The sequence below is a fragment of the Paludibacterium sp. B53371 genome, assembly GCF_018802765.1.
Classification (GTDB): domain Bacteria; phylum Pseudomonadota; class Gammaproteobacteria; order Burkholderiales; family Chromobacteriaceae; genus Paludibacterium.
Genome location: NZ_CP069163.1, coordinates 3,074,433 through 3,130,496, shown reverse-complemented (window position 1 = coordinate 3,130,496; position 56,064 = coordinate 3,074,433). Strand labels below are relative to the sequence as shown.

Genomic DNA, 56,064 nt, shown 5'->3' with positions numbered 1-56,064 from the left:
GTTTGCGGCTGGCGCTGAAACCTCGCTGGGCATCCGCCAGTTGTGCGTTGGCCTGTTTGGCATTGGTCAAGGCATCAGCCGCATCCTTCAGACCATTGAGTACAGTCTGGTTGTAGCGGTCAACAGCCTGGTCATAGCGCGATTGTTCGATGCGCAGATTGGCGCGCAGCTGGCCGGAGTGGAAGATCGGCAGCGAGATGGCCGGCTGGAAGTCGACGATTTTCGAGCTGCGCTCGAACAGCGTGCTGTATTCCAGCGAGTTCAGACCAATCAGACCGCTGATGCTGATGTCCGGGTAGAACTGACGCTCGGCAACTTTGACGTTTTCTTCCATTGAGGTGACGGTTTCGCGCTGGCTGGCGATGTCGGGGCGGCGGCCCAGCAGATCGGTGGTCAGTCGTGCCTCGTTCATGGCCGGGGTGTTGCCCAGCTCGGTCGGCGTGAACTGATCCAGCGCCGTCGGGCCCTGACCGGTCAGCGCGGCCAGGGCATGGCGCGTGCGCTGGATCTCGGCGGAAATCCCGGCATTCTGAGCCTGCAGGCCGGCCATGCTTTGCTCAACCATGTGCAGGTTGTCGGCACTCATCAGACCGGCATTGACGCGGGCACGCATCAGTTGCAGTCGGGTCTGGGCCAGTTGCAGACGGGCGCGGTTGATGCGCAGCTGGTCGAACTCGCGTTGCAGGGCAGTGTATTGACCGATGACCGCATTGGTCAGGGTCAGCTGTGCCTGCTGCATTTCATAGGCCGCTGCACGGGCCTGGCCGAGTGCTGCATTGGTGCGGGCGCGGTTTTTGCCCCAGAAGTCCAGCTCCCAGGCGGCATTGAGCGACAGCGTGTAGGCGTTGAAGTAGCTGCCGCCTACCGGTGGCGGGAACAGGCCGTTGGCCGAGTAGAGCTGACGGTCACGCGATGCATGTGCGTCAACTTGCGGGCCGAGCGTACTCTCGCTCAGGCCAACCGCAGCACGGGCTTCGCCCAGACGATCGGCGGCCAGCTTCATGGATGGCGACTGAGCCAGCGCCTGTTCAATCAGTTGGTCCAGCCGGGCATCGTGCAAATCATGCCACCAACCCGCTTGCGGACCCTGGCCGGGTTCTTGCGACAAGGCCAATTGCTGTGTCGTCAGGGTGGTGGACGGTGTGTGTTCCGGCCCGAAGCTGGCGCAGCCGCTCAGCATCGAGGTCAGAACCAGCAGGCTAAGCCCCTGCTGCCATGGGTGTCGATTCACCGTTGGGTCTCCATTGGTTTTCTAATAATTAGTCTCATGATAATAACCATGGTTACTATTAGAGTAAATGCAAAATGCATTATCCGCCGAGGCTGGATAACAGCTTTCGCATCAAGGTTTCGAGCTGATCCTTTTCGTCCTGGCTGAAGTCTTGCCATTGCGACTGCATGTGATGACGGGTGACCGGGATCATGCTCTCGACAAACTGTTCGCCAGCCGCCGTCAGCTTCAGGCGAACCTTGCGGCGATCTTCGGCGCAGACTTCTCGTTCGACCCAGCCGTGGCGCACCATCTCGTCCGAAACACGGGTGGCATTGGTGCGGGAAAAATCCAATGCATCGCTGATTTCCGACGGGTAGAGCATCTGGCTGGGACGGGAGTACAGCGCTATCAGTGCAATCCAGATCGTATCGTTGATGCCATAGGGGCGCAGGGCCTCGTTGAGGTGACCGGAAAGCCGGGCCGTAACGTGGCAGAACAAACGATTGAGCAAAACCTCCTGACGCGAGGAGGCGCCGGGCAGTCGTTGACCGACGGCATCGATGGCTTGCTCAACTTGCTGGAATGAACTTTTCATAAGCAGGATAATAGTCACTATGGTTACTATTCGTCAAGTGACTATTAGCTTTGCTTGGTAAATGCCTTTGGCGTGGTCGATTCAAGCCGATAACAGCGTCAGGACATTTTCCGGTGGCCGTCCAATGACCGCGCGGGTTTCGCTTGCCGCGATCGGCCGCTCCATCAGGCGCGGATGCTCGATCATGACCCGGATCAGGTGTTTGCTTTCCAGTGTGACGTCATCCAGATGCAGTTCGGCATACTCGGGTTCCTTGCGACGCAGCAGTGCGCGGGCATCCATTTCCAGCAGGGAGAGCAGCTGTGCCAGCTCGGCTTCCTGCAGCGGATGTTTGAGGTAGTCGATGATCTCCAGCTCGACATGCTTTTCTTGCAGCAGTTGCAGCGCCTCGCGGGACTTGGAGCAGCGTGGATTGTGATAGAAGCGGATCATGGTCGGCCTGACGGGGTGTCCTTCAGTTCATTCGAATCAATAGCATATCACCCGCATCCTGCTGAACAAGTGCCTGCAAGTATTTTTTCGGCCCGAACGCCTTGCCGGGCGGGGGTTTCTGACAGGCTGACATGGCTAAGTGACGACGAAGATGATTGCGACAGGTGATTATCTGTGTGAGAATGATTCTCATAACCATTATCGTTTACCCTTCATTTCTGATCGGAGTCACCATGTCTCATACCCTGCGCGCCGTTGCTGCCCTGTCCGTGCTGTCCCTGTCTCTGCCGGTGCTGGCCAAGGAGTACCCGGTGGGCAAGCCGCAAGTCGTCAATCACATGGAGATCGGCGCGGTGTACCTGCAGCCCGTCAAGATGGAGCCGGAAGGCATGATGCTGGCGGCAGAGAAGTCGGATGTCCATCTGGAGGCCGATATTCATGCCACCAAGGGCAATCCGAACGGCTTTGGCGAAGGCGAGTGGGTGCCTTATCTGAACATCCGTTACGAACTGACCAAGGTGGGCGGCAAGACCATCAAGGGTGATTTCATGCCCATGGTGGCCAATGATGGCCCGCACTATGGCGACAACGTCAAGCTGATGGGCCCGGGCCAGTACAAGCTGAAGTACATCATCTCCGCGCCGAATGCCGATCATGCCAGTCATTTCGGCCGTCATACCGACAAGGAAACCGGCGTGGCGCCGTGGTTCAAGCCGTTCGAAGTAAATTACAGCTTCACCTATGCCGGCATTGGCAAGAAGGGTGGCTACTGAAATCGTGGTCAACCGGGAGGGTGCGATGATCAAGAAACTCTGCATGGCCCTGCTGCTGGCGGCGTTGCCGCTGGCCGCCCCGGCGGCGGATCTGCCGACGTTCCGGCTGGAGTTGAACGACGGCAAGCTGTCTGTCAACCGTATCGTGGTACCGGCCAATACCCGCTTCAAGATCGAAGTGATCAACAAGGGCAAGAGTCCGGCGGAATTCGAAAGCCTGCAGTTGCGCAAGGAAAAGGTGCTGGCACCGGGCGCCGAGAGCTTCGTGGTGTTTCAGTCGCTGTCGCCGGGCGAGTACCGCTTCTACGATGAGTTTCATCCTGCCGCGCAGGGTGTGATCGTGGCGAAGTAGCAGGAGAGCAATCATGGGACAGGTTCTGTTCATTGTCTGGCGCGAGAGTATCGAGGCCATGCTGGTTGTCGGCATTCTGAATGCCTGGTTGCGCAGCAATCCGGCTGCCGCTCGCGGCCGGGTGTTTCTTTGGGGCGGGGTGCTCGCCGGGCTGGCTCTGGCCGCTCTGCTGGCCTTTGGTCTGTTTGCCGCCAGCGAGGTATTTGCCGATAAGCAGGAGTTGTTTCAGCTGGCCATGGTCATGCTGGCGTCGGTGCTGATTGTCCAGATGGTGCTGTGGATGCGGCGCCATGGCCGAACCTTGAAGCGCGATATCGAGCAAGGGTTGTCGGCGCAGGCGGAACAGCAAAACTGGTGGGGCGTGCTGACGCTCGCTGCACTGGCCGTCGGGCGCGAGGGGAGTGAAACGGTGGTGTTTCTCTATGGCACCCTGTCCGCCGCGGATCATGCCACCCTGCTGAACCTGGTGCTGGCGGGCATGGCCGGTTTCCTGCTGGCGCTGGCCATGTACGCCGTGCTGCAACTGGGCAGCCGTGTGCTGTCCTGGCGGGTGTTTTTCCGCATTACCGAAGTCATGCTGCTGTTGCTGGCTGGCGCCCTGTTTGTCAGTGGTGTGGAAAAGATGATTTCCCTCGACTGGCTGCCGGCCTTGATGGACCCGGTCTGGGATAGTTCCCGTCTGCTCGACGACAGCAGTGCCCTGGGGGGCGTACTGGCGGCACTGACCGGTTATCGTGCCCATCCGGCCCTGACCAGTCTGCTGGGGTATGGCCTGTTCTGGCTGGCTGTCTGGGGGCTGATGCGCCAGCGCCTGTGGCGTCGCGCATGAGTCGGCAGCTCTGGATACGAAAGGCCGGCGACTGGCTGCGCGATCATGCGCAGCTGATTCGCTGGCTGCAATGGGGCGTGGTGCTGGTCTATGGCTTTCTGATCATCGTACCCGCCTGTCTGCCGCTGCCAACCGACAGTGCGCGCATGTTCAGCCATCTCACCGTATTTGCCCAGTTTGTGTTCTGGGGCATCTGGTGGCCTTTCGTTCTGCTGAGTATGGTGTTGTTCGGCCGTTTGTGGTGTGGCGTGCTTTGTCCCGAAGGGGCGCTGAGCGAGCTGGCCGCGAAACATGGTCTGGGTCGCCCCATTCCGCGCTGGATGCGCTGGGGGGGCTGGCCGTTTGTTGCCTTTGCCATGACCACCGTATATGGCCAGATGGTCAGTGTCTATCAATATCCCAAGGCGGTGCTGCTGGTGCTGGGTGGCTCGACGGTGGCTGCCGTGGCGATTGGCCTGGTATATACCCGCGGCAAGCGGGCCTGGTGCCGGCATCTCTGTCCGGTCAACGGCGTATTTTCCCTGCTGGCCAAACTGGCCCCCTGGCACTATCGCGTCGATGAACATGCCTGGAAAACTTCCGGCGTGATCCCGCTCAAGTCGGTCGACTGTGCGCCGCTGATGCCGCTGCGTCACATGCAGGGCGCCAGTGGTTGCCATATGTGCGGGCGTTGCAGCGGCCATCGCGAAGCGATTGCACTGTCTACCCGTCCCTGGGGCCATGAGGTGGTGGCGCTGGCTGACAAGGACAGCAGTGGCTGGCAAACCGCCCTGATCCTGTACGGTATGCTCGGCATTGCGATGGGGGCGTTTCAGTGGACCAACAGCGATGTCTTTGTGGCCATCAAACTCTGGCTGGCGGACTGGCTGGCACAGCACCAATGGCTCTGGGCGCTGGAGGATTCGGCACCCTGGTGGCTGTTGACGCACTATCCGGAGGTCAACGACAGCTTTACCTGGCTGGATGGCGGGGTTCTGATCGGCTATATCGCCGGTGTGGCCCTGCTGTATGGTACCGTGCTCGGCGGGCTGCTGGCGCTGTCCGTGCGGCTGGCAGGACCGTGGCAGACATCGCGTCTGCACCATCTGGCCCAGAGCCTGATTCCCCTGGCCGGCTGTAGCGTGTTTCTCGGCCTGTCGGCGCTGACCGTCACCCTGCTCAAGGTCGAAGGGGTCGCGCTGTGGTGGGTCATGCCCCTGCGTTTCGCCTTGCTGGGTCTGGCCAATCTGTGGTGTCTGCAGCTGGCCTGGCGCATTCTGGGCCGCTGGCAGGGCCGGGCTTTCGTCGCCGTGCTGCCGCTGCTGCCGGCTCTGGGCTGGATTGATGCTGCCTGGTGGCTGATGTGGCAATGAGCGCGCGCGGTGCGCTCAGGCCGCGACGTGGACCAGGGTCGGCTGCAGCACCCGCTGCAGGTCTGCCGGATGCATGCCGATCAGAAAGCCGCGCTTGCCGCCGTTGATATAGATGCGCGGCAGCTCGGCGATGCCGGCTTCCATATAGACCGGCATGGCATGTCGGGTGCCAAACGGGCTGGTGCCGCCCACCTGGTAGCCGCTGTGCCTGTCGGCCGTCTTTGGCTCGCAGGGACTGACCTTTTTGACCCCGATCTGTCGAGCCAGCATGCCGGTGCCGACCTCCCGGTCGCCGTGCATCAGCACGATCAGCGGTTTGTGCTGTTCATCTTCCATAACCAGCGTCTTGATGACGCAATGCTCGTCGACACCCAGCTCGCGCGCGGACACTTCGGTGCCGCCGCGATCTTCGTATTTGTACAAATGCTCGCTGTATTCGACCTTGTGCTCGCGCAACATGCGGATGGCCTGCGTGACCGGGGCTTTGCTCATGATGGGCTCTGGCTGAAGAAACCGGGCTATTTTACGTCAGAAACCTTCCCTTGCCAGCGCCGGCTCGCTGACCACAGAACACGCAGCCCGAGTAGACCTGCCAGGATGGCGGCGTACATCAGCGGCAGGCGAATATCGCGCTTCACCAGCCACCAGTAGTGTGTCACCCCCAGTATCGCCACGGCATAGACCAGCCGGTGCAGCATGCCCCAGCGCCGCTTCAGCCGCCGGATCCAGCCATCGGTGGAGGTGATGGCCAGCGGCAGCATCAGGACCAGCGCGGCGAAACCCACGGTGATGAAGGGGCGTTTGTAGATGTCGCCGGCGATGGCCTGGACGTCGAAGAACTTGTCGAAGACCAGATATACCGAAAAATGCAGCATGGCATAGAAGAAGGCAAACAAGCCCAACATGCGGCGAAAGCGCAGCAACCCGCCCGGGGCTCCCAGACGGCGCAGCGGGGTGATGGCCAGCGTCAGCAGCAGCATTCTCAGCGCCCAGTCGCCGCTGGCATGGGTCATGAAGGCTACGGGATCAACCGGATCGCCAAGCCCGACCTGCCAGATGCCGGCCAGCAGCGGCAGCAGGGCCAGGACGAAGAGTAGTCCCTTCAGCAAGGGGATCGGGGAGCGCTTGTTGACAGTCATCTGCATACGCTGTGATCAGAAGTTTTTCCGCAGGTCCATGCCCTGATAGAGCGAAGCCACCTGGGCACCATAACCGTTGAACATCAGCGTCGGGCGGCGCAGAAATTCACCGATGCGCCGTTCATTGGCCTGACTCCAGCGCGGATGATCCACCGTTGGATTGACGTTGGAGTAGAAGCCGTACTCGCTCGGCGCGGCCTGATGCCAGCTGGTTTGTGGCTGGGTGTCGGTCAGATGGATGCGCACAATGGCCTTGATGCTTTTGAAGCCATACTTCCATGGCACCACCAGGCGGATCGGTGCGCCATTCTGATTGGGCAGCACCTGGCCGTAGAGGCCGACCGCCAGCAGGGTGAGGGGATGCATGGCCTCGTCAATGCGTAGTCCTTCCCGATAGGGCCAGGTGAGCAGACCTTCTGCCATGCCGGGCATTTCCGAAGGCCGGTTCAGGGTTTCGAAAGCCACGTAGCGTGCCCGCGAGGTCAGTTTCATCTGCTTGAGCAATGCCGACAGTGGGAAACCGATCCAGGGAATCACCATCGACCAGCCCTCGACACAGCGATGGCGGTAGATCCGCTCCTCCAGTGGCAGACGCAGCAATTCCTCGATGGCAAAGGTCCGAGGTTTCTCCACGGCACCATCAACCAGCACACTCCAGGGGCGGGTCTTGAGCACGCCGGCGTGCTCGGCCGGGTCGGTCTTGCTGCTGCCGAACTCGTAGTAATTGTTGTACTGGGTGATTTCCCGCAGGCTGTTGGGTTTGTCGTTGCCGGCCAGCAAACTCGGACCTTTCTTGAACGACAGGGCTGCGAAGGCACTGCTGGTCATCAACATCCCGGCGGCACCGGCCAGCATGAATTTGCGCCGGTCCAGATACAGCTGCTGTGGTGTGATGTCGGACGGTGCAATGTCATCTGGCTGGCGGATCAGCATGTGGGTCTCCCGAGTCGGCCGGATTGAAGGGGCTTGGCATTGGTCGGGCGAAACCCGCCAATCTGACACTAGTCCGGAAAAAAAAGACGCGCCAGCAGATTTCAGCCGGCTTGAATGGTCTTGCTCGTCAGACATCGCTGCATCAGCGTCTCTTGACTGGCTTGTGGGTCAAGTCTGGCCTGTTCTGCCATGCAGAAGCCGATCGACAGGTCATGAAAAGGGCGCATGCCGGACGGCATGGCTGAGGGGAGGCTGGTGGCGAGCAACAGCGTGATGGCAGGCAACATGAAATGGCTCCGGTGAAAAAGCAAGCAGACTAATCCGGTAATGTCGCGCAGACATGATGGAGCCTGATGAAAGGTGCGTCTGCCGATCAGCTTTGTTGCCCAGAGGGCGACCAGGGCTGGCCGATGGCACTGCCTTGTGGTCCCAGGTGGGCCAGGCGATCGGCAATGGCCTGCATGCCCGACCAGCGCGGCGCACACCACTCCGGCGCGATCAGCGTCGGAAACTGTGCCGTGGCCGAGACCCGGTGATAGACCACCTGCGGCGGCGTGTGACGGATCAGGTCAGCCGCCAGGTCGGCATATTCGGCCAGCGGCAATGGCGCAATCTCTTCGCGACGGTATTGCGCTGCCATGCGGCTGCCCTTGACCACCATCAGCGGATGCAGCTTGAGACCTTCCACCCCGAGCGCCAGCACCTGCTGCAGCGTATCGTGCATCATCGCCGGGGTTTCCCCCGGCAGACCCACGATCAGGTGGGTACACAGATTCAGGCCGCGCGCGTGACTGCGCGCGACGGCATCGCGATAGGCGGCCATGCCATGGCCACGGTTGATGGCGGCCAGCGTCTGGTCATGGGCACTTTGCAGGCCCAGCTCCAGCCAGACTTCCAGCCCTTGCTCCCGATAGCCGGCCAGCAGATCGAGCACGGCATCCGGCACACAGTCCGGGCGGGTGCCGACACACAGACCGACAATGTCCGCCTGGGCGAGTGCTTCTTCATACGAGCGGCGCAGGGTTTCCACTTCGGCATAGGTGCTGGTATAGGCCTGAAAATAGGCCAGATAGCGTCGTGCGCGATCGGTTTTCTCTTTTTCGCGCCCGATTTGCTCGCTGATCGACAGTTGATCGGCCGCCCGTCCGAAACTGCGGACATTGCAGAAGGTGCAGCCTCCCTTGCCCAGGGTGCCATCGCGGTTGGGGCAGGTGAAGTCTCCCGCCAGCGACAGTTTGTGGACCCGTTCGCCGAAGCGGGTTTTCAGGTATTGGCCGAAAGTATGCACAAAACGGGAGATATCCATGGCACAACCAGTCAGGGGGTGATGATACGCGTCAGGCTGAGCACGACCAGGATGGCCGAGCTGGCCAGCAGTGCCCAGGCAATGGTGCGGAACAGCTGATGAAGCGCCTGGCGCTGAGCCGGACTCAACAGGGCGCGCAGCAGCACGGTGGCCAGACCGGCGAGCAGCAGCAGGTTGAAGAGTCGTCCAAGCATGAGGGGCACCAAGGCAATGAGGTGCGATTATCGGTGTCGGACAACGCTCGCGCAAGTCGCTCATATCGTTATAAACTCTTTTGGAATATGCCTTGACGCCGACAATAACCAAACAGAGGGCCTGTGTATTCATGTCCAATACTGAACAATCAGTCGGCATTGTTTCTGCACAATGTGCAGAGTTTGCTACCCCGCTGGATCTGGCCTGCGGCGCCACGCTGCCGGCCTATCAGCTCATGTACGAGACCTATGGCGAGCTCAATGCCGCCAAAAGTAACGCGGTCTTGATTTGCCATGCCCTGTCCGGGCACCACCATGTCGCCGGTCACTATGCCGGCGAAGAAAAGTCCACGGGCTGGTGGGACAATATGGTCGGGCCGGGCAAGCCGATCGATACCCGACGGTTTTTTGTCGTCGGGGTCAACAATCTCGGTGGGTGTCATGGCAGCACCGGACCGTTGAGCCAGAATCCGCAGACCGGTCGGCCCTGGGGCTCTGGCTTTCCGCTGATGACGGTGCCGGATTGGGTGCGGGCTCAGGCGCGGCTGGCGGATCGTCTGGGGATTGATCGCTGGGCGGCGGTGATTGGCGGCAGTCTGGGCGGCATGCAGGCGTTGCAGTGGAGCATCGATTTCCCCGAGCGGGTCGGGCATGCGCTGGTGATCGCCTCTGCCCCCAAGTTGTCGGCGCAAAATATTGCTTTCAACGATGTCGCCCGCCAGGCCATCCTGACCGATCCGGAATTCCACGGCGGAGATTTCTATGCCCACGGCGTGGTGCCGCGGCGTGGTCTGCGACTGGCGCGCATGCTCGGGCATATTACCTATCTGTCCGATGATGGCATGGGGGCCAAATTCGGCCGCATGTTGCGTTCCGGAGAGTTCCGCTTCGGCTATGAGGTCGAGTTCGAGATCGAGTCCTATCTGCGCTATCAGGGGGACAAGTTTTCGGATCTGTTTGATGCCAACACCTATCTGCTGATGACCAAGGCGCTGGATTATTTTGATCCGGCCAAGGCGTACGGCGATGATCTGGTGGCCGCCTTGCGGCAAGCCAAAGCCGGCTTCCTGATTGCCAGCTTTACCTCCGACTGGCGTTTTTCGCCCTTGCGTTCGCGTGAACTGGTGCGGGCTCTGGTCGCTGCCGACCGGCCGGTGGCCTATGGCGAGATCGAGTCGACGCATGGTCATGATGCGTTTCTGATGCTCGATCCGCCCTATGTGCGGCTGATGCACAGTTATCTTGATCGGGTGGCGACGGAGGTGGGGGCATGAAGATGAGCGGGAATGAAACCTTGCGTCCTGATTTGCAACTGATCGCCGACTGGGTGCGGCCCGGTGCGCGGGTGCTGGATCTGGGGTGCGGAGACGGGGCCTTGTTGTCCTGGCTGCAACAGCACAAGCAGGTGCGTGGCTATGGAGTGGAAATTGATGTCGAAAATGTGGTGCGCTGCGTCTCGGCCGGGGTATCCGCCATGCAGGGTGATCTGGAGACCGGTCTGGCAGATTTTGCCGATGGCAGTTTCGATCTGGTGATCCTGTCGCAGACCATCCAGGCCATGCATCATACCGAAGAGATTTTGTGTGAAATGCTGCGGGTCGGGCGCGAGGCGATCGTGACCTTTCCCAACTTCGGTTATTGGCAGAACCGCTGGCAGATCTTCATGGGACATATGCCGGTGTCTGATACCATCCCGTTTCAGTGGTATGACACGCCGAACATTCACTGGTGCATGCTGGGCGATTTCGAGAGCCTCTGTGCCAAGCACCAGATCCGCATTCTGGAGCGGGTGGTCATGGATGGCCAGCGACGTGTCCGTTTTCTTCCTAACCTGTTGGGCAGTCTGGCGTTCTATCGCATAGGCTTGTAGCCCGTTTGAAGGACGTGTTGGTGCACTCCGAAACTGAAACCGTCAGCTTGCGGCGCGACATCTTTTCGCGCCCGATGCTGACTTGCGTGCTGACCGGGTTTTCTTCCGGCTTGCCCCTGTATGTGCTGATCAATCTGGTGCCGGCGTGGTTGCGCAGCGATGGCGTCAACCTGAAGGCCATCGGCCTGTTTGCCCTGATCCAGCTGCCGTTTACCTGGAAGTTTCTCTGGTCGCCGCTGCTGGATCGCTTTGTACCGCCTTTCCTGGGGCGCCGCCGTGGCTGGATGCTGCTCAGTCAGTTGCTGCTTCTGGCCAGTATTGGTGCTTTCGGCTTCTTTGACCCGCACGGACAGCTGTGGGCGATTGCGGCGCTGGCCCTGATCGTGTCGTTCTTTTCTGCCAGTCAGGACATCGTGCTGGATGCCTTCCGGCGTGAAATTCTCAGCAATCGCGAGCTGGGACTGGGCAATACCATTCACATCAATGCTTATCGGCTGGCCAGCCTGATTCCCGGTTCGCTGGCCCTGGTACTGGCCGATCACCTGCCCTGGCAGAGTGTGTTCTGGATCACGGCTCTGTTCATGTTGCCCGGCATGTTCCTGTCCTTCTGGGCTCAGGAGCCGGCGCTGGTGCACGGTATGCCGAAAACCCTGCGTGCAGCGGTCGTCGAGCCGTTTCAGGAGTTTATCCATCGCGCCGGCTGGCGTTCGGCGCTGACCATCTTGCTGTTCATTTTTCTCTACAAGCTGGGCGACAGCATGGCGACCTCGCTGGCAACACCTTTCTATCTCGACATGGGCTTCAGCAAGTCGGAGATCGGATTGGTGGCGAAGAATGCCGGCTTGTGGCCGAGCGTCATTGGTGGTCTGATCGGCGGGGTGTGGATGCTCAAGCTGGGCATCAACCGCGCGCTCTGGGTATTTGGTGTGGTGCAGTGGCTGTCGATCCTGGGGTTTGCCTTGCTGGCCTCGTACGGCCACTTCAGCCATGTCGGCTCTCCGGAGCTCTGGAAACTGGCCGGCGTGATCGGCTTTGAAGCGCTGGGGGTCGGGCTCGGTACGGCGGCCTTTGTGGCCTATATCGCCCGTTGCACCGATCCGGCCTATACGGCCACCCAGTTTGCCCTGTTTACCAGTCTGGCTGCTGTGCCGCGCACCCTGGCCAATGCGGCGACCGGCTATCTGGTCGACGCAACGGGCTGGATGCCGTTTTTTCTGCTGTGCTTTCTGCTGGCGCTGCCGGGCATGCTGATGCTGCCGCGCGTCGCGCCCTGGCGGGAGAGCAACTGAATCGGGAGTGAACGATGTCTGCTGAATCGATTGTGCTGGAAGTGTGTGCCGGATCGCTGTATTCCTGCCTGGCCGCTCAGGCCGGGGGCGCATCGCGGGTAGAGTTGTGCGACAACCTGAATGAAGGGGGGACCACGCCGTCTTACGGTACGCTTTCCCTGGCGCGTGAGCAGTTGACGATCGGCCTGAACGTCATGATCCGCCCGCGTGGCGGGGATTTTCTCTACGATGCGGCAGAAATCGAAGTGATGCGGCGTGACATCGAGCAATGCAAGCGGCTTGGGGTAGATGGCATCGTGCTGGGCGCCCTGACCGCCGACGGCGAGGTCGATGTGCCCCTGGTGTCCGAGCTGGTCGCGCTGGCGGCACCTTTGCCGGTGACGTTTCACCGTGCTTTTGACCTGACGCGTGATCCGCTGCAGGCACTGGAGCAGGTGATCAGTACCGGATGTCGGCGCCTGTTGACCTCTGGGCAGGCGGCAACGGCGTTTCTGGGCGGCGAGCTGCTGCGTGATCTGCGCATTGCCGCCGGCGAGCGCCTGATCGTGATGCCGGGCAGCGGGGTGCGGGCAGATAATGTGGCCGGCCTGATGCGCCTGACCGGTTGCCGGGAATTCCATGCTTCGGCGCGCTTGCCGCTGGCCAGCGCCATGCAGTACCGCAAGGACGGTCTGGCCATGGGGGCTGCCGGCACCGATGAGTATGCGCGCGAAGAAACCTCGACCGAGCAGGTCGAAGCCATTCTGCAGGCGGCACAGCTGGCCTGACGCTCGATATTGCCTCTGGCGCTGCCTATAAAGAGAGCTCAGGACGTGGCTGTACCGGCCGCGTCGCGCCGTGGCAGGGAGCCTCATGCAAGCGCCGGATATTCCTTTCGATGATGCGGAGCGGTTGATCGAGCTGCATGCCCTCAGCCTGCTGGACACCGCGCAGGAAGAGCGCTTCGATTGCATCACCCGTCTGGCACAGCAGCATTTCCAGGTGGAGATGGCGCTGGTTTCACTCGTCGACAGCGACCGGCTGTGGTTCAAGTCCAGGCAGGGGATAGAGACCTGCCAGATCCCCCGTGACATTTCCTTTTGTGGCCATGCCATCCTCCAGGACGATGTCTTCGTGGTGGAGGATGCCTTCCGGGATCCGCGTTTTGCCGACAACCCGCTGGTCAGCGGTTTTCCCCATCTCCGGTTCTATGCAGGTTGTCCCCTTGTCGCTCATCATGGCTTCCGGGTTGGCACCCTGTGTCTTCTCGATACTCGCCCTCGCACCCTGAGTCAGGGGGAGGCGGCCGTGCTGCGCGACTTGGGCGCCCTGGCCAGCCGTGAGCTGGTGGTCATGGCCGAAGAGGATGCGCTGCGCCGTCTGCAGCGCAGCGAGACCCGTCTCAATGCAGTGCTGAACAATCTGCTCGATGCCGTGCTGACCATGTCCAGCGACGGTCGTATCCTCAGCCTGAATGCGGCGGGTGAACGCATGTTCGGTACGCTCGGCAAGGATCTGCTGGGGCAGTCTTTTCTGACGCTGCTGGCCTCTCCGCGGGTGAATCGGCCGGATCTTTCGCAGCAGGTCGATCTGTCCGAGTCGTTTGCCGGGGTGGCTGGTTCGGCGTTCGAAGGGCAGGGGCGCCAGGCCGATGGCAGTACCTTTCCGCTGGAGCTGAAGTTTGCGCCGATGGCGCTGGAGGGCGGGCCGGGACTGGTGTGCATTGCGCGCGACATTTCCGAGCAGAGCAATACCCGCGAACTGATGCGGCTGGCCAAGGAGCTGGCCGAGACGGCCAGCAAGGCCAAGAGCGAGTTCGTGGCCAATATGAGCCATGAGATCCGCACACCGCTCAATGCCATCCTCGGCATGACTCAACTGCTGGCCAATACCCGTCTTGATGCCGGACAGAAGCAGTATCTGGAGATGATTCGTAATTCAGGCGAATCGTTGCTGGGCATCATCAATGACATCCTGGATTTTTCCAAAATCGAGGCGGGTCGCATGGAGCTGGCGCCACAGGACTTTGCCCTGGAAGAGGTGCTCAGCGCGGTGGCGTCGATCATGACGGTCAATGCCGGACCGAAGACGCTGGATCTGGCCATCGGGATCGAGCCAGGGGTGCCGTTGTGGCTGCATGGTGATGCCTTGCGACTGCAGCAGGTGCTGGTCAACCTGACTGGCAATGCCATCAAGTTCACCGAAAGGGGAGAGGTCTCGCTCTTCGTCGGGCTGGTGGGCAAAACCCCGCATGAGGCCTGGCTGATTTTCCGGGTGCGCGATACCGGCACCGGCTTGAGCCTGGCACAGCAGTCCCGTCTGTTCGCCGAATTCAGTCAGGGGGATGCCTCGACCACGCGACGCTATGGTGGCACCGGGCTGGGGCTGGCGATTTGCAAGCGCCTGGTCGGGCTGATGGGGGGGCACATCGAGGTCAGGAGTCAGCCGGATGCGGGCAGTGAATTTTGCGTCAGCCTGCCTTTTCATCTGCCTTCGTCCGGGGCGCCAGTTTCTGCCATGCCTGCCGGGCGCATGCTGGTGGTGGACGAGCATCCGACCGGCCGCGAGTATCTCTGCCAGACCTTGCGCGCCTGGGGGGGCGAGGTCGATGCCGCCGGCACACTGACCGAGGCCATGGCCAAGTGTCGGGTAGCCCGGCCTGCCTATGCACTGGTTCTGGTCGATGCCCGCCAGGATGATCCGGATGCGCTGGCGGCCATCCAGCGTTTACGGCAACTGTTGTCTGGTGTGCCGACGCGACTGATGCTGATGGTCGGCGCCTTTGATCATGAAGCGCTGCGCCAGCGCGAGCTCGGTCAGCTGGCCGATGCCGTGTTGATCAAACCGGTGACGGGCGGCAGTCTGCTCGACGCCCTGCAGGGGGTCGCGGCAGAGACCGTGCAGGGCGATGCACCCCGCCCGTTGTTGGGCAGGCATCTGTTGTTGGTCGAAGATAATCCGCTCAACCAGTTGGTGGCGCGCGGCATGCTGGAGCAGGCCGGTGCCACGCTGGAGGTGGCCGATCACGGCCAGCAGGCGCTGGCCTTGTTGCAGCAGGATGCCGCGCGTTTTCATCTGGTGCTGATGGATGTGCAGATGCCGGTGCTGGACGGTTTGTCAGCGACGCGCCAGATCCGCGAGTTGCTGCGCCTGACGCTGCCGGTGATTGCCATGAGTGCCGGTGTGACGGCCGATGAACAGCAAGCCTGCCGTGCGGCCGGCATGAACGACTTCGTGGCCAAACCGATCCATGCCGGTAACCTGCTGACCTGTCTTGCCAGGTATTTGCCTTTGGCCGCGCAGCAGGACCTGTCTTCTGCGCCAGTGCCGCAGACCTTACCTGTGTTTGATCTGCAGACCTTGTTGTCGGTGGGACAGGATAATCCGGTGTATCGCCAGTCCTTGCATGGGCTGATCAGTCAGACACTGGCCAGTGCCGAGGCGCAATTCGACGAGGCGCAGCAGGCGTGGCAACAGGGGCGGCTGCCGGATGCCGGACGCATTCTGCATACTCTGCGTGGTTCGCTGGGGACGCTGGGTGCGCAGGATTTCGGCCGCTGTTCGCTGGCGCTGGAGAAAGTGCTGCGCGGCAGTGAGGAGGGTGATGTCGCCCATCTGTTTGCCGAGGCCGGCGCCTCACTCGCCCAGACCCTGCTGTACGGACGACAGTGGCTGGCCCGGCAGTCTTCTAGCTGAGTCCATGAAAAACGCCCTGCAAGCAGGGCGTTTTATCGTATCGGTACCGGAGAGTGGCTTAGCGCGGGCCGATCTTGCCGGTGACCGGGTCCTTGCCATCCAGCGTGGTCAGGGCTCCGTAGTATTCCGGACGACGGTCGCGGAATACACCCCAGGCGCGGCGCTTGGCAGCCAGGGCGGCCAGGTCGAACGAGGCGGTCAGGATTTCCTGCTGGTCGGCCGAGGCTTCAGCGATCAGTTCGCCTTCCGGACCGGCAATGAAGGAACGGCCATGGAAGGTGTTGGCCCAGTACTTGCCGTGCTCCATGCCGATACGGTTGGAGGCGATGACCGGGATCAGGTTGGCCGCGGCGTGGCCACGTTGCACCATTTGCCAGTGGTCGGCCGATTGCAGGCTGTTGTCGTGCGGCTCGGTGCCGATGGCCGTCGGGAACAGCAGGATTTCAGCACCGCCGAGGGCGAAGGCACGCGCGGTTTCCGGGAACCACTGGTCCCAGCAGACCCCCAGACCGATGCGCGCGTAGCGGGTTTGCCATACCGGGAAGCCGGTGTCGCCCGGCGAGAAGTAGTATTTTTCGGTGTAGCCGGGGCCGTCCGGGATGTGCATTTTGCGGTACACGCCGAGCAGGCTGCCGTCGGCATCGATGATGGCGACCGAGTTGAATTGGGTCTGACCGGCGCGCTCGAAGAAGCTGACGGGCAATACCACGTCCAGTTCGCGTGCCAGCGCCTGGAAGCGGGGCAGCCAGCTGTGACCTTGCAGCGGTTGTGCCAGATTGTTGTAGCGTGCTTCCTGATCGATGCAGAAGTACAGAGTCTCAAACAACTCTTGCAGCAGAATGATTTGAGCCCCTTGACTCGCCGCCTGACGGACCATGGCCTCGGCATTGGCCAGGTTAGTCGAGCTGTCGGGCGTGCACGCCATCTGGGTGGCTGCAACGGTGATTGTGCGCATAGATCATCTCCGGAAAATGCAAAAAATCCCGCCGTGACCGCCTTGCGGTGCCGGTGGGTTGCCATGAAGCCTGTTCAATCTCAAATGTACGAAAGTGTTACTCGCCAGCGAGTTTCAGTGCAATGCCCGCCAGTCGTTTTCCTTGCGCCAAAGCAAGGATTTTTTCTTCTTCTGTCAATGCTGCGTCATTTTTAATGCCAGATACATGGGTGGCGCCATACGGGGTGCCGCCACTGGTGGTCTGGCTGAGCTCGGCGTGGGTAAAGGGCAAACCGACCCAAACCATGCCATGGTGCATCAATGGCAGCACCATCGACAGCAAGGTGCTTTCCTGTCCGCCATGCATGGATGCCGAACTGGTGAACACGCAGGCCGGCTTGCCGGCCAGGGCGCCACGCAGCCATTCGCCACTGCTGCCATCCAGGAAATACTTCAGGGCAGCCGCCATATTGCCGAAGCGTGTCGGACTGCCCAGCGCCAGACCGATGCATTCGTTGAGGTCTGCCAGCTCAACATAGGGCGCGCCGCTGTCAGGCACCGATGGTTCACTGGCTTCGCAAACGGTCGAGACCCTGGGGACCGTGCGTAGTCGTGCCCGGCAACCGGGAACCGACTCCACCCCTCGTGCAATCTGCTGCGCCAGTGCGCGTGTCGCGCCATACTGGCTGTAATACAGAACGAGAATATCCTGCATGGGTTTTTTAGTGATGTAAACGCGAATTTTATATTATCCCATCACAACGACATTCAGAAAATATGAAGGGCTTGCCGTACAGGCGATTTCTGTCGGGAAATACGCGGATTCACAGGACCCTTAACAAATGCTGACTTGTTGACAGAGGGCTTTATCAGTAAGGTGCGCGCATGAAAATGAATTCTCTCGCCAGAACACACTGGGCCAGCTTCGGCCGTTTTCTGCTGCGCCGCATGGGAGACAACCGCCTGATGCAGGTGGCCGGCAGCCTGACCTTTACCACCATGCTGGCCCTGGTGCCGCTGCTGACCATTGCGCTGATCGTGATTTCGGCGCTGCCGATGTTTGCGGATTACAGTACGCGCTTCAAGGTGATGTTGCTGACGACCTTGATGCCGGAATTCGCCGGCAAGATTCTGACTGTTTACATGCGTCAGTTTGCCGATAATGCGGAAAAACTGACGGCTGTGGGCATCCTGATGCTGGCGGTGACATCGCTGATGCTGATGGCAACGATTGAGCGAACTTTCAATGCTATCTGGGGGGTCGTGCGTTCCCGGCACTGGCTGCAGCAGACCGTGGTGTACTGGGGCATGCTGACCCTGGGACCAGTGGTGCTGGGCGGCGGCCTGTTGCTGTGGCACAACCTGCTGCGTGCCTCGCATCTCAAACACTCTGCACCGTTGCTGGCCGATCTGATTCAGTCGGTCGGTGCCATCGGTCTGACGACCATGGCCCTGTCGCTGTTGTATCGGGTGGTGCCCAACCGCCATGTCCCAGCCAACCATGCCTATGGCGGCGCGCTGCTGACAGCACTGTTGCTGGAGGTGGCCAAGCTGTGCTTCGGCTTCTACATCGATTCGATTGCGTCCTACAAGCTGGTGTATGGCGCCTTTGCCAGTATTCCGATTGTCCTGTTGTGGGTGTATTGCATGTGGCTGGTGGTGCTGATCGGTGCCGTGTTCACCTGTGCCCTGTCCTACTGGCAGGGCGCGGCCTGGCGTCGTCGGCTTAATCCGCGCCGGCGTCTGCTCGATGCCTTGCAGCTATTGCTGGTCTTGCAGCGGGCGCATGAGCAGGGTCTGGCGCTGTCGCCTGCCGACTTGCGTCGCGAAGTGCCGGTGGGTTATGACGAGCTGGGCTGGATTCTGGATCAGCTGGCCTTGCGAGGCTGGGTCCAGCAGGGCAGTGATCGGCGCTGGGTCCTGATGCGCGCGCTGGCGACGATCACCATGGCGGACCTGGTGCAGGTCTTTGTCTATCCGGGGGGGCATCGCCGGCGCGAGGATGTGCTGGAGCGCAGCTTCGACGGCCTGATGGACCCGCTGCTGCATCGTCTGGATGGTGTCAGTGTGGCGCAGTTTGCCGAGAGTCTGCCGCAGGTTCAGATCGGCCAGGGGGGCTGAGTCAGGCCAGTCCGAGTGGCAGCTCCCCCTGTTGGTCGCTGCCGTCGACGGCCTCTTGCGGGATGCAGATCCGGTTGCGTCCGAGTGCCTTGGCCTGGTAGAGCAGCCGGTCGGCTCTGGCCAGCATGCTGTCCAGATTATCCTGTTCATTCATCAGTGCAATGCCGATGCTGACATGGAAGCGAATGGCCCGGCCCTCATGGGCCAGCTCGGCCTGGGCCACGTGCTGACGCAGTCTTTCGGCAATGATCCTGGCATCTTCCAGCGTGGTGTCCGGCAGCAGCGCCGCAAATTCTTCCCCGCCGAGACGACCGACAATGTCGGAGGTGCGTAGCGAGCGCAGGCATAGCCGGCTGAAGACGCTCAGAACCCGATCGCCGACGGCGTGGCCGTAATGGTCATTGATCGCCTTGAAATGATCCAGATCCATCATCATGACCGCGACCGGGCGCTGGTAGCGTCTGGCCTGGTTCAGGTGGCGTTCCGCCGAATCAATAAAGTGGCGTCGGTTGAATAACTGTGTCAGACCATCCTGGGTGGCCAGCCGATAGAGCTGGGCTTCGTGCAGGTTGCGCTGCAGGGCGATGGCGGCGATGTGCGAACAGCGATAAATCAGTCGCAATTCGACGGGAGACGGGCTGCGCGCTTCCTGATAATAGATGGCGAGTGTGCCCAGCAATTGGTGGTCGGCGGTAAAGATCGGTGTGGACCAGCAGGCCCGAAGTCCGAGCTGGCAGGCGAGAGGCCCCAGCGACTCCCACAGCGGGCTCTGTGTCAGATCATTGACAATGATGCTGCGTTTCCAGAACGCCGCGGCGCCACAGGCGGCGACCTCCGGCCCGATGGGCAGTTTTTCCAGTTGTTCGGCGTAGGCGGGGGGCAGCGATGGACCGGCCGCCAGTGACAACGTGTGTCCCCCTTCATCCAGCGTCATGATTGCGCCCATGCATCGTGGCAGCTGCGACTCGATCATGCGGCAGATGCTGTACATGATCTGATTGACTTGCCGGCTGTCGGCAATCATCTCCAGAACGGCATTTTCCTCGGTCAGCAATCGTTTTGCCTGGCTAGCCTCGGTAATGTCGCGGGCCATGCACAGGATCGAGGTGACCTGCTGATCGCTGTTCAGCTCGGGGAAGCAGCGTGTGTCGAAGACCCGCGGTGCGCCGCCGAGGGTGGCATGCAGTTCGAGATGCTGTTCCCGGCCCAGCGCCAGCGCCCTGCCGATGGCCTGCTGTAACGGAATGGCCAGCGTGGCAGGGAGTCGCTCGTCCTTCAGGGTCAGACCGATCAGGGCATCCCGGTGGCAGCCGAGATAGTGGCTGATGCGGTGATTGATGTAAGTGCACTGCCGCAGCGGGTTGAAACGGGCAATGATATCGGAGGCATTTTCGATGATGGCGCGAAAGCCGCTCTCACCGATGGTGAGGGCCATGGGGGGGGCCAGGGGGTCGTCAGCCAGGGGGCTGACGAAACTTGGTTCGGTCACTCCAGACTCCGGTCTGTCGTTAGTCGTCCATCGGCACAGTCTACTATTTCCGATAGTAAGGTGCGCCGGATTAAAAAGAGCGTGCGTCGTATTTGTGCAACATTTAAAGTGGTAAGTTATTCAATTCCTCTGCGCTTGATGTCATGGACTATTTCCCGCTTTTTCTCAAGCTGCAGGCCCGCCCCTGTCTGGTCGTCGGTGGTGGCGAAGTCGCTTTGCGCAAGGTGCGGCTTTTGCTGCAGGCCGGCGCAAAGGTCACCGTGGTGGCGCCAACGCTGATCCAGGGGTTGTCGGCGCTGGCCGGGCAGGCCGCTGTGCATCATCTGGCTACCGTCTTTTCCCCGTCCCATCTGACCGGCATGCGTCTGGTCATTGCGGCAACCGGTGTGCCCGCAGTGGATGTCGCGGTGGCGGCGGCCGCCGAGGCCGCGGATATCTGGGTCAATGTGGTCGATGACATCGAGCATTCGGCCTGTATCACGCCATCGATCATTGATCGCTCGCCGCTGGTGATTGCCCTGTCAACCGGCGGCGGTGCACCGGTGCTGGCGCGCATGTTGCGTGAACGGCTGGAAAGCCTGATTCCGGCAGGCTGGGGTCGGGTGGCGCAGTTCGCCCGTGCCATGCGCCAGCGGGTTGCCGAGCGGATTCCGGACGGGGATGCTCGGCGTGCTTTCTGGGAGTCGGTGCTGCAGGGGCCGATTGCCGAAGATCTGGTGGCCGGCAATCTGGAGCGGGCGGACAGTCTGATGGCGCAGCGGCTGGCCAATGCCGAGGGGGTGCCCAGAGGGGCGGTGTATCTGGTGGGGGCCGGCCCTGGCAACCCGGATCTGCTGACGTTCCGTGCCTTGCATCTGATGCAGCAGGCGGATGTGGTGCTCTACGACAAGCTGGTTGCAGAGGCGCTGCTGAACTGGGTGCGACGCGATGCCGAGCGCATCTTCGTTGGTAAAACCCGTGCCAATCACACGCTGAGTCAGGAGGAAATCAACCTGCTGATGGTTCGTCTGGCACAACAGGGCAAGCGGGTGCTGCGTTTGAAGGGGGGTGACCCTTTCATCTTTGGCCGGGGCGGCGAAGAGATTGAAACGCTGGCGCAGCATGGCATTGCTTTTGAGGTGGTACCGGGGGTGACCGCGGCGAGCGGGGCCGCCAGTTATGCGGGGATCCCGCTGACCCACCGTGACTATGCGCAATCGGTGACGTTTGTTACCGGGCACCGGCAGGATGGCAGTATCGATCTTGACTGGCCGATGTTGAGTCGTCCGGGGCAGACGGTGGTGGTCTACATGGGGGTGTCGACAGCCGAGGCGCTGTGCCAGGCGTTCATTCGCCATGGCCGATCGCCGGCGTGCCCGGTGGCGGTGGTGGAGCGGGCGACCACGCTGGATCAGCGGGTCGTGGTTTCGACCTTGTCGGCTTTGCCGGAGAAGATTGCCGCGCTGGACATTCGTTCGCCTTCGCTGATCATTGTCGGCGAAGTTGTACAACTGGCGGGCAAACTGGGCTGGTTCGATCCCCGGCAAGCCCCCGACCCTGCTACAATCGGCGATAGTTCCCGGGAAACTTTCTGAAACGGTTTGCCGGATGCATCCTGACTGATCGACTCACGACATATTATGGTTGGCATATTACTGATAACACACGGCAATCTCGGTGAGGTTCTGGCCGAGGATGCCTATCACATCCTGGGGCGTACCTGGGAAAACCTGAAGACGCTGTCGGTCGACAAGTCTGATGACCCTGACGTCAAACTGGCTGTGGCGCGCACACTGGTTCAGTCGCTGGACGATGGTTCCGGCGTGCTGGTGTTGTCCGACATGCTGGGCGGCACGCCCTCGAACATTGCCAGCCGTTTGATCCATGCCGGCAAGGTGGAGGCGGTCGCGGGGGTCAACCTGCCCATGCTGGTCCGGGCGGTGAGCTACAGTCAGCAGCCGCTGGACGTCGTGGTCAGCAAGGCGGTGACCGGCGGTCTGGAAGGGGTGGTGTACATTATTCCGGGGGAGGGGAATGGTTAAATCCGAGGTCGAAATCATCAATAAGCTTGGTCTGCATGCGCGCGCCTCCAGCAAATTTACCCAGCTGGCCAGCCGCTTCCAGAGCGAGATTTTCATTTCCCGCAACAATCGCCGTGTCAACGGGAAAAGCATCATGGGCGTGATGATGCTGGCCGCGGCCAAGGGCAGTACGGTTGAGCTCGAGGTCAACGGCAGTGATGAAGAGGCGGCGCTGGCGGCGCTGGTGGGCTTGATCAACAACCGGTTCGACGAGTCGGAATAGTTTCGGACGCATTCTCGGGAGGGTCGGGTCAATGAGCATCATCCTGCACGGAGTGGCGATTGGTGGCGGCGTGGCGATCGGCCGGGCCCACCTGATATCGCGCAGCATGGACGATGTTGCCCACTATTCGCTGGATGAAGACGAGGTTCCGGCGGAGATCGCCCGTTTCGACGAGGCGATCCGGGCCACGCGCAAAGAGCTGGAGATGCTGTGGGGCACCATCCCCGAAAATGCGCCGGCCGAGCTGGGGGCCTTCCTGTCCCTGCACATCATGTTGTTGGGCGATGTCACCATCTCGCGCGAGCCGCGCGAGATCATTTCTGCGCAAAAGTGCAATGCAGAATGGGCACTGAAACTGCAAAGCGACATGCTGGTCGAGCAGTTCGAAGCCATCGAAGAAGATTATCTGCGTGAGCGCAAGCATGATGTGCTGCAGGTGATCGAGCGGATTTTCAAGAATCTGGACGGCACGGATCCGCAGTTGCCGGCCGCGGGGGATCTGGTCGAAGACGCCATTCTGGTGGCGCATGACCTTTCCCCGGCCGACATGGTGTACTTCAAGGAGTCCGAATTTGCCGCCTTCATCACGGATGTCGGCGGCGCCACTTCCCATACGGCCATTCTCGGCCGCAGTCTTGACCTGCCCTCGGTGATCGCTCTGCATCATTCGCGTGAACTGATCCGCGAAGATGAACTGGTGATCGTGGATGGTCAGCAGGGTGTGGTGATCATCAATCCCGACGAGATCGTGCTGGCACAGTATCGCCGCCGTTTGCGTGCCTGGCGCGATGCCCGCCGCAAGCTGTCGTCGATCCGCAAGGCCAGTGCCCAGACCGAGGACGGGACGCCGATTGATCTGCTGGCCAATATCGAAGGGCCGCAGGATATCGAGGATGTGCGTGCCTGTGCCGCCGCCGGTGTCGGTTTGTTTCGCAGCGAGTTTCTGTTTCTCGGGCGCGACAGTCTGCCGTCGGAAGACGAACAGTATGAAGCGTACCGCACGGTCCTGGAGCAGATGAAAGATCTGCCGGTCACCATCCGCACCATGGATCTGGGAGCCGACAAGAGTCCGCGCTGGCTGAATCATGGCGTGGCCGAGAACCCCGCGCTGGGCCTGACCGGCATCCGCCTGTGTCTGGCCGAGCCGCTGATGTTCCGCGTGCAGTTGCGCGCCCTGCTGCGTGCCTCGGTGCACGGCAAGTTGCGCGTGATGTTTCCGATGGTCAATTCCCTGCAGGAGCTGCGACAGGCCCTGGCGCAGGTCGATTACGCGCGCGAGGAGTTGCGGGAAGAGGGACAACCCTACGCCGAGTCGGTCGAATTCGGCGCCATGATTGAAATTCCATCGGCAGCGCTGGTGGTGAGCAGCTTCCTCAAGCACATCGATTTTCTGTCCATCGGGACCAACGACCTGATTCAGTACACCCTTGCGATTGATCGCAACGATGATGCCGTCAGCCATTTGTATGATCCGGTGCATCCGGCCGTGCTGCAGCTCATTCTGCATACCATCAAGGTCGGCACCCGGGGCGGCGTGCCGGTGTCGGTGTGCGGCGAGATGGCGGGTGATCCGCGTCTGACGCGTCTGTTGCTCGGCATGGGGTTGCGTAAATTTTCCATGCATCCGGCCAATGTGCTGGCAGTGAAGCAGCAGGTACTCAATACGCATCTGGACAAGATCGCCCAATTGACAAGTCGCATGCTTCGAACCGAAGACCCTGATAGAATTGCGGATCTTTTACAGCAGCTGAATGCCGATTCGATCGGCTGAGAGCCAATTGTCTGAACCAACTGAATTGACTGATCCTTCTGTGTCCAACGCCCCCGTCGAGCTCCGGGGGCGCATTCGTTTGGCTATCGTACGCCAGCGCTATAATCCGGCGGGTGGTGCCGAACGTTTTGTCAGCCGTGCGCTGGAAGTATTGCGTCGCAGCAGCGGGCTGGAGGTGTCGTTGCTGGCGCGCAAGTGGGAGCGCATCGACGGGATTCGTGCCCTGACAGTCGCGCCTTTTTATCTGGGAAATGTCTGGCGTGACTGGGGATTTGCCCGCGCGGCCCGCCGTCTCTGGCGCCATGAGGGCTTTGATCTGGTGCAGTCGCATGAGCGCATTCCAGGTTGCGATATTTACCGGGCCGGAGATGGCGTGCATGCGCGCTGGCTTGAGTTGCGGCGCAGTACCATGGGGTTCTGGCGCCGTCTGGCGCTCAAGCTGAATCCTTATCACCATTATGTCTGCCGGGCCGAACGTCAGATGTTTCTGGACCCCAGGCTGAAGCTGGTGATCTGCAATGCCGAGATGATCAAGCTGGAAATTCAGCAGCGCTTCGGTTTGCCGGAAGCGCGCTTTGCCGTGATTTACAATGGTGTGGATACCGAGGCTTTTCATCCGGGGCTGGCGGCCGAGTTTCGTGCCGCGATGCGGACTGAATGGCAGGTACCGGCCGATGCGCCCGTGCTGCTGTATGTCGGTTCGGGGTTCGAGCGCAAGGGCGTGGCACGGGCGCTGGCTGCGATGGCGGCCTGGCCCGAGGTGTATCTGGTGGTGGTGGGGACGGACAAGCATCTGGTGCGCTATCAGCGCGAGGCGGAGCGACTGGGGCTGGCCGGACGGGTGCGCTTTTGTGGCGCACGTCAGGACGTGCGGCCGTTCTATGCCATGGCGGATGCGTTCGTCTTGCCTACCCTTTATGATCCCTTCCCCAATGTCTGTGTCGAGGCTCTGGCCTGTGGACTGCCGGTGCTGACCACGCCCACTTGTGGTGCAGCCGAGCTGTTGCGGCGCGGTGAAAATGGCTGGGTGGCGGAGGCGCGTGATGCGCCGGCCTGGTCAGCCCTGGTGGGCGAGTGGCTGCAGGCGCGTGCCGCCTGGCCAGACATGCGCACGGCGGCTCGTGAGAGCGTGGCCACCTTGCACTTGTCTGCCATGGCAGAACGCTTGTTGGCGCACTATCGCGCGTTGCTTGATGATTTACCGCGGGGCAGGCGCCCTGCAGAATGACGGAACTGAACGTGATGACCGACACCCCTCGCAGAAATAATCTGGCGCTCTATCGCCGCTTGCTGACCTATCTGCGCCAGTACTGGAAGGTTTTTCTGGCATCGCTGGTGTTCATGACCGTTTCCGCCGCGACCGAGCCGGCCTTTGTCAATCTGATGAAGCCCCTGATCGACGAGGGGTTCATCTCCAAGGATCCCGCCGCGCTGCGCTATCTGCCGCCGCTGATCGTATTGCTGTTCCTGGTCCGCGGGATCAGCAGTTATGGCAACGAGTATTCCACCAGTTGGCTGACTGGCCATCTGGTACAACGTTTGAGACAGGAAGTCTTCAATAAGTTGCTGAATATGCCGGTGGCCTATTTCGACAATAATACCTCCGGCCGGCTGATGTCGCGTGTGACCTATGACGTCAATCAGGTGACGGATGCCGGATTCAATGTGCTCACGGTGTCGGTGAAGGATGGTTGTACCGTGATCGGTCTGCTCGGCATGCTGCTTTACTACGATTGGCGCATGACCCTGATCTGTTTCGTGGTGTTCCCGGCCGTGGGGATCTGCATCAGTCTGATCAGCAAGCGATTGCGTAATCTGACTCGCCTGAGTCAGCACCAGATGGGGCAACTGACCCAGGTCCTGAGTGAAACCATCGACTGCCAGCGTGTGGTCAAAGTGTATGGTGGCCAGTCGCATGAGTCCGAGCGTTTTGCCATGGCGGCACAGGATATCCGTCGCAATCAGGTCAAGCAAAGTGCCGCATCTGCCATGAATACCAGTGTGACCCAGCTGATCATTTCGGTGGCCCTTGCCGGGTTGGTGCATTTTGCCTTGTTGCGCGGCCAGCATGGCCAGCTGACGGCCGGGACATTTGTGGCGCTGATTACCGGCATGTCGGCGATGTTTGCCCCGATCAAGCGCATTACCAATATCTCCCAGTCCTTGCAGCGAGGCCTGTCAGCGGCAGAAAGCGTGTTCACCTTCCTCGACGAGCCATCGGAAGTCGATCACGGCACGCGCAAGCTCGACAAGGTAAAGGGTAATCTGACCTTCGAACAGGTTGCATTCCGCTATCAGAATGCCGAGAAGGAAGCCATTCGATGTTTTGATCTGCAGGTGCAGGCCGGGGAGACCATTGCCCTGGTCGGGGCCTCGGGCAGCGGCAAGACGACGCTGGTCAGCCTGTTGCCGCGCTTTTATACCCCCAGTTCCGGGCGGATCCTGCTCGACGGGGTTGATTTGAATGAGATTCGGCTGGATAACCTGCGAGCGCAGATTGCCATGGTGAGTCAGGATGTGGTGCTGTTCAACGATACGGTTGCTGCCAATATCGCCTATGGCGCGTTTGGCGAGGTTAGCCGTGAGCAGGTGATCGAGGCCGCCCGTCAGGCGAATGCGCTCGAGTTCATCGAAAGTTTGCCCGGTGGTTTTGATTGCATGATCGGCGAGAATGGTGCCTTGTTGTCCGGAGGCCAGCGCCAGCGTCTGGCGATTGCCCGGGCCCTGATCAAGAATGCGCCGATTCTGGTGCTCGATGAGGCGACCTCGGCGCTCGACAATCAATCCGAGCGGCTGGTGCAGGCCGCGCTGGAAAACCTGATGAAGGATCGCACCACGATCGTCATTGCCCACCGATTGTCGACCATCGAAAATGCCGACCGGATTGTGGTCATGCACCAGGGTGAGATTGAGGAACTGGGGAACCATCAGCAACTGATGGCCCGGCAGGGTTTATACGCCATGTTGCATTCGCGGCAGTTTGCCGAGCCTGGTGTAGAGCAGGGGCGGACCTGATGCGTTATTTGCCAAGGTTGTTGCCGGACTTTCTGGTGCAATACCGTGCCCCGGATAGCTATCGCGTGCTGGCATGGCTGGTATTGCTGATGACCTTGTTGCTGTTGGTGATCTGGCCGATTCCCAACGGCCAATTACCGTTCCACAGAAACTTTGTGCTGATTCCCTTGTTCTTGCTCCAGGCTTGGTTGGTGTGTCGTCGGCATGCCTTGCCCCTTGACTGGCATGCATTCAGGAAACCCTTGCTGCTTGTTGGGGTCCTGACGGGCTGGATTGTGGTGACTGGACTCTGGCACTCGCCTTCGACCAGCGTTTTCCTGCAACTGCTGAATGGCAAATGGCTGCGTGCCCTTGAGACCGGTTTTATGGGGCTGACCTTGCTGCCCGTTCTGGCAGTCAATCGCATTGAGGCAAAGCGGGGCATGCAGTGTTTATGGTTGATCGTGTTGGCCATGACGTTGCTGGCTCTGGTTCAATTGGCTGATTTTGTTTCGCTTTGGCATCAGTCCGGCCTGCTCCCCCTTGGGTTTACCCGTTTGGCATACTCCAGGTTTGAGCTGAGTGTCTATTTCAGCATGGCGCTTGTTTTTGTGTTTGCTGAGATCGCGGTAAGACTTGCCATGGGCCGCAGTCTGTTTCATGGCTCGAGAGTTGGCCTTTTTTGTGCTCTGCTGATTTTGCTGGTGTCACAGCTTGGGCTGGTGACGCGTAATGCTACGGTGGGGATCGTAGCCAATCTTTTGTCGATTACCATCCTGGTTTCGTTGATGCGTGCCTCGCAATGGGGGCGCCGCAAAACAACGCTGTTTATCTTGCTTGCGGTCGCCGTGATTGCCGGTATCGGGGTGACCTCCTGGAAAACAGATCCCAGATGGACGACCTTCAAACAAACCTTGCCTCTGGCGCTGGATACCACTCATCACCTTGCCTGGCTCGATAAGGCTCATCATGCCTACCCTGTGATGGCCAATGGCAATACGGTGGACGTGTCTGCTTATGAGCGTATTGCCTGGCAGAAAATTGGTTATGAAATGGTGCTGAAAGAGCCTTTGGGCATGGGCTGGTATGCCGAGAATTTTCATCGCGCGGTCGAGAAATACTACGGGTTTACCACCACGACGCAGAGCCATTCCGGCATGATCAATTTCGCCCTGTCAAACGGGATTCCTGGCTTCATCCTGTGGTTGATGTTGCTGGGCTGGTTGATTGACTATGGCCTGAGGCATTTTTATCAGCGCAAGATGGTTTCCGGCCTTGCCCTGGCGATTTTTGTCATGGGGATGATGATGCGCGGTTTCTTTGACGACATCTGGCGCGATCATATGCTGGAGATGTTCTTCTTTATCAGTGGATTTTTGCTGATGCTTTGTGATTACGAGCAGTCATCCGCAAAGATTGCTCAAGTGAATGAAAAAACCGGTCATGAATAAAGTCACTTCTTTGCGAAATATTGCGCTCGTTGCCACGGCGGCTTCGGACCAGGCCGTCGAATGGTTAGCCAGCCTGCTGTCAGGACCTTTGGCGTCTCAGTATGCGTTTCACATTCTGGTCGGGCCATCAAACTACCCGAAAATGACGGCCGCAGGTCTGAACGCCGTGCTGGTCGAATCCGGTGCTGCCGTGCGGCAACTGCTCAAACAAATCAAACCCGACCTGATCCAGACATTCAGCGAGCAGGACCATCGTCAGGTTGCTCGCTATGCTTTGTTTCATCCGACCACCTTGCTGGCCACTCATCTGCGGGCGGAGGAGGCGATCGCTGCCGGGCGGATCAATCATTTCATTTATAACCGCCTGACGGACCTGAATCTGTTTCTTGATCCGGCGGCCAATAGCCACTCCGGTTCGAGTGGCTATTTGGGTTTGCAAAACCCGGTCATCCTGCAGCAGGACTCGCTCGGTGGCGATATCTGGCAGATGCTTGGCCATGTCTATGGTTCGCTGCTGCATCCCGAACGTCTGGATGTGCATCACAATATCAAGCGTGATTTTTCCGATATCAAGCTGGCCTACATCACGCATTTTTATTGCAATCAGCAGGACATTACCTCGGTCACGCGTTTGCTGGAGCGTTATGCGGCGTATCCGCCAGAGGTGCGCGCCCAGGTGCAGTTTGTCATTGTTGATGATGGTTCGCCGATCAAGTATCAGATTCCCGAGTTGCCGCTCAACCTGACCTGGATTCGCATTGATCAGGACATTCGCTGGAATCAGGCCGGGGCCCGGAATCTGGGGGTGGTGTATGCACGTGCCGATACCATACTGATGACGGACCTGGATCATGAGTTGCCGCTGGCATCGATGCAGCAGCTGCTGACGCGCGGCTCGTGCGGCAAGCGACTCTACAAGATGCGCCGCCGGGACGCCGAGGGCAAAACCTACAAGGGGCATTCCAATTTCTTTGTCATGTCACGTGGCCGGTTTTTTGAATGTCATGGCTATGATGAAGAGTTTGCCGGTCACTATGGTGCCGAGGACTTCCGTTTTGTGAAGTACCAAAAGGCGCGCGGCAGCTTCCAGACCTATTTGCCAAGCAGGATCTACTGTATCGAGCGCACGGATATCGATCGTCAGCGTTCCTATCACAGCCTGGTTCGTGATCTGTCGTTCAATTCGGCTGCTGACAGCCGCAAGCGCCGTGAATTGGCCCATGTCGGTCATGGCTACGGGCACAGCCGGATGTTTCTGAATTTCACCTGGACCATCCTGTCCGATCAGCGCTTTGAACATCCGGTCGAGCGGCCGCGAAGCCGGTGGTGGAAATATCGGTCTTTGCTCCGGCAGGTTTCTCCCCGTTTCTGAGGCCGGATCGTCGGGCGATGATCGGATCGCCCGTTTTTTTCGAGGATAGACAGGAGTTGGCATGCGCATTGCGCATATTGAATCGTCGATGGATTGGGGCGGCCAGGAGCTGCGGATTGTCGAACAGGCCGTCTGGCTGAATGCGCACGGACATCCCTGCTGGATTGTCGCGCGCCCGGGATCGGCAATCCTGACACAGGCCCGGCAGCGGGGTTTGCCGCTGCTGGAGATGGAAATTCGTGGCTCGATGAATCCTGCCACCTTGCGCACATTGCGCCACTTTGTGCGAGAGCAGCAGATTGATTTGATCGATTGCCACGGCAACCGGGACAGTACGTATGGTGCCTATCTGAAGTGGTTTGGCGGCCTGCCGGTGGTGCGTTCCCGGCATGTGACCGACCCGATTGGCGCCAGTGGACTGAAAAAACTGGTCTGGCGTTACGGCAATCACGGGATCGTGGTGACGGCTGGCCGCATTCGCGAAATGTTGCAGCAGGATGGTCTCGCCGATCCTGCCCGCGTTTATGTCGCGGTGGCCGGTGTCGATGAGCAACGTTTCCACCCTGGTCTGGACGGTGCAGCACTGCGTGCTCAGCTCGGGATTGCGCCGGCGGCGCGAGTCGTGGCCAATGTTGGCATGATTCGTCCGGACAAGGGACAGCTATTTTTCGTGCAGGCCTGCCGTCAGATCATTGACTGTCGTGATGATGTGGTTGCCATCCAGCTTGGCGAGGCGACTGGCCAGACCAGGGGTTACAAGCAGCAGGTACTGGCCGAGGCCGGTGCGGCGCTGGAGAGTGGTCGCATCCGTTTCCTGGGTTATCAGGCGGACATCGAGCACTGGCTGGCACTGGCGGATATCGTGGTGGTGGCGTCCATCGGTACGGAGGCACAGACCCGTCTGGTGGCGCAGGCCTTCCTGATGAAGAAGAACGTGGTTGCCACCACGGTGGGCGGGCTGCCGGAGATGATTCGCCATGAGCAGACCGGGCTGTTGTGTGCCCCGGGTGATGCCGCGGCCTTGCAGCAGGCGGTCAGTCGCCTGCTCGAGGATCCGGCGCTGGCGGAGCGCTTGCGCGAGAATGCCTATCAGCATGCGCTGTCCCACATGTCATTCGATCACATGATGCAGGGCATGCTGGGCTGTTACCGCCAGGCACTGGCCCGTGCGGGTCGTCAGGAGTCGACATGACCCGCTTGCGCATCGCGCATCTCATTGATCTGGACCGCATCGGCGGGGTGGAGTCGATGTATGCCAGCCTGATTCAGGCCCCGGTGCCTGAGGGATGGCAGGTGGAACACCATACCATTGCCGACAGCCTGAACCTTGCCCCCCGCTTTCGCCCGATTGTCGAGCGCTGCAGCAGGACGCTGGTGTCGCCCAAAGTCTGGCATGGCATCAAGTTGCCCCGTCGTCCGGCGGGTCTGCGGGCTCGCAACCGGCTGGCACAGATCCGAGCTATCCGGCCGGATGTTGTTCTGGCATGGAATCAGTTTACTGACTTTCATTTGTCGCCCGATCTGGGATGCCCGCTGATTTACTACGAGCATGGCATGAGCTGGTATGAGCATGCGCCGGCTCAGTTGCAGGGATTTCTGCCCTATGTAGATGGCGCCATTGCGGTATCGCGGGCAGGGCAGCGCATGTTGCAGCTCAAACATGGCGTCTCTTTTCCGGTGCATCTCTGCCCGAACCCTTTGCGCGCCGATCTTCATGTGACGGATGCCCCGGTTCGCTGTTTGCCGCAGGACCGGCCGTTGCGTCTTGGTGTGGCCGCTCGTCTCGTTCCGCTCAAGGCGGTGGGGCTGGTGGTGCTGGCGTTGAAGTTGCTGCGACAACAGGGCGTGGACGCCGAGCTCAGCATTGCCGGGGAGGGCCCTGAGCGTGGTGCGATCGAGCGTCTGATTGCCCGTGAGGGCCTGGCTGATCATGTTCGCCTGTTGGGCCTATGTGATGACATGGCCGGGTTTTATCGTTCGATTGATCTCTTTGTGATGAGCTCGATGCATGAAACCATGCCTCTGGTTTGCATCGAGTCCATGGCGTATGGCGTGCCCGTGATAGCCTGCATGGTCGATGGTCTGCCCGAGGTGGTCCGGGATGGGCAAACCGGTCGTTGCCTGACGCCAACCCTTGATGTATCGGGCTATCAGGCTCTCACCGGCGCCAGTGTTGCCTTCGCCCGTCGCGTGTATGACCCGCAGCAGGATCTGCTGGTGGAGACCCGGATGTTGGCGCCTGAGGCGATTGCCGAGGCGGTAACCGCCCTGGCGTCAGAGCCGGCAGGCTACCAGGCCATGAGCGCGGCCTGCCTGGTTGAAGCGGCCTTGCCCCGTTATGACCAGGCCCAATATCTGCAACAGTTTTATGGCCTGCTGGCGGATTTTGCCACGAAACGCTGATGGTAATCGGCCAGGGTCATGCCCTGGCAACGGCTGGCAATGTGCCGGAACAGCTGATCCATATCCCGGTACAATTGTTCAATGCTGGCCTCGTCCGGAAAGGTCGGACTCCCTCCTGGCATGAATTCTGAAGAGTGCAGCATGAATTCAAGGTAATCGCTGCCTTCGGCCAGGATGCGGTTGGTGAGGGAGAGGGTCTCGGCCAGGTTGTCGCGCTTGGGTCGCAGCCAGCTGATCGAGTCCGGTCGGATCTTGCCGCGCAGCCGGTCCAGCGTGCGTCGGGTCGCGCGCAACCATGCCGGATATTTGAGCCGGGTACTCATCGGGATTTCCAGCAGCGCCGAGTGGCCTGGGCGGGCAATGTCGTCCGGGTCGATGAAGTAGGCTCCAGTGGGAAAATGCCGGTAGTCGGTGCCGCCCTTTCCCTGACGCTTGCCTGGCGTACCCCCCCAGTCGATATGGGGTGTGACCGAGCAGTCGACCTGATAGCCATATTCCAGCAGCAGTTCGGCGTATCGACGGTCAAAAGCCCAGCGGCCGGCACGATGGCTGATCATTTTGATGGAGAAGGTATCCTCGAGCAACTTGGTCATGGTATCGACCTTGCTGCGCATCACATCATCCGGATATTCAATCAGGTAGGCCTTGTCTTCCCCATCATGGTCGGTTTGCGGGTGGGCCGGCGGACTGTTCCAGGCGTGCAGGTGCATGCCGATCTCGCCCGTTCCTCGGGCAATGACATCTCTGGCAAAGGCCTGATAGACCGGATCGATGGCCATTTCATAATTGGTCAGGTAGCAAGGCTTGAAGCCATATTGCTCGCACAGCAGCTGAAAGCGTTCTAGATAGGCGGCATTGCGGGTGCTCAACGGGCCGGTACCCCAAAGGTTATCCCCTTCGGTATCGATGGTGATCAGGAACGCGGGCCTGCTAGGGTCTGAATGGTTCACGGTGCGGAAGTCTGTCTGGTAGTCGTCGTGCGTTTGCGCGGTATGGGAAACGAGTGGTGAAGATCATAGCGCATCAGCGCGGAAAAATCCGATTGCTGGTGAGCCCATGTCGTCGGACAGGCAGACGCTCCCGGAGCGATCAGTTACAATTTCACGCTTTCCCATTCGAGTGTGCCGACCTGCCATGTGTGGAATTGCCGGTTACTTTTCTGCCTCTCCCGTTGCCCCCTCCGTAACCGATGCCATGTTGGCCGAGCTTGCCCGCCGGGGACCGGATGACGCCAGCCGCTTGCTGCTGGATCAGGCTTTTCATCCCTTGCCGGCGGATCAGGCGGCGCATCATGCCATGCTGCATGCCCGTCTGGCGATCATTGATCCGCGCCCCATTGCCAACCAGCCCATGGCCAGCGCCGATCGCCAAGTGTGGATCTGCTATAACGGCGAAGTTTATGACTGGGACGCTGATCGGCAGGCACTGGAAGCTGATGGTGCGGTCTTCCATACCCACTCCGATACCGAATTCATCCTGAATGCCTATCTGGCCTGGGGGCTGGATGGCCTGCTGCAGCGTCTGCGCGGCATGTTTGCCTTTGCCATTCTCGACCTGCGTCAGGGCAAGGTGCATCTGGCACGTGACCGTATGGGAGAGAAACCGCTGGTCTACAGCCATGGAGAGGGACTGTTTGCCTTTGGCTCACTGGTCCGTGCGGTGTTGCCCGTTCTGCCGAAAGACAGGCGCCAGTTTTCTGCACAGGCCATCGATGCCTATCTGGCTCATCGCTACATTCCCTCTCCCGCCACGATTTTCAGCCATGTCCAGCGCCTGGAGAACGGGTATTGCCTGAGCTATGACCTGAAGTCCGGCGAATTGAACAAGCGTCGCTACTGGCAGCCGACGGCAGAGTCCGGTGACTGGCTGTCGGTGCTGGATGAGGCGGTGGCCATGCGAACGGTGGCCGACCGTCCTCTGGGGGTGCTGCTGTCCGGCGGGGTCGATTCTACCGTCATTGCCAGTCGTCTGGCCTCCCAGTCGTTGACCGGCTTCAGCACCTTCACAGCGGCCTTTCCCGGCTCCGGGATGGATGAGTCGGGGGACGCGGCTGACACGGCACAGCGCCTCGGGCTGGAAAATGTGTCGGTGGCCATGCCGCAGGACCTGGCAGCGGATTTTGCGCGGATTGTGGCAGATCTCGATCAGCCCTTCGCCGATCCCTCCAGTTTCCCGACCTGGTATCTGGCACGTGAGGTCACACGGCACGTGAAGGTGGTGCTGGTCGGGGATGGGGGGGATGAGCTGCTGGCTGGCTACAAGCGGGTCAACAAGCATCTGCGCACGCGCTGGCGGCGCCATCTGCGACTGCCATTGCCGGTCTGCCCGCAACTGTCGGCCAAAGGGAGTGGCAAGCTGGCGACAGAAATGGCCATGGACTGGCGAGAAGCCTATTCCCTGCGCTTTTCAGGCCTGACACCGGGGCAGCGACGATTTCTGCAGGGGGGCAGGCCACTGCCTCGCCTGAGTTACTGGCGCGAGGCCGAAGCGACCGGGGTGGCGGCCGATGAGGCCGACAATGCCCTGCAAACGTTGCTGGCCATCGATTTTGCCAACTATCTGCCGGACTATATCCTTAACAAGTCCGATCTGTGCACCATGGCGCATGGCCTGGAGGGCCGACCGCCACTGCTGGATCATCGTCTGTATCAGACTTTACTGTCCGTGCCGGCGCAAACGCGCTATACCCGTCCGGCCAAGCTGATTTTCCGGCGCGCCATGCATCCTGCCGTGCCGCCGGATTTCTTCCAGCGCAAAAAACGAGGCTTCAATCCACCATTGCATGGCTGGCTGCAAGGCAGTCTGGCGCCCCGCTTCGAAGGCCTGGGGCGGCGGCTGTCCGCATTAACCGGCGGGCAACTGGATGCTGGCGCTGTCGATGCGTTTGCTCAGGCCTACCGCCAGGGAGATCGGGCTCTGGCCGAGCAGGTCTTGCAGTTGCTGATCCTGGACGAGAGCCTGGCCCAGCTGCAGCGGCTGGTGGCTGACGAACAGGGTGAATGAGGCGCTATTGCCCCACCAGTGCGAGATAGGCATCGACGGTACGGGTCAGCGTAAAGCGCTGCAGCTCCTCTTGGTCGATGGACGGCGGGGCGCTGACCACGCGCCGGATGGCGGCGGCCAGGGATTCGGCCGTCAGTTCGCTCAGTCCCCGGGCCAGGTCGCCCGTCATGATTTCATCCGGCCCGTAGGGGCAGCGTGTACTGACCACCGGCGTGCCGCAGATCAGCGCCTCCACCAGCACGTTGCCGAATCCTTCATAGTCCGAGCTGAGCACCAGCGCCTGGGCCGCCCGCATGTAACGGTAGGGGTTCGTGCTGAAGCCGGCAAACACGACCTGGTCCTCGATGCCCAACTGGCGAGCCTGTTGTTGCAAGGCGTCCTGTTCAATGCCCGCGCCCTGGCCAAGTAGTACCAACCTGCCTTCGTAGCCACTCAGGCTGAAAGCCTCCAGCAAGCGATCATGGCGCTTTTGACTGTTCATGCGCCCGACGTGCAGCAGGAAGGGGGCTGCCATCTGCAGCGGATCCTCTGCCGCCTGTCTGCGGATGTCCTCCAGATCAAACGGATTGTAGATGGCCGTCATCTTGGCCGGCTGAATCCCGCATTTCAGTACGTCCTGCTGCAGAGCCTGGCAAACCGTGATCAATTTTCGTCCCGAGTAGGTGCGAATCAGTTGGCGATGCTTGAGCCAGCGTTTCAGGCCACGCTTATCTTGAAGTTGGCCGGCCTCGATGGCGCAGTGCAGGCAAAGCCATGCGTTCTTCAGGAAGGGGCAGGCGACGACGATGCGGTCGGTTTTCGGCAGGTTGGACACGGCCAGGTCTACCTGGCGTCCGGCGTAATGCCGGCGCAGCGCCTGATCCAGCTGCGCCGCCCGACGGCGGATCTCGGTTTGACGCTTTAGGGGACCGCGGTAAGTATCTTGGATGACCAGCAGTTGAACGCCCTGGGGAATGGGGTAGTCGCAACGATCACGCAAGGACGCGATGGTGACATCCTGTCCGCGACGTGCCATCTCGCCGGCCAGTGTCAGGACCACGCGCTCCGCGCCCCCGCCCGGTAGTCCGTCGATGATGAACAAAATGTTTTGAGTCATGGCGATTCCTGCTGGCGGTTTATGCCGGATGATCGTTTTGCGGTCGCAGCAGACGCTGGCAGGCGTTCAGGACCGTCTCGGCCGGAATGGCCGAGAGATAGCGCTGTGTCGTCGAGGTGTCGATGGCATCCGGGTGCGGCAACGGCCCGTGATCTGCGGCATTGATCACGATGGCGCGATTCATCCAGGGATGCCATTCGTTGAGCTTGCTAGGGCCGAACAGGGCGACACAGTCGGTTTGCAGCGCGGCCGCCATATGCATAGGGACGGAGTCCACGCCGATGAACAGGCGGGCACCATCGATCAGGGCCGCCAGGGTGTTCAGCGACAATTGTCCTGCCAGAGAGTGCACGCGAGGTGAGCGCACTTGCTGCATGATGTTGTCGACCAACTGTTGCTCCTGCACCGAGCGGCCCCCGGTGACAATCACCGGCCAGCCATCATCGGCCAGGGTCTGAATCACGCTGGCAAAACGCTCATCCTCCCAGCATTTGAAAAACCAGCGGGCAGGCGGATGCGCCACGATATAGGTGCCATGGATGCCCAGGCGTGCCAATTGCTGCTGGATGTGTTCCCGGTCCTGCGACGAGTAGCTCATGCGGCAGCGACGCATTTCGTCGCTGACAGTCAGTGCCAGCGGTTGCAATGCCAGCAGGTTCTGCTCGACGGTGTGCAGGGTGTCGGACTCGGCCAGCGGCGCCAGATGGCGAAAACAGCTGCGCCAATACTTGTTGCGCCGCTTGGGGTAGTCAAAACCGACCGAGTTTGCCGGTGCCAAGGCTTTGGTCAGCAGTGCCGCGTTCATTTGATCCGACAGGTGGATGATCAGATCGTAATGCCGCCTGGCCAGCTGACGGTACAGGCCGAGCCAGTGCGCCAGCCGCCGCCAGCCCCGCACGCTGCGGTCCAGACCCCAGATCCGGCTCAGGCCGGGATGGTGCTGAACCATCGGCCGTGTCTCTTCATACAGCAGCATGTCGATCTCTGCTGCGGGATAGGATGCCTGCAGGGCGTGGATGACCGGGGTGCACAGCAACACATCGCCGTGATGGCGCAGTTTGATGAGCAGGATACGGGCTGGGGGGGAAATGGGGGGTGTCATGGCGGAGGAAATGGCTTCTCCGATCATGCCGACCTGCCGAATGGCACAACAGGACGGGCAGAAAAGTCATTTTTGCTGATATTGAAATGACGCAGATTCTATCGTATTCAGTGCCTTGCTGGGGAGCTTTGCATAAAGAAACACCGGCCTTGGCCGGTGTCGGGTGCTACTGACGTCAAGTGTTCTTCAGGCATTGAACAGCGGATTGCCAGGATCCATGTCACGGCCGTTGCGCTGGATGGTGCTCCAGACGGCCTGACCGCGCAGCGACTCCTGGACATCACAGGCCAGCGAGCTGTAGGCGCGTACATTGCCGTCGGTGGAGTAGGCACGCAACAAGGTGACCTTGGCGGCGAGATTGTCCGGTTCGTCGCGCAGCGCATCACGCAAAACGCGCACGGCTTCCTTGGTTCTGCCGTAAGCGAGAAACACTTCGGCTTCTCCCACCGGGTCGATGCCCCGATGGCGCGGCTTGGTGTAACGGACAGTTCTCCAGAGCTTGCGAATACCGTAGTAGGCCAACATGCACCCCAGACTGCTGGCCATTGCTGTAAGCAACATCATGCTAATCCCTCGTGCTTTGTTTTGTTTTGTGCTCGATTATTCGGACGAACGTTTTTAACAAGCAATCCGTAGAAATCCTTAGCGGCACGCTGCGGATTATGCGTTTGGGATATTGGAGGTGTGACGAAGGGGTGGACAGGGCCTGGCGCACAAATGCCGGGTGAGTAGAATGGACCGCTTGCCCGGGCTTGCCATTGGAATGGCGCCATAGCCGGCGCGGGACCGGCTACCGGGCTGGAGAATCGTCAGGCGCTGGTCGGTTCGAGCAGTTCCGGTGCGGAGAGAATCGTTCGCAAGATCTTGTCAGACAAGTTTTTTTCGATAACAGCCTGGCCGATCTGTTGCAACAATACAAACCGGATCTGCCCCTGACTGACCTTCTTGTCGTGGCTCATCAGCGACATCCACTGTTCGAAGCCCAGATCCGGCGCCCGGGTGGGCAGTCCGGCGGATTGGATCAGTGCCCGGATACGCGCAAGGTCGCTGGTTGACAGCCAGCCCTGCGCCTGCGAGGCGGCTGCGGCCAGGACCATCCCGGCGGCCACGGCTTCGCCATGCAGCCAGACACCAAAGCCGAGGCCGGCTTCAATGGCATGGCCAAAGGTGTGTCCGAGATTGAGCAGGGCACGGATGCCGTTTTCCTTTTCGTCCTGGCCCACTATCTGCGCTTTCATTTCGCAGCAGCGGCGCACGGCTTCCTGCAGTGTCGCGGCATCGCGCGAGCGCAGGGCATCGATATGGGTTTCCAGCCAGTCAAAGAATGTGGCATCGCCGAGCAGACCGTACTTGATGACTTCGGCCAGACCGGCGTTGAACTCGCGATCGGGCAGGGTGGCCAGCAGGCTCATGTCGGCAATGACCGCGCGGGGTTGGTAGAACGCCCCGATCATGTTCTTGCCTTGAGGATGGTTGATGGCGGTTTTGCCGCCGACCGAGGAGTCGACCTGGGCCAGCAGGGTGGTGGGGATCTGGATGAAGGGGGCGCCGCGCTGGTAGCAGGCGGCCGCAAAGCCGGTCATGTCCCCGATGACCCCGCCGCCCAGGGCAATCAGGGTGGTGCTGCGTTCGCAGCGTTCAGCGAGCAGTACGTCGAAAATCAGATTGAGGGTCTGCCAGTTCTTGTGATCCTCGCCATCCGGCAGAATCACCGGGATGACCCGGATGCCATGCTGAGTCAGGACCGCGCTCAGCCTGGCGAGATACAGCGGCGCAACGGTCTGGTTGGTGACGACGGCGACCTGATTGCCCGCAATGTGGGGCAGCAGCAGGTCGGCCTGCGCCAGCAAGCCTTCTCCAATATGGATCGGGTAGCGGGTATCCGGCAGCGTCAGGTCGAGCGTGATCATGTCAGTGTTTTCCGGTCAGGGCGAGAAGCTGCTCTTCCAGATGGCCGACCAGCGTGTTGACGTTCTGTTGGGTGGTGTCGATAACCAGGTCGGCGATTTCCCGGTAGAGCGGATCTCGCTCCTCGAACAGGCTGGCCAGCCTGGCACGGGGGTCGGCAGTTCGCAGCAGCGGGCGATTGCGATCCAGCTGGGTACGGGTCAGCAGGTCATCGATATTGGCCCGCAGATAAATTACGGTGCCATGCTGCGCCAGCAGCCTGCGGTTCTGCTCTTTCAGTACCGCGCCGCCTCCGGTTGCCAGGACAATATTGTCGAGCTTGACCAGATCGGCAATGACGCAGGCCTCCCGTTCGCGGAAGCGTGGCTCGCCTTCGATATCGAAGATGGTGGCGACGCGCACGCCGGTCCGGGCTTCGATCTCCTGATCGGAATCATAAAAGGTTTTCTCCGCCTTGCGTGCCAGCGCACGCCCGACGGTGGTTTTGCCGGCGCCCATGAGCCCGACCAGAAAAAAGTTGCCTGCCAATGTTCCCATGTCATCCATTCTATCTGATGGTAGGACAATCTGTCTTTGGGCTTTCAGGCTAGAAGGGGCGAGAGGACTGCAGGCTCAACTTTGCGAGACAATCTGCGGCGTGATGAAGACCAGCAGCTCGCGCCGCGAGTGCTTTTTGGTATTGTGGCGAAACAGCCATCCCAGCAAGGGAATGTCACCCAGCCAGGGGACCTGGCTGTTCATCGCGTGTTGCTCGTCCACATAAATCCCGCCCAGTACCACGGTGCCGCCATTCTCGACCTGAACGGCAGTCCGGATGCGCTTGGTATCGATGGACGGCGTCAGATTAACCTGGCGGTAGTTTGGTGAGTCTTTGTTGATCTCGATCTCCAGCCAGAGACTCTGGCCATCGGTCGCAATGGTGGGTTTGACTTTCAGGCTCAGGGCGGTTTTCTTGAAGTCGACCGCAGTGGTTCCGCGCGATGACATGCGCGGCACCGGCATTTCGTTGCCTTCCTCGATGGTGGCTTCATGCCGATCGGCGGTCAGCAGCCGGGGGGTCGAGACCAGCTTGCCCTGTCCCTCCGCCTGCATGGCCTGCAGTTCCAGGCTGATCAAGGTGCCGGCACTGGCCTTGAACAGGGCGGCAATCGAGCCGAACGAGGTGGCGACGGGCAGATCTACCCCTGAGGGCAGGCTGCGTGAATCTGGGGAATAGGGTTGCCACAAACCCGGGCGAGGTCGTCCGTTGCCTTTGTCGTGACTTGAGGCCTGGGATGTTCGGGTCGGCAGTCGAGCAAAGTTGAGTTTGCTGCCCAGCTCTCGGCTGAAGTGGTCATTGGCCTCGACGATCTTGGCTTCAATCATCACCTGTTGACGCGGCGTGTCGGTCAATTCGAGGAGTTGCTGAATTTTCTGACCATTCTCCGGCGTGTCATGCACAAACAGCGTATTGCTGTGCGGGTCGACCAGCATGCTGCCCTTCTCGCTGAGCAAACGCCCCTGTTCCAGAATCTTGCGCATTTCCTCCGCCTGGCGATGGCGCAAAGCGAAGGCCTGCATCTGCGGCGCGATCAGCATCTTGCGTTGCTGGCCTGCTTCGTAGCGTTGCTTTTCCTGCCCCAGCAATTCATCTCTGGCGGAGATATAGCGGACCTTGCCGATACGCTGCTGCTCCAGTCCCCGTGCCTGCAGAATCAGTGACAGAGCCTGCTCCCAGGGGACGTCCTGCAGTTTGATGCTGATCTGTCCTTTTACAGCGTCTCCGACGATCATGTCCTTGCCTGCCTCATCCGCCAGGGCGTAGAGGGCTGCCCGTACATCCAGATTCTGGAAGTTCAGCGTGATCTTGCCTTGCTCTTCCTGAGCGCAGACCGGCAGTACCGCCCCGCCCAGACATAAAACAGTCAGCCAGCCGACATGCCAAATTGTTTTCATGGGGTCTCCATATGCAGATAACGCTCTCCACGGCTTGAAGGCGTCGCCTCGCCGACCGGCTTCAGGGCGATGTGCGACTCGCCGATCAGGGTGACTTGCCAGTGGCCATGGCCCAGCAAGGAACCCACCCGGACGGTGTATACCTGTTGATGCTGATCCTGCAGCAGCGCCAGACGTTTGCTGCCACGAACCAGCGTGCCCGCCAGCTTGATCTGTGACAGGTCAAATCGGTCTGCATCCATGCTGGGCAGGCCGGCCACGCCCTTGCCGGTACTCAGGCGCTGCGGGTCAAACGGAGTCCGAAGGGCCGGATCAGCCTGACTGGATATCGATCCGCATAGCAGTCCGTAGCAAAGCAGTTTGCGCATCAGGCAGCTTCCTCCATGGTGCCGGGTTGCAGGCAGCGAACACGCGCCTGAAGATCCAGCCGACCCTGGCTTGCCCGGGTCAGCTGTAGTTCGTCGACAAGCAGGGCGGCTGGGTGCTGACTGATCTCGGCCAACAGCGCCTGCAAGGGATGGAAGTGCCCGGTGGCCAGCAAGCGCGCCGAAGCCTCGACCCGGTCCTGATGATTGCCCATGGTCTCCGGCGGGCTCAGCAACAATGTGATTTGCAGTCGTTTTGCGGCATCGCGGATAAAGGCCATTTCACAGTCCGGCCGCAAGCGTGCCAGCGCCTCGCTCATCACGGCGGGAGGGGGGGCGGCAGACAGGGCATGCGGCTGATCCGGGACGGCAGGCAGGGTGTGTCGCAGCAAGCTATATTCGACGATGCCGATGAGCAGATTGAACAGGCCGATCAACAGCCATTGCCGGCGTCGTGTCATCCTGCAGGGCGCAGGCCATGGCCGCGCCCTCATGGCGTGCTCTCCGGTCTGTTGACGGGGGGCCTGGCCAGTACCAGCAAGAACTCGCTGACGGGGCGACCCTGGGCCACCCCGGCCGAGGCCTCCCGATGAATCCGTTGCTTGAAGGTACCTTGCTGCCGCAGCTGCTGCTCGAAGTGCGACAAAACCCCGGGGTGACTGGCCTGACCCGTCAGGCGAAATTCGTCTTTCAGCTGCGAAGCCTCTTTCAGGACCACGCCTGACGGCGTGGCGTGTTCCAGCAGGACAAGAAGACGCAGCGCGTCGTCGTGCCCGGTCTGCCAGCGCTGGCGCCACCAGAGATCGCTCTGGGCGGGCGCGGTGACCTCGTGTGCCGTGGTGATTTGCGTGGTCCGGCTGCCTTGCACGATTAGCCAGCCGACTAGAATGAAACACTGAGGCAACAGCAGGGCGAGCAGCCAGCGGCGTCGACAGAGGGCACGGTCCGCCTGCTGCTGATGCAGCAGATTCAGTCTGGCCCATGGACGTGCCGGCGGTGTGGGCATGCCGGCCATCAGGCAGCACCCAATGCCAGCCCGTAGGCAACAAAGAGGGTCGAGGCGTTGGCGGCTAGTGGACGGCGGTCTTGTTCATTGACCAGCCGTATGCCGGCAAAGGGATTGCTGCAGTAGCGTTGCTTCGGCCAGCGGGATTGCAGCGAGGCCAGCAAGGGCTGTGTCTGGGCGGCCGGCCCGGCCAGATAGAACATGTCCGGCAGTTCTTGCGCCAGTTGTTCGTGCAATTCGTCGGGGTTTCCGGCTTGTTGCACGGCGTGGGAGAACGGCGTGGCGGGCTCCTGATGCCACCACTGAATGGTTTGTCCATTGATCATGATCAGAGCGCAGGATTGGCACTCGGCCTGCAGCCAGGAGGGGGTGTAGCTGCACGCGGTGAGCATGGCCAGGCAGTCGATCTGTAGCTGTACCGGCTCCAGTCCGGCTCGTGTCAGCGTGTCGAGTAAACCGGTCAGATAGGGGTCGGGCAGGGAGGCGACAAGCCGCCTGGCGGGTTGTTCATGGTTGTCGGTCAGGAGCATTTCGGCCTCAACCCGGCCCATGGCGGGTGTGGCTGCAGCGGGGGACGTCTCAATCCGCACGGTGGCCGGGGGGATCGGCACAGACACCGCCACCCGGGTTTCGCTGAGGCCCAGGCGTTGCCAGGTTTCCCGCAGTCGAAGGGCGGCGGCTTCCGGCGAGTCGGTGGGCAGAGAAAGGCAGGCGTGGGCATGCAGTACCGGGGGCGCCCCGGCGTTCGTGCGCTCAAGCGAGACCAGGGCCAGGCGCTCGGTTCGCCATTCCAGCCCGATCGCGATGGTCGCAGGTGCAGGCCGAGTCAGATTCATCAGTTTCTGGCGCCACAAGATCCGTATCCTCCCTGTCGCGGCATGTCCCGAGACAGGGATAGCCAGGTTTTTATCAACTGGGCGTCACACGTCGTATAATCCGTGTTTCAGCGAAATACTGGAAAACCATGTTTAAACGAATATTTGCGATTCTGGCAGGGCTGTTTCTGGGTGGGGTGGTGCTTTCAGCCGGGGCCCTGGCGATAGCAATCATCATAACGTACCCCCGCCTGCCCAGCCTGGACGTGCTGACCGACTACCGGCCGAAGATCCCGCTGCGTGTTTACTCGGCGGACAATGTCCTCATCGGGGAATTCGGCGAGGAGCGTCGGTCGTTTCTGCGCATCCACGAGGTGCCGCAGCAGATGATCAATGCCCTTCTCGCGGCAGAAGATGCGAACTTTTACCAGCACAGCGGGGTTGACTATACCGGTGTGATGCGCGCGGCGATTGGCAACCTGCTGACCGGCCATGCGCGCTCTGGCGCCAGTACCATCACCATGCAGGTGGCGAAGAACTTCTTCCTGTCCAGCGAGAAGACCTTCACGCGGAAATTCAACGAAGCGCTGCTGGCTTTCAAGATTGAGCATGCGCTGTCGAAAGATCAGATCCTTGAGCTTTACTTTAACCAGATCTATCTCGGCCAGCGTGCCTACGGCTTCGGTGCCGCGGCCCAGGCTTATTATGGGAAAAATCTGCAGGATCTGACTGTTGCAGAAATGGCCATGCTGGCCGGCTTGCCCAAGGCGCCCTCCGCCTACAACCCGATCGTCAATCCGGAGCGGGCCAAGCTGCGTCAGGAGTACGTTCTGCGCCGGATGAAAGAGCTGAACTTCATCAACGATGCCCAGTATCAGCAGGCCATGGCGCAAAAGCTGGTGTTTGCCGGCCAGACCGACAACAACGGCTTCCCGGCTCAATATGTGGCTGAAATGGTGCGCCAGGCCATGTATGACCGCTTCCGCGAGAATGCCTATACCGAGGGTTACCGGGTCTACACCACGATCGACAGTCATCACCAGCAGTGGGCTTATGATGCCCTGCGCGCCGGGCTGATTGACTTTGACCGCAAGCATGGCTATCGCGGGCCGGAGAGTTTCGTCGACATGAACAACCTGCAGGGCGAGGACCTGGACATGGCGCTGGATGATGCCCTGTCCGAGATCCGCGACAGCGGGGACATGCAGCCTGCCATCGTGCAGAGCGCCAATCAGGGCGAGGTGCGTGCCTACATGCGCGGTGGCAAGATTGCCATCATCAATGGGGCAGGGCTCGACTTCGCCCGCCGAGCGATAGGTTCGCGCGTGCCGGCGCAGCAACAGATTCGCCCGGGCGCGGTGATTCGCATTCGTGCCAATGAAAAGGGTTACTGGGAAATTGTCCAGATGCCGGAAATCGAAGGAGCCTTCGTCTCTCTGGATACCCGGACGGGCGCGATTCGTTCGCTGGTGGGGGGCTTTGACTTCAACCGCCGCAGCTTCAATCACGTGACCCAGGCCTGGCGTCAGCCGGGTTCGACCTTCAAGCCCTTTATCTATTCTGCGGCGCTGGATCGCGGTCTGACGGCATCGACCATGATCAATGACGCCCCGTTCAGCTTCGACCCGCAGGATGGCTCGGGCAAGATGTGGACCCCGCAGAACGATGACGGCAAATTCATGGGCATGATTACCATGCACCATGCCCTGGCGCTGTCGCGCAACCTGGTGTCGGTACGTCTGCTGCAGGCCATCGGTACTGACTATGCCCAGCAGTACATCCAGCGTTTCGGCTTCTCGGCCAAGCAGCATCCGGCCTACCTGCCGATGGCTCTGGGGGCAGGTTCGGTGACGCCGCTGCAGATGGCGGAAGCCTATGCGACCCTGGCCAACGGCGGTTACCGCACCCATGCCTACTTCATTGATCGCATCGAAGACTCGACCGGTCGTGTGCTGGCCAAGACCCAGCCTGTCGTGGCCGGTCAGGGCGGCACCCCGGTGATCGACCCGCGCAATGCCTTCATCATGACAAATATGATGAAGGATGTGATCAGATACGGTACGGCCACGCGCGCACTGGTGCTGGGACGCAGTGATATTGCCGGCAAGACCGGTACCACCAGTGACTTCAAGGACGCCTGGTTTGTCGGCTTCAATCCGGGGCTGGTGGCAGCCACCTGGGTCGGCTATGACCAGCCGCGCAGTCTGGGGCGGTATGGCTATGGCGGTACCGCCGCGCTGCCGATCTGGATCAACTACATGGCCAATGCCCTGAAGAAGGAACCGGAGGTTGACCTGCCAATGCCGGCGGGCATTACCGTCAAGCCTGGCGCGGGTATGCGGGGGGGGGACGAGTATTACTACGATGAGTTCCAGACCCCCAATCCGGACATCAAGATCAACAATCGCGGCACCGTTCCGGTGGCCCCGGATGCCTCTGCCATCCTGGGCGGCGCGGACCCTGCAGCCACCCCGGATGCGCCCCCGCCGGCTGATGCCGTCGAGAAGGTCAAAGACCAGTTGTTCTGACCGTCTGTTGTCTGTTCCAACTCACACCCCTCGCCTGCGCGAGGGGTTTTTTCTTGTCCTGAATCTATCATCAAGATTTGCATCGTCTGATTGAGTACCCTGCATGCACCAAATACACATGCGGGGCAGTAGTGATGATAAGTTCAGTCGTGGTGATCGATGACCACCCCCCTATCCGGATGGCTCTGAAAACCTATCTGGAACAGGATGGTCGTTGTCGTGTGGTCGGAGAAAGCGGTGGCGCGGATGCGTTGGCATGTGTGCGTCAGCATGTGCCGGATCTGGTGATTCTCGATCTGGCCCTGTCTTCCTTTGACGGACTGGGCCTGATCCGTCAGGTTTGCCTGGTTGACAAGAAAATCCGGGTGCTGGTTCTCAGTTCACGCGAAGAGAAAATCTATGTGACGCGTGCTGCCGAACAAGGGGCCTGCGGCTATGTCAGCAAATCCAGTTCGATGCAGGAGATCCTGTACGCGGTACAACTGGTTCGTTCCGGCTATCGCTGTTTCCCCGTGGGCAGCCAGCAGGTGGCGCAGGAAGTGCCGGTACTGAGCCGGCGCGAACTGGCCGTCTTGCGCTTTATCGCCGGCGGCAGTCGAAACAAGGAAATTGCTTCGGCACTCTGCATCAGCCCGAAGACCGTCAGTACCTACAAAATGCGTCTTCTGACCAAGCTTAACCTCAAGACAACGCTGGACCTGGCGGAATACGCCCGCATGAACGGCTTGTCCTGAACCCCTGCAGGATCTTGATTTTGCTTGTCAGATTAATCTGATTTAATTGATTGTCATCCTTTATCACAATCCATACATCGTTTCCTCAAATCTGCCCGATAGGCTGGGAAGCATGGCAACAGACTGTGAGTAAGGAGAATCAGATGGATGCAAGACTACTGATGCAAGTCGGCGAACTGGGCAGTGGCCTGGCGGTGCTCATCGTCCTGTGCTGCTACGTCAAGCCCATATACTGGGCCGTCGTCTGCAAGATTTGGCACTTGATGGTGTCCGGCCACACCATCGAGCGCACCCTGTGCGCGGTGGAAACCGAGTTATCCCGCATCGGGATGCCACAGACCCAGTCGCCGGCAGAACCGGCTAGCGGAGAAGGGATGGCCACGGCCTGGCAATGGCTGGTCAGCGCCATCTGTGGCGGCAGCCAGCAGTACCGTCCGACCCATGTCCTGGCCATGGCGGCAGGCCTGGCAAGCAACGGCGCATTGTGCACGGTGGGTTTGCCGCTGGTTGAAAAGCTGGCGCTGCTGCAACAGGCCAGCGAGCGACTGCAACCTGCCCAGGCGATTCGTTTCCAGCATGCCCTGCATGGAACCTCCCGGTTGATTGCAGCCGCCCGCTACGACTGAGGCAAGTCTAAGATCCTCAGAACCGGCCCTGATGATAGTCTTCGAAAGCTTGTTCGAGCTCTTCGCGGCGATTCATCACGAACGGTCCCCACTGTGCAATCGGTTCATGCAGTGGTTGTCCTGCAATCAGCAAGAGTCGGCTCTCCGCCTCGGCCTGCAGGCGGACGCCCTGCTGATCACGGCCATTCGTCAGGACGGCCAGCGTTCCCTTGCTCACCGCGCGAGCGGTCTCATCCATGGTGACCTGCCCCTCATACACATAGGCAAAAGCATGATGCGTCTCGGGCAGAGGGACGTGCAGCGTCGCCCCCGCGGCCAACTGAATATCGAGGTAAAGAGGGCGGGTGCTGATGCCGCGGATCGCCCCCTGCTGACCGTCATATTCGCCGGCGATCAACGAGATCATCACCCCGGGCGCCGGCGAGAGACGCGGAATCTCGCTGTTCTGAATGCCCCGATACTGCGGGTCACACATTTTTTCTCTGGCAGGCAAATTTACCCATAGCTGGAAACCGCGCATGCGGCCTTCTTCCTGTTCCGGCATTTCCGAATGCACCACCCCGCGGCCAGCCGTCATCCACTGCACATCTCCCGGGCCCAGAACGCCCTCGTTGCCAGCATTGTCCCGATGGCGCATCCGTCCATCCAGCATGTAGGTGACCGTTTCGAAGCCCCGGTGAGGGTGTGACGGGAAGCCGGCGATATAGTCGCCTGGCTGGTCAGAGCCAAACTCGTCCAGCATCAGAAAGGGATCCAGGCGCTGCTGCAGGTTCTGTGTCAGCACACGCTGCAGCTTGACGCCGGCCCCATCCGATACCGGCATGCCGCGGTGCAGGCTTTCCACTCGACGCAACTGATTGATGGTTTCCATTGATCTCTCCTGTTGGATGGCTTTGTAGGACAGATTATTGATCTTGATTCATCGATAAAAAAGCGCAATTATTCGACTATATAAATCGAAAAAATCGATATGAATCTACCCAAGACCCGCGCCGCCCAATGGCGCATGTTGCAGGCGGTCGTCGATCACGGTGGTTTTGCCCAGGCCGCCAGTGTGCTGCACCGCAGCCAGTCCTCGGTCAGTCATGGCATCGCCACCCTGCAACAACAACTGGGACTCACCCTGCTGGAGCCGCAAGGTCGACGCATGGTACTGACGGATGCCGGACGAACTTTGCTCCGGGATGCCCGCGAATGGCTGGCGGGACAGGAGCGTCTGGAGATGCGTGCGCAACAGCTGCGTCAGGGCTGGGAAAGTGAAGTGAGGTTGGCGGTAGATTCGCTGTTTCCGGCCGGGATCCTGCTCGGGGTCCTGCAGCAGTTTGCCAGTCTTTGTGGTGATACCCGCCTGCAGCTGCACGAAGTCGTCATGTCCGGGGCGGATGATGCGCTCTATGGCGGCCAGGTCGACCTGGCCATTGCCACCCGCGTGCCGAGCGGCTTTCTCGGGGATTGGTTGCTGGATGCCGGCTTCCGGGCGGTGGCGGCGCCAGAGCACCCGCTGCTGGCTCTGGGGCGTGAATTGCATGCAGCGGATCTGGTCGCCCATACCCAGGTCGTGGTGCGGGATTCGGGAGAAAACACCCCGCGCGACGCCGGCTGGCTGGGCGCACGCCAGCGCTGGACCGTCAGCAAGCAAGAGACCTCGCTGGCTGCCGTGCTGTCCGGGCTGGCCTTTGCCTGGCTGCCCGAATCGATTCTTGCCGAACCACTGGCGCAAGGCCGTTTGCTTCCCTTGCCCCTGGCCAACGGTGCCGAGCGCACCATGCCGCTGTATCTGATCATGGCCGAGCCCGCCAGCAGCGGCCCTGCCACCCGGCAACTGGCCGAGCTGATCCGGCAGTCAGTCCTTACTCATCAATGATATGGTCAAAGCGAACGTCGGCACCGAGCACGCCCAGCAACTCGCCACGGGCGTCAAACAAGGGAGCGGCGACCGTGAAGCCATAATTGCCGGTCTGGATTGAGCGGTAAATATCCGACACGAACAACTCGCCACGACGGGTCGCTTCCTGGAACCAGCGACGCTGGTTGCAGTTGAACCCAATCGAACCCGGATCGCGTCCCGACGTCGATACGTCTGCCGTCAGCTGCACACCACTTTTGTCCGTTACATAGCAGATTTCCAGTGCCGGCAGACTCTGGCACAGGCTGGCCAGCTTGCTTTCCAGATCACTGCGCTCAAGACGGCTGAGTCCCCATTGCCTGATGGCAGACTCGACACCCTCACGGATGTGGCGATGCCCGGCAAAGCGGAATTCCCCCACCTCGGTCAACAGCAGATCACACTGCTCGCTCATCTGCGTGGCGCTGGCCGCCAGCGTCCGCGACCCTTCCAGCTGCAGTTGCGAGCTCTCCACCACGGCACCAATCTGGTTGGCGATGGCACGAACCTTCTCATTCTGCGCACTGCTGGTGTCGGCGATCATCTGCACACTGCCGATCAGGGTGTTGATATCCCGCGAGGCAGCCTCAATCGATTCACCCGCCTGCTGGGAGACCTCGATCCCCGAGTGAACCTGGACCGACATCGCCGTCATGGTTTCGCTGGAGGTTGTCACCTGTTCCTGAATCGTTGCCAGCAGGGCTTCGACATTCTGCGTGGCGCTGGTGGTCTGGTCTGCCAGCTTGCGCACCTCGTCCGCCACCACGGCAAAACCGCGGCCTTGTTCGCCGGCGCGCGCCGCTTCAATCGCGGCATTGAGCGACAACAAGCGCGTGCGGTCGGCAATGTTCTTGATCAGCTCAACCACTTCACCAATCGAGGCGGAACTGGCTTTGAGCAGGGCCATCTGTTCTTCCAGTGCTGCCGTACTGGCGCCAATAGCCTGGATCTGGTTACGACTCTGCAGGTCACTGGCATTGGCACTGGCCGCCGCTTCAGCCACCTGGCGCGAGAAAGCCGAGGCTTCGCGTGCGCTCTGGGAGATGGCTTCGACCGTCTCAGCCAGTGTCTGGCTGGCCGCCGCAATCTCTTCGGCATTGCCTTGCTGAGCGCGGGCACGTTCTTCCAGCAGTTTTGACAGCTTGGCCAGCTCCGGGGCCTGCTGAGACAGCTGGATGGTGGTACGGGCAATCTTGACCAGCGCGCTATGGAAGCGTGTCAACAAGGTCTTGATCAGGCGACCGATCCAGCCCAGGCTGCCTTGCTCTTCCAGGGTGACGGTCAGATCAACCCCGTCGCGCGTTGCCGTGGACAAAGGTTGCAGATATTTGGTCAGTTTGTGCGCAGATAAAAACATAGAACCCCCAAAAGCGGACAGCACGGAAGCGCCTGCGACGGCCATCCAGTCCGAAAACCTGACATGGACAGGCCTCCAGGGCGAATCATGGCATGGTGAGTGCCGTGCAAAGTTGGTCTGAATCAAACTAACATTATTAAGTTACATTAATTAATCAGTATCGCTTTAGCCTTATGTCATGAAATATTCAGGTGTACCGGTCGCGGTGATAAACTCTGTAAATATAATGACTTTAGTTGAAATTTATGCCGTTGAAGATTCCGCCTGCCATGATCACACCGCTGATCGTTGCAACGGCCCTGTTCATGGAAAACATGGATGCCACGGTCATCTCCACCTCCTTGCCGGCGATTGCCGCCGACCTGCGGATTGATCCGGTCTCGCTCAAGCTGGCGCTGACATCCTATCTGGTCAGTCTGGCGGTTTTCATCCCGATCAGTGGCTGGATGGCCGATCGCCATGGCGCCCGCCGCATCTTCAGACTGGCCATCCTGGTCTTCATGCTGGGATCGCTGTGCTGTGCCCTCAGCGCCACCCTGTCGGGCTTCGTTCTGGCCCGCTTCGTGCAGGGGATCGGCGGCGCCATGATGGTCCCCGTGGGACGACTGGTGATTGTGCGCAGTACCGCCAAGGCAGATCTGGTGCGCGCCCTGAGCTATCTGACCATTCCCGCCTTGCTCGGCCCGGTGATCGGTCCGCCGCTGGGCGGCTTCATCAGTACCTTCTTCCACTGGCGCTGGATTTTCTTCATCAATCTCCCGATCGGCATCGTCGGCATCGTGCTGGGCGGTCGCTACATTGCCAACCTGAAAGACGCGCAGTTGCCGCCGCTGGATATCCGTGGCTTTCTCCTCAGCGGTGTCGGTCTGTCCGCGCTGATGCTGGGGATGGCGGCAGAAGGCAAGCATCTGATGTCGGGGACGGTCACCTTGCTGGTGAGCGTGCTTGGCGTCGTCTTGCTGCTGGGCTACTGGCGTCATTACCGGCATACTGCCAAGCCCCTGCTGGACCTGTCGCTGTTTCGCCTGCCCACATTTCACGCCAGTGTCATTGGTGGCTTTGTGTTCCGCGTCGGCATCGGCGCCACCCCGTTCCTGCTACCGCTGATGCTGCAATTGGGCTTTGGTCTGACGCCTTTCGCCTCTGGCATGCTGACGTGTTCGACGGCCATCGGTGCCATCTTCATGAAAACCATTGTGATGAAAGTGCTCGAACGCTTCGGATTCCGGCGCGTGCTGATCGTCAACAGCATGCTGGTGGCGCTGTCGATTGCCGCCTATGCGCTGTTTCGTGCCGAGACGCCACATGGCTGGATGCTGCTGGTGTTTGTGCTGGGTGGCTGCTTGCGCTCGCTGCAGTTCACCAGCCTGAACGCCATCGCCTTTGCCGATGTCGACGCGGCGCGCATGAGCCATGCCACCAGTCTGTCTGCCGTGATGCAGCAACTGGCTGCGGGCATGGGGGTCACCATCGGCGCCTTCGCCTTGCAAGGCATTGGCTGGTGGCGTGGCCATGCTGCACTGGTCAGCAGCGACTTTGCCCTGGCCTTTCTGTTCATGGGCGTACTGACATGGTGTTCAACAGTCTTGTTTCTGCCGCTGCCGCCGCATGCCGGTGCGCAGCTTGCCCGACGCCCTTCCCCCTGAGGAGAAATCATGACAAACGAAACCAGTGCAGGCTGGTGCATCCAGCAGCAGCTCAACCGTTTTGCCAACTGCTTTGACTTGAAGTCCTGGGACGAGATGGCCGAATGTCTGGCCGAGACGCTGTATACCGATTATTCCGATTTGCGTGGTACACCGCCCGAAACCCTCAGCCGCGAACGTTATATCGCCCTGCGGCGCGAGGCGCTGGATGGCCTGAAAACCCACCATCTGTATGCCAATCATGAGATCACGCTGAACCAGACAGGGGCTACGGCCAGGGTCTCCGCCCTGATACAACGCCTGAGTCCGGATGGTCAGGTGCTGGACACGCATTGCGTTTACCTGTTCGAACTGAATCAGCACGGAACAAACTGGGTGATCCGCGCCATCACCCAGAAAGTGTTGTGGACGCAGGGAAATCCGGCGATTCATGCCGGGATCGGACGTCAGGATCCTTCTCGGCAAACTACCAGCTGATGGTACGTGCCATATGGGTCTCGATCGCCCAATCCTTCTTGTACTGGTGATAGTTGCGGCCGAAAGAATAGCGCAGGGGGATTTGCCAGTCCTGGCTCTGCTGCCAGCAGGCGGAGAGGTTGAGCCATGTCACCACATTGCCCGGTGACAGGTGCTCCCACTGATGGTCGTAGCCGCCATTGATGTACTCGACGGCGTAACAGCGCGCCGACCGTGCCGTCAGCAACAGCTGATAGGCGGCCGGCTCACCATTCATCAGCGCCACATGGCCGGTCATCAGCGGGAAGAGTGCCTCGAAAAAGCGCGGCAGTGTCGCCAGGGTGTGGTGCGGCTTGTTCCAGCGACGCTGGAACACATCGGCGTAGACGGCAGCCAGCTCCGCCGGAGTGAACTGATCGATGCGCCGGATTTCGCCACCATCACGCTCCCAGACCCGAGCCTGAGTACGGCGCCGCTTGCAGGTGCTGGAGGCCAGTCCATCCGGCCCCAGTCCTTTGGCCAGACAAAGCCAGCGTTTGTTCAGCTTGAGTGTGGCATTACTGACCTGGGGTGCACTCAAGGGCGACAGATAGCGGGTCTTGAAGCCGATGGCGCCACGAAAACCGGCAGACAGGGGCAGGATGATCTCGGGAACGCCAAAGTCGCAGCGTGCATCAATACCGAAATGTACCTGCGCATCATGATCACCTGCCAGATAGTTGCCCCAGGTCGCCATGGCGGCCAGCGGTTCGCCCTGCTTGTCCCACTTGCCATAGAACGCCGGCCGGCAACCCGTTTCTTCCGCGATAAATTCAAGTACCCGGGGATGGGTGATCACCCCGCCGCCGTGATTTTGCCATGCGGAGGCATACAGATCGGCAGGGAGGGTTTTCCAACCAAGAGCGCGCAGAAAGGACATATCGTTACCTGGAACAGGGGGAGCAGGGGCGGCCTCAAGTCGAAAGCCGTATGTGAATTGCCGGACATATTACTATATCGTCAAATACCCGGCAAAAAGGCGCCGTTACCCCCAGCCTCCCGGGCGACCTGCCAACTGACTCGCAGCAGGGACGCCAGGTAAGTCGGACCGACTTGCTGCTGAGCGTCCCTGCGCTTTATTGCAACCAGACGAATCCGGCCATGACCTCGATCAGGGCATCCTGCCAGCTTTGCGTGTTCATGATCGCCTCCAGCAGGCGACAGTCCGACGGACGGGCCTCGCCTGTTTACGTTCCGGTGCCAGGCAGGGCAGAGCCTGCCTCCTTGTTTCTTTATAACGCCTGTCGCCGAGTTTGCCGTTCGGGTCGCGGTATCAGGTCAAGACCGGATAGTCTGCCGTTCCCGGTACGCGCACCATGCCGCCATGAATCCTGTCCCTGCGACCTTTCCTGTCTTTCACTGGCTGGCGGAACAACTGCAGACACCGGACTGGCAAGCCCGCAGCCTGATCCTCCAGGGGCGGCTGGGCGAGCAGTGTCTGCGTGCGCGGCAGTTTGCACATGGCATGGCGGTCGCCATCAGCGTGGATCGTCCGCCCAGTCAGTGCCGCGCAGCCTGCCTGCTGCTGGCGGCGACCCCCGAGGCCTGTGATGACGCGCTCTATCTGGCAGAGGGCAAACTCTGGCTGTGGCGACGTTTTGCCCCGGCGCTGACGCTGGCTGAATTTGACCTGCTGTTCAAGCAGCAGCAGATCATGGTGCAACTGCTGGCCTGGCGTATCTCGCGTGTCGAGCCGGTTTCGCGGACATGGGGAGGGCGGCTGTGAGGCGATTCGGCATTCTGCTCGCGCTATGTTCGGCGCAGGCCTGGACTCAAGCGATTCCCTGGCAAGGACCGGTGTTCTTCCTCACCAGTCGGCAGATGCCGCTGGCCGAGGTGCTGGGCGAGCTGGGCGCCAACTATCGCCTGCCCGTGGTCGTCAGTCCGGCCATCCGCGACAGCTTCAGCGGCCGGCTGGCTGAAACGCATCCCGGCGAGGCCCTGTCCACGCTGAGCCGGCAGTATCAGCTCATGCCTTACTACGACGGGCAGGCACTCTACCTCTATAAGGCCGAAGAAATGGATCGCAGTGTGCTGACCCCGGCAGCCTTGCCGGCGGCCACGTTGCTGGCCCAACTGAAGGACGCCGGCCTGAGTGATGCGCAGGCTTGCCGGTTGTCCTTGCTGGATCAGAGTAATGCGCTGCAGGTCGCGGGTGTGCCTGTCTGCCTGAGTCGCCTGACGCTCATGGCCAAGCAACTGGATAGCCAGTATGCCGAACAGGCACAGCGTCAGGATGTGGTGCAGGTTTACCCCCTGCGCTATGCCAGTGCGGCGGACAGCAGTTATAGCTTCCGTGGCCAGAGTGTGCTCGTGCCGGGCATCGTCTCGGTGCTGCGCGACATGACGCACAGCCCGGCATCCGGCACCGGGGGGGCTGCGGTGAAGACAGCCAGCGGCCTGCCAGTGTTCTCGGCTGACAGCCAGCGCAATGCCGTACTGGTTCGTGACCTGGCCAAAAACCAGAACGTGTACCGCGATCTGATTCGTCAACTGGATCATCGGCCAACACTGATCGAGATCTCGGTCGAGATCCTGGATGTCGATGCCGCCGATATTGATCAGCTTGGCGTCGACTGGCAGGGTAATGCCGCCATCGGCGGCGGTGCCGTGGCCTTCAATGCCAATACCGGTTTGTCGGGGGGCAGCTTCTCCTCCCTGGTGTCCAACACTCAGTCCTTCCTGGTGCGGCTCAGTGCCCTGACGGCACGTTCGCGTGCCCGCATTATTTCCCGACCGTCCGTGGTGACGCTGGATAACGTGCAAGCGGTACTGGATCGCAACATCACCTTC

Annotated in this window: 55 protein-coding genes (2 of these 55 running past the window's edge); 29 read left to right on the top strand and 26 right to left on the bottom strand. The window is 60.5% G+C overall.

Annotated features, from left to right (window positions below):
• The 3 genes from JNO51_RS14900 to arsC all read right to left on the bottom strand — a co-directional run.
• On the bottom strand, positions 1-1,231 hold the 5' portion of the coding sequence (locus JNO51_RS14900) for an efflux transporter outer membrane subunit (RefSeq protein ID WP_252346108.1). 188 nt of this gene lie to the left of the window's left edge; only the first 1,231 of its 1,419 coding nucleotides appear in the window; the start codon lies at positions 1,229-1,231; its stop codon lies beyond the left edge, outside the window.
• Positions 1,232-1,310: 79 nt separating this feature from the next.
• The gene (locus JNO51_RS14895; RefSeq protein ID WP_215778777.1) at positions 1,311-1,808 is read right to left on the bottom strand and encodes a MarR family transcriptional regulator; all 498 of its coding nucleotides are present in this window, start codon (positions 1,806-1,808) and stop codon (positions 1,311-1,313) included.
• A gap of 81 nt (positions 1,809-1,889) precedes the next feature.
• Positions 1,890-2,240, bottom strand: coding sequence for an arsenate reductase (glutaredoxin) (gene arsC / locus JNO51_RS14890; RefSeq protein WP_215778774.1), 351 nt, complete (start codon positions 2,238-2,240; stop codon positions 1,890-1,892).
• Positions 2,241-2,485: 245 nt separating this feature from the next.
• Between arsC and JNO51_RS14885 the strand changes: the two genes are divergently transcribed.
• The 4 genes from JNO51_RS14885 to JNO51_RS14870 are packed head-to-tail and all read left to right on the top strand — an operon-like array spanning position 2,486 to position 5,546.
• A complete protein-coding gene (locus JNO51_RS14885) occupies positions 2,486-3,013 on the top strand; it encodes an iron transporter (RefSeq protein WP_338621280.1) in 528 nt (175 codons plus the stop codon).
• Between the two features lie 25 nt (positions 3,014-3,038).
• A complete protein-coding gene (locus JNO51_RS14880; protein WP_215778772.1) occupies positions 3,039-3,365 on the top strand; it encodes a cupredoxin domain-containing protein in 327 nt (108 codons plus the stop codon).
• A 13-nt stretch (positions 3,366-3,378) separates the two neighbouring features.
• On the top strand, positions 3,379-4,194 hold the full coding sequence (locus JNO51_RS14875; protein WP_215778770.1) for an FTR1 family protein: 816 nt from the start codon (positions 3,379-3,381) through the stop codon (positions 4,192-4,194).
• Positions 4,191-5,546 carry a 4Fe-4S binding protein gene (locus tag JNO51_RS14870; RefSeq protein WP_215778766.1) on the top strand — a complete coding sequence of 452 codons (1,356 nt, stop codon included), beginning with the start codon at positions 4,191-4,193 and terminating at the stop codon, positions 5,544-5,546. Before JNO51_RS14875 ends, JNO51_RS14870 begins: the two co-directional genes overlap by 4 nt.
• Before the next feature lie 15 nt (positions 5,547-5,561).
• On the opposite strand, the gene ybaK is transcribed toward JNO51_RS14870, so the two are convergent.
• The 6 genes from ybaK to JNO51_RS14840 all read right to left on the bottom strand — a co-directional run bounded on the left by ybaK (position 5,562) and on the right by JNO51_RS14840 (position 9,118).
• Positions 5,562-6,038, bottom strand: a complete 477-nt coding sequence (gene ybaK, locus JNO51_RS14865) for a Cys-tRNA(Pro) deacylase (protein WP_215778763.1) — start codon at positions 6,036-6,038, stop codon at positions 5,562-5,564.
• A gap of 26 nt (positions 6,039-6,064) precedes the next feature.
• On the bottom strand, positions 6,065-6,691 hold the full coding sequence (locus JNO51_RS14860) for a sulfite oxidase heme-binding subunit YedZ (RefSeq protein WP_215778761.1): 627 nt from the start codon (positions 6,689-6,691) through the stop codon (positions 6,065-6,067).
• Between the two features lie 9 nt (positions 6,692-6,700).
• Positions 6,701-7,618: a protein-methionine-sulfoxide reductase catalytic subunit MsrP gene (msrP, locus tag JNO51_RS14855; protein WP_215778759.1), complete on the bottom strand. Its 918-nt coding sequence runs from the start codon at positions 7,616-7,618 to the stop codon at positions 6,701-6,703.
• A gap of 101 nt (positions 7,619-7,719) precedes the next feature.
• A complete protein-coding gene (locus tag JNO51_RS14850; protein WP_215778757.1) occupies positions 7,720-7,905 on the bottom strand; it encodes a hypothetical protein in 186 nt (61 codons plus the stop codon).
• An 86-nt stretch (positions 7,906-7,991) separates the two neighbouring features.
• Positions 7,992-8,924: a TIGR01212 family radical SAM protein gene (locus JNO51_RS14845; protein ID WP_215778755.1), complete on the bottom strand. Its 933-nt coding sequence runs from the start codon at positions 8,922-8,924 to the stop codon at positions 7,992-7,994.
• An 11-nt stretch (positions 8,925-8,935) separates the two neighbouring features.
• Positions 8,936-9,118 carry a hypothetical protein gene (locus JNO51_RS14840; RefSeq protein ID WP_215778752.1) on the bottom strand — a complete coding sequence of 61 codons (183 nt, stop codon included), beginning with the start codon at positions 9,116-9,118 and terminating at the stop codon, positions 8,936-8,938.
• 131 nt (positions 9,119-9,249) lie between these two features.
• Between JNO51_RS14840 and JNO51_RS14835 the strand changes: the two genes are divergently transcribed.
• The 5 genes from JNO51_RS14835 to JNO51_RS14815 all read left to right on the top strand — a co-directional run bounded on the left by JNO51_RS14835 (position 9,250) and on the right by JNO51_RS14815 (position 15,952).
• Complete coding sequence (locus tag JNO51_RS14835) at positions 9,250-10,392, top strand: homoserine O-acetyltransferase (protein WP_215778750.1); 1,143 nt, start codon at positions 9,250-9,252, stop codon at positions 10,390-10,392.
• Between the two features lie 2 nt (positions 10,393-10,394).
• The gene (metW, locus tag JNO51_RS14830; RefSeq protein WP_215782742.1) at positions 10,395-10,988 is read left to right on the top strand and encodes a methionine biosynthesis protein MetW; all 594 of its coding nucleotides are present in this window, start codon (positions 10,395-10,397) and stop codon (positions 10,986-10,988) included.
• Positions 10,989-11,062: 74 nt separating this feature from the next.
• The gene (locus JNO51_RS14825) at positions 11,063-12,277 is read left to right on the top strand and encodes an AmpG family muropeptide MFS transporter (RefSeq protein WP_215782741.1); all 1,215 of its coding nucleotides are present in this window, start codon (positions 11,063-11,065) and stop codon (positions 12,275-12,277) included.
• A gap of 14 nt (positions 12,278-12,291) precedes the next feature.
• Positions 12,292-13,044: a copper homeostasis protein CutC gene (locus tag JNO51_RS14820; protein ID WP_215778747.1), complete on the top strand. Its 753-nt coding sequence runs from the start codon at positions 12,292-12,294 to the stop codon at positions 13,042-13,044.
• 85 nt (positions 13,045-13,129) lie between these two features.
• On the top strand, positions 13,130-15,952 hold the full coding sequence (locus JNO51_RS14815) for a response regulator (protein ID WP_215778746.1): 2,823 nt from the start codon (positions 13,130-13,132) through the stop codon (positions 15,950-15,952).
• 58 nt (positions 15,953-16,010) lie between these two features.
• On the opposite strand, the gene aguB is transcribed toward JNO51_RS14815, so the two are convergent.
• Together aguB and wrbA are read right to left on the bottom strand one after the other, a co-directional pair.
• Positions 16,011-16,907: an N-carbamoylputrescine amidase gene (aguB, locus tag JNO51_RS14810; RefSeq protein WP_215778743.1), complete on the bottom strand. Its 897-nt coding sequence runs from the start codon at positions 16,905-16,907 to the stop codon at positions 16,011-16,013.
• A gap of 97 nt (positions 16,908-17,004) precedes the next feature.
• Complete coding sequence (gene wrbA, locus JNO51_RS14805) at positions 17,005-17,601, bottom strand: NAD(P)H:quinone oxidoreductase (protein ID WP_252346106.1); 597 nt, start codon at positions 17,599-17,601, stop codon at positions 17,005-17,007.
• Between the two features lie 170 nt (positions 17,602-17,771).
• Here wrbA and JNO51_RS14800 point away from each other — a divergent pair, with 170 nt between their 5' ends.
• Positions 17,772-19,007, top strand: a complete 1,236-nt coding sequence (locus JNO51_RS14800) for a YihY family inner membrane protein (RefSeq protein ID WP_252346105.1) — start codon at positions 17,772-17,774, stop codon at positions 19,005-19,007.
• Position 19,008: 1 nt separating this feature from the next.
• On the opposite strand, the gene JNO51_RS14795 is transcribed toward JNO51_RS14800, so the two are convergent.
• Positions 19,009-20,496, bottom strand: a complete 1,488-nt coding sequence (locus tag JNO51_RS14795; RefSeq protein WP_215778741.1) for a diguanylate cyclase — start codon at positions 20,494-20,496, stop codon at positions 19,009-19,011.
• 143 nt (positions 20,497-20,639) lie between these two features.
• Here JNO51_RS14795 and cysG point away from each other — a divergent pair, with 143 nt between their 5' ends.
• The 10 genes from cysG to JNO51_RS14745 all read left to right on the top strand — a co-directional run bounded on the left by cysG (position 20,640) and on the right by JNO51_RS14745 (position 32,770).
• A complete protein-coding gene (gene cysG / locus JNO51_RS14790) occupies positions 20,640-22,070 on the top strand; it encodes a siroheme synthase CysG (RefSeq protein WP_215778739.1) in 1,431 nt (476 codons plus the stop codon).
• A 45-nt stretch (positions 22,071-22,115) separates the two neighbouring features.
• Positions 22,116-22,517 (top strand): PTS sugar transporter subunit IIA, encoded by a 402-nt coding sequence (locus JNO51_RS14785; RefSeq protein WP_215778737.1) that lies wholly within the window; start codon positions 22,116-22,118, stop codon positions 22,515-22,517.
• Positions 22,510-22,779 carry an HPr family phosphocarrier protein gene (locus JNO51_RS14780; protein WP_215778734.1) on the top strand — a complete coding sequence of 90 codons (270 nt, stop codon included), beginning with the start codon at positions 22,510-22,512 and terminating at the stop codon, positions 22,777-22,779. Before JNO51_RS14785 ends, JNO51_RS14780 begins: the two co-directional genes overlap by 8 nt.
• Before the next feature lie 31 nt (positions 22,780-22,810).
• Positions 22,811-24,550, top strand: coding sequence for a phosphoenolpyruvate--protein phosphotransferase (ptsP, locus tag JNO51_RS14775; protein WP_215778732.1), 1,740 nt, complete (start codon positions 22,811-22,813; stop codon positions 24,548-24,550).
• A gap of 79 nt (positions 24,551-24,629) precedes the next feature.
• Positions 24,630-25,778, top strand: coding sequence for a glycosyltransferase family 4 protein (locus JNO51_RS14770; RefSeq protein ID WP_252346104.1), 1,149 nt, complete (start codon positions 24,630-24,632; stop codon positions 25,776-25,778).
• A gap of 14 nt (positions 25,779-25,792) precedes the next feature.
• Complete coding sequence (msbA, locus tag JNO51_RS14765) at positions 25,793-27,565, top strand: lipid A export permease/ATP-binding protein MsbA (RefSeq protein WP_215782738.1); 1,773 nt, start codon at positions 25,793-25,795, stop codon at positions 27,563-27,565.
• Positions 27,565-28,995 (top strand): O-antigen ligase, encoded by a 1,431-nt coding sequence (locus tag JNO51_RS14760; protein WP_215778727.1) that lies wholly within the window; start codon positions 27,565-27,567, stop codon positions 28,993-28,995. The genes msbA and JNO51_RS14760 overlap by 1 nt, the downstream gene beginning before the upstream one ends.
• Before the next feature lie 142 nt (positions 28,996-29,137).
• On the top strand, positions 29,138-30,367 hold the full coding sequence (locus tag JNO51_RS14755) for a glycosyltransferase family A protein (protein WP_215778724.1): 1,230 nt from the start codon (positions 29,138-29,140) through the stop codon (positions 30,365-30,367).
• Positions 30,368-30,428: 61 nt separating this feature from the next.
• On the top strand, positions 30,429-31,559 hold the full coding sequence (locus tag JNO51_RS14750) for a glycosyltransferase family 4 protein (RefSeq protein WP_215778713.1): 1,131 nt from the start codon (positions 30,429-30,431) through the stop codon (positions 31,557-31,559).
• Entirely contained in the window at positions 31,556-32,770 is a 1,215-nt protein-coding gene (locus JNO51_RS14745; RefSeq protein WP_215778711.1) for a glycosyltransferase, read from the top strand. The genes JNO51_RS14750 and JNO51_RS14745 overlap by 4 nt, the downstream gene beginning before the upstream one ends.
• Here JNO51_RS14745 and JNO51_RS14740 read toward each other — a convergent pair.
• A complete protein-coding gene (locus JNO51_RS14740; RefSeq protein ID WP_215778710.1) occupies positions 32,734-33,639 on the bottom strand; it encodes a hypothetical protein in 906 nt (301 codons plus the stop codon). The two genes, JNO51_RS14745 and JNO51_RS14740, sit on opposite strands and share 37 nt — an antisense overlap.
• A gap of 325 nt (positions 33,640-33,964) precedes the next feature.
• Here JNO51_RS14740 and asnB point away from each other — a divergent pair, with 325 nt between their 5' ends.
• Entirely contained in the window at positions 33,965-35,773 is a 1,809-nt protein-coding gene (asnB, locus tag JNO51_RS14735; RefSeq protein WP_252346102.1) for an asparagine synthase (glutamine-hydrolyzing), read from the top strand.
• 4 nt (positions 35,774-35,777) lie between these two features.
• Here asnB and JNO51_RS14730 read toward each other — a convergent pair whose 3' ends face one another.
• The 10 genes from JNO51_RS14730 to JNO51_RS14685 form a co-directional block, all read right to left on the bottom strand.
• A complete protein-coding gene (locus JNO51_RS14730; protein ID WP_215778708.1) occupies positions 35,778-36,869 on the bottom strand; it encodes a glycosyltransferase in 1,092 nt (363 codons plus the stop codon).
• A 19-nt stretch (positions 36,870-36,888) separates the two neighbouring features.
• Entirely contained in the window at positions 36,889-37,998 is a 1,110-nt protein-coding gene (gene rfaQ, locus JNO51_RS14725) for a putative lipopolysaccharide heptosyltransferase III (RefSeq protein ID WP_215778707.1), read from the bottom strand.
• Positions 37,999-38,157: 159 nt separating this feature from the next.
• Positions 38,158-38,535: a FimV family protein gene (locus JNO51_RS14720; RefSeq protein WP_252346101.1), complete on the bottom strand. Its 378-nt coding sequence runs from the start codon at positions 38,533-38,535 to the stop codon at positions 38,158-38,160.
• Between the two features lie 245 nt (positions 38,536-38,780).
• Positions 38,781-39,881: a 3-dehydroquinate synthase gene (aroB, locus tag JNO51_RS14715; protein ID WP_215778706.1), complete on the bottom strand. Its 1,101-nt coding sequence runs from the start codon at positions 39,879-39,881 to the stop codon at positions 38,781-38,783.
• 1 nt (position 39,882) lies between these two features.
• Positions 39,883-40,425 carry a shikimate kinase gene (locus JNO51_RS14710; RefSeq protein ID WP_371822848.1) on the bottom strand — a complete coding sequence of 181 codons (543 nt, stop codon included), beginning with the start codon at positions 40,423-40,425 and terminating at the stop codon, positions 39,883-39,885.
• Between the two features lie 66 nt (positions 40,426-40,491).
• Complete coding sequence (locus JNO51_RS14705; protein ID WP_215778703.1) at positions 40,492-41,814, bottom strand: type IV pilus secretin PilQ; 1,323 nt, start codon at positions 41,812-41,814, stop codon at positions 40,492-40,494.
• The gene (locus tag JNO51_RS14700) at positions 41,811-42,182 is read right to left on the bottom strand and encodes a pilus assembly protein PilP (RefSeq protein ID WP_215778701.1); all 372 of its coding nucleotides are present in this window, start codon (positions 42,180-42,182) and stop codon (positions 41,811-41,813) included. Before JNO51_RS14700 ends, JNO51_RS14705 begins: the two co-directional genes overlap by 4 nt.
• Positions 42,182-42,640, bottom strand: coding sequence for a hypothetical protein (locus JNO51_RS14695; RefSeq protein ID WP_215778698.1), 459 nt, complete (start codon positions 42,638-42,640; stop codon positions 42,182-42,184). Before JNO51_RS14695 ends, JNO51_RS14700 begins: the two co-directional genes overlap by 1 nt.
• 29 nt (positions 42,641-42,669) lie before the next feature.
• On the bottom strand, positions 42,670-43,185 hold the full coding sequence (locus JNO51_RS14690) for a PilN domain-containing protein (RefSeq protein WP_215778696.1): 516 nt from the start codon (positions 43,183-43,185) through the stop codon (positions 42,670-42,672).
• Positions 43,186-43,193: 8 nt separating this feature from the next.
• Positions 43,194-44,039: a hypothetical protein gene (locus JNO51_RS14685; RefSeq protein WP_215778694.1), complete on the bottom strand. Its 846-nt coding sequence runs from the start codon at positions 44,037-44,039 to the stop codon at positions 43,194-43,196.
• 110 nt (positions 44,040-44,149) lie between these two features.
• On the opposite strand from JNO51_RS14685, the gene JNO51_RS14680 reads away from it, so the two are divergent.
• From JNO51_RS14680 to JNO51_RS14670, 3 genes are all read left to right on the top strand, one after another.
• Positions 44,150-46,528, top strand: a complete 2,379-nt coding sequence (locus JNO51_RS14680) for a penicillin-binding protein 1A (RefSeq protein WP_215778691.1) — start codon at positions 44,150-44,152, stop codon at positions 46,526-46,528.
• A gap of 134 nt (positions 46,529-46,662) precedes the next feature.
• Complete coding sequence (locus JNO51_RS14675; RefSeq protein WP_215778689.1) at positions 46,663-47,262, top strand: response regulator transcription factor; 600 nt, start codon at positions 46,663-46,665, stop codon at positions 47,260-47,262.
• Positions 47,263-47,405: 143 nt separating this feature from the next.
• A complete protein-coding gene (locus JNO51_RS14670; RefSeq protein ID WP_215778686.1) occupies positions 47,406-47,888 on the top strand; it encodes a hypothetical protein in 483 nt (160 codons plus the stop codon).
• Between the two features lie 16 nt (positions 47,889-47,904).
• Here the strand turns inward: JNO51_RS14670 and JNO51_RS14665 are convergent, their stop codons facing one another.
• Positions 47,905-48,759, bottom strand: coding sequence for a pirin family protein (locus JNO51_RS14665; protein ID WP_215778684.1), 855 nt, complete (start codon positions 48,757-48,759; stop codon positions 47,905-47,907).
• A gap of 99 nt (positions 48,760-48,858) precedes the next feature.
• Between JNO51_RS14665 and JNO51_RS14660 the strand changes: the two genes are divergently transcribed.
• Entirely contained in the window at positions 48,859-49,752 is an 894-nt protein-coding gene (locus JNO51_RS14660; protein ID WP_215778682.1) for a LysR family transcriptional regulator, read from the top strand.
• On the opposite strand, the gene JNO51_RS14655 is transcribed toward JNO51_RS14660, so the two are convergent.
• Positions 49,739-51,130 carry a methyl-accepting chemotaxis protein gene (locus JNO51_RS14655; protein ID WP_215778680.1) on the bottom strand — a complete coding sequence of 464 codons (1,392 nt, stop codon included), beginning with the start codon at positions 51,128-51,130 and terminating at the stop codon, positions 49,739-49,741. The two genes, JNO51_RS14660 and JNO51_RS14655, sit on opposite strands and share 14 nt — an antisense overlap.
• Before the next feature lie 245 nt (positions 51,131-51,375).
• Here JNO51_RS14655 and JNO51_RS14650 point away from each other — a divergent pair, with 245 nt between their 5' ends.
• Both JNO51_RS14650 and JNO51_RS14645 read left to right on the top strand, forming a co-directional pair.
• Positions 51,376-52,776 (top strand): DHA2 family efflux MFS transporter permease subunit, encoded by a 1,401-nt coding sequence (locus tag JNO51_RS14650; RefSeq protein WP_252346100.1) that lies wholly within the window; start codon positions 51,376-51,378, stop codon positions 52,774-52,776.
• 9 nt (positions 52,777-52,785) lie between these two features.
• Positions 52,786-53,253: a nuclear transport factor 2 family protein gene (locus tag JNO51_RS14645; protein ID WP_215778678.1), complete on the top strand. Its 468-nt coding sequence runs from the start codon at positions 52,786-52,788 to the stop codon at positions 53,251-53,253.
• Here the strand turns inward: JNO51_RS14645 and JNO51_RS14640 are convergent.
• Positions 53,243-54,151 carry a GNAT family N-acetyltransferase gene (locus JNO51_RS14640; RefSeq protein ID WP_215778675.1) on the bottom strand — a complete coding sequence of 303 codons (909 nt, stop codon included), beginning with the start codon at positions 54,149-54,151 and terminating at the stop codon, positions 53,243-53,245. The two genes, JNO51_RS14645 and JNO51_RS14640, sit on opposite strands and share 11 nt — an antisense overlap.
• A gap of 444 nt (positions 54,152-54,595) precedes the next feature.
• Here JNO51_RS14640 and JNO51_RS14635 point away from each other — a divergent pair, with 444 nt between their 5' ends.
• Positions 54,596-54,997: a hypothetical protein gene (locus JNO51_RS14635; RefSeq protein ID WP_215778673.1), complete on the top strand. Its 402-nt coding sequence runs from the start codon at positions 54,596-54,598 to the stop codon at positions 54,995-54,997.
• Positions 54,994-56,064, top strand: partial view of an EscC/YscC/HrcC family type III secretion system outer membrane ring protein gene (locus JNO51_RS14630; RefSeq protein WP_252346099.1) — the 5' portion only. Its footprint extends 396 nt past the window's final position; only the first 1,071 of its 1,467 coding nucleotides appear in the window; its start codon is at positions 54,994-54,996; its stop codon lies off the right edge, out of view. The genes JNO51_RS14635 and JNO51_RS14630 overlap by 4 nt, the downstream gene beginning before the upstream one ends.

Bases quoted from the DNA above. Each gene is read 5' to 3' on its own strand.
- JNO51_RS14895 (WP_215778777.1), bottom strand. From the start codon at position 1,808: ATGAAAAGTTCATTCCAGCAAGTTGAGCAAGCCATCGATGCCGTCGGT.
- arsC (WP_215778774.1), bottom strand. From the start codon at position 2,240: ATGATCCGCTTCTATCACAATCCACGCTGCTCCAAGTCCCGCGAGGCG.
- JNO51_RS14880 (WP_215778772.1), top strand. From the start codon at position 3,039: ATGATCAAGAAACTCTGCATGGCCCTGCTGCTGGCGGCGTTGCCGCTG.
- JNO51_RS14875 (WP_215778770.1), top strand. From the start codon at position 3,379: ATGGGACAGGTTCTGTTCATTGTCTGGCGCGAGAGTATCGAGGCCATG.
- JNO51_RS14870 (WP_215778766.1), top strand. From the start codon at position 4,191: ATGAGTCGGCAGCTCTGGATACGAAAGGCCGGCGACTGGCTGCGCGAT.
- ybaK (WP_215778763.1), bottom strand. From the start codon at position 6,038: ATGAGCAAAGCCCCGGTCACGCAGGCCATCCGCATGTTGCGCGAGCAC.
- JNO51_RS14860 (WP_215778761.1), bottom strand. From the start codon at position 6,691: ATGCAGATGACTGTCAACAAGCGCTCCCCGATCCCCTTGCTGAAGGGA.
- msrP (WP_215778759.1), bottom strand. From the start codon at position 7,618: ATGCTGATCCGCCAGCCAGATGACATTGCACCGTCCGACATCACACCA.
- JNO51_RS14850 (WP_215778757.1), bottom strand. From the start codon at position 7,905: ATGTTGCCTGCCATCACGCTGTTGCTCGCCACCAGCCTCCCCTCAGCC.
- JNO51_RS14845 (WP_215778755.1), bottom strand. From the start codon at position 8,924: ATGGATATCTCCCGTTTTGTGCATACTTTCGGCCAATACCTGAAAACC.
- JNO51_RS14840 (WP_215778752.1), bottom strand. From the start codon at position 9,118: ATGCTTGGACGACTCTTCAACCTGCTGCTGCTCGCCGGTCTGGCCACC.
- JNO51_RS14835 (WP_215778750.1), top strand. From the start codon at position 9,250: ATGTCCAATACTGAACAATCAGTCGGCATTGTTTCTGCACAATGTGCA.
- metW (WP_215782742.1), top strand. From the start codon at position 10,395: ATGAGCGGGAATGAAACCTTGCGTCCTGATTTGCAACTGATCGCCGAC.
- JNO51_RS14825 (WP_215782741.1), top strand. From the start codon at position 11,063: ATGCTGACTTGCGTGCTGACCGGGTTTTCTTCCGGCTTGCCCCTGTAT.
- JNO51_RS14820 (WP_215778747.1), top strand. From the start codon at position 12,292: ATGTCTGCTGAATCGATTGTGCTGGAAGTGTGTGCCGGATCGCTGTAT.
- JNO51_RS14815 (WP_215778746.1), top strand. From the start codon at position 13,130: ATGCAAGCGCCGGATATTCCTTTCGATGATGCGGAGCGGTTGATCGAG.
- aguB (WP_215778743.1), bottom strand. From the start codon at position 16,907: ATGCGCACAATCACCGTTGCAGCCACCCAGATGGCGTGCACGCCCGAC.
- wrbA (WP_252346106.1), bottom strand. From the start codon at position 17,601: ATGCAGGATATTCTCGTTCTGTATTACAGCCAGTATGGCGCGACACGC.
- JNO51_RS14800 (WP_252346105.1), top strand. From the start codon at position 17,772: ATGAAAATGAATTCTCTCGCCAGAACACACTGGGCCAGCTTCGGCCGT.
- cysG (WP_215778739.1), top strand. From the start codon at position 20,640: ATGGACTATTTCCCGCTTTTTCTCAAGCTGCAGGCCCGCCCCTGTCTG.
- JNO51_RS14785 (WP_215778737.1), top strand. From the start codon at position 22,116: ATGGTTGGCATATTACTGATAACACACGGCAATCTCGGTGAGGTTCTG.
- JNO51_RS14780 (WP_215778734.1), top strand. From the start codon at position 22,510: ATGGTTAAATCCGAGGTCGAAATCATCAATAAGCTTGGTCTGCATGCG.
- ptsP (WP_215778732.1), top strand. From the start codon at position 22,811: ATGAGCATCATCCTGCACGGAGTGGCGATTGGTGGCGGCGTGGCGATC.
- msbA (WP_215782738.1), top strand. From the start codon at position 25,793: ATGACCGACACCCCTCGCAGAAATAATCTGGCGCTCTATCGCCGCTTG.
- JNO51_RS14760 (WP_215778727.1), top strand. From the start codon at position 27,565: ATGCGTTATTTGCCAAGGTTGTTGCCGGACTTTCTGGTGCAATACCGT.
- JNO51_RS14755 (WP_215778724.1), top strand. From the start codon at position 29,138: ATGACGGCCGCAGGTCTGAACGCCGTGCTGGTCGAATCCGGTGCTGCC.
- JNO51_RS14750 (WP_215778713.1), top strand. From the start codon at position 30,429: ATGCGCATTGCGCATATTGAATCGTCGATGGATTGGGGCGGCCAGGAG.
- JNO51_RS14745 (WP_215778711.1), top strand. From the start codon at position 31,556: ATGACCCGCTTGCGCATCGCGCATCTCATTGATCTGGACCGCATCGGC.
- asnB (WP_252346102.1), top strand. From the start codon at position 33,965: ATGTTGGCCGAGCTTGCCCGCCGGGGACCGGATGACGCCAGCCGCTTG.
- JNO51_RS14730 (WP_215778708.1), bottom strand. From the start codon at position 36,869: ATGACTCAAAACATTTTGTTCATCATCGACGGACTACCGGGCGGGGGC.
- rfaQ (WP_215778707.1), bottom strand. From the start codon at position 37,998: ATGATCGGAGAAGCCATTTCCTCCGCCATGACACCCCCCATTTCCCCC.
- JNO51_RS14720 (WP_252346101.1), bottom strand. From the start codon at position 38,535: ATGATGTTGCTTACAGCAATGGCCAGCAGTCTGGGGTGCATGTTGGCC.
- aroB (WP_215778706.1), bottom strand. From the start codon at position 39,881: ATGATCACGCTCGACCTGACGCTGCCGGATACCCGCTACCCGATCCAT.
- JNO51_RS14710 (WP_371822848.1), bottom strand. From the start codon at position 40,425: ATGGATGACATGGGAACATTGGCAGGCAACTTTTTTCTGGTCGGGCTC.
- JNO51_RS14705 (WP_215778703.1), bottom strand. From the start codon at position 41,814: ATGAAAACAATTTGGCATGTCGGCTGGCTGACTGTTTTATGTCTGGGC.
- JNO51_RS14700 (WP_215778701.1), bottom strand. From the start codon at position 42,182: ATGCGCAAACTGCTTTGCTACGGACTGCTATGCGGATCGATATCCAGT.
- JNO51_RS14695 (WP_215778698.1), bottom strand. From the start codon at position 42,640: ATGACACGACGCCGGCAATGGCTGTTGATCGGCCTGTTCAATCTGCTC.
- JNO51_RS14690 (WP_215778696.1), bottom strand. From the start codon at position 43,185: ATGCCCACACCGCCGGCACGTCCATGGGCCAGACTGAATCTGCTGCAT.
- JNO51_RS14680 (WP_215778691.1), top strand. From the start codon at position 44,150: ATGTTTAAACGAATATTTGCGATTCTGGCAGGGCTGTTTCTGGGTGGG.
- JNO51_RS14675 (WP_215778689.1), top strand. From the start codon at position 46,663: ATGATAAGTTCAGTCGTGGTGATCGATGACCACCCCCCTATCCGGATG.
- JNO51_RS14670 (WP_215778686.1), top strand. From the start codon at position 47,406: ATGGATGCAAGACTACTGATGCAAGTCGGCGAACTGGGCAGTGGCCTG.
- JNO51_RS14665 (WP_215778684.1), bottom strand. From the start codon at position 48,759: ATGGAAACCATCAATCAGTTGCGTCGAGTGGAAAGCCTGCACCGCGGC.
- JNO51_RS14660 (WP_215778682.1), top strand. From the start codon at position 48,859: ATGAATCTACCCAAGACCCGCGCCGCCCAATGGCGCATGTTGCAGGCG.
- JNO51_RS14655 (WP_215778680.1), bottom strand. From the start codon at position 51,130: ATGTTTTTATCTGCGCACAAACTGACCAAATATCTGCAACCTTTGTCC.
- JNO51_RS14650 (WP_252346100.1), top strand. From the start codon at position 51,376: ATGCCGTTGAAGATTCCGCCTGCCATGATCACACCGCTGATCGTTGCA.
- JNO51_RS14645 (WP_215778678.1), top strand. From the start codon at position 52,786: ATGACAAACGAAACCAGTGCAGGCTGGTGCATCCAGCAGCAGCTCAAC.
- JNO51_RS14640 (WP_215778675.1), bottom strand. From the start codon at position 54,151: ATGTCCTTTCTGCGCGCTCTTGGTTGGAAAACCCTCCCTGCCGATCTG.
- JNO51_RS14635 (WP_215778673.1), top strand. From the start codon at position 54,596: ATGAATCCTGTCCCTGCGACCTTTCCTGTCTTTCACTGGCTGGCGGAA.